This window comes from Cognataquiflexum nitidum (genome assembly GCF_022538055.1).
In the GTDB taxonomy this organism is placed as follows: domain Bacteria; phylum Bacteroidota; class Bacteroidia; order Cytophagales; family Cyclobacteriaceae; genus Cognataquiflexum; species Cognataquiflexum nitidum.
Window position 1 is genome coordinate 1 of the sequence record NZ_JAKZAM010000002.1, and the last position, 57671, is coordinate 57671.

A 57671-nucleotide genomic window follows, 5' to 3' on the forward strand; every position below is an offset into this window, starting at 1 on the left:
TCGCAGCTTGATTCATCAGGAAAATTTTGCATGAATTGTAGTATGGTCATAATGTTTCATATTTTAGTACAAGAAACCACCACTATACTTCAACCACAAATTATTGACACTTATTGTCAAATTTTGTCACGTGCATTCATGCGGATACACATATTTCTTTTTTTTCACTTTGCATCTTCGCGTCTTTGCGGGAGTTATTTTTTTCTTTGTGCCTTCGTGCCTTCGTGGGCTTTTCCTTTTTTTCCTTCGCGCCTTTGCGGGAATCCGCTTGTTTTCTTCCTTTTTGCGTCTTAGCGTCTTAGCGGGAGTTATTTTTTTCTTTGTGCCTTCGTGGGCTTTTCCTTTTTTTCCTTCGCGCCTTTGCGGGAATCCGCTTATTTTCTTCCTTTTTGCGTCTTAGCGTCTTAGCGGGAGTTATTTTTTTCTTTGTGCCTTCGTGCCTTCGTGGGCTTTTCCTTTTTTTCCTTTGCGCCTTGCCATTGTGGGAATCCGCTTATTTTCTTCCTTTTTGCGTCTTAGCGGCTTTGCGGGAGTTATTTTTTTCTTTGTGCCTTCGTGGGCTTTTCCTTTTTTCTTCCTTTGCGCCTTTGCGGGAATCCGCTTATTTTCTTCCTTTTTGCGTCTTAGCGGCTTTGCGGGAGTTATTTTTTTCTTTGTTCTTCGTGACTTCGTGGGCTTTTCCTTTTTTTCCTTCGCGCCTTTGCGGGAATCCGCTTATCTTCTTCCTTTTTGCGTCTTAGCGGCTTAGCGGGAGTTATTTTTTTCTTTGTGTCTTCGTGACTTCGTGGGCTTTTCCTTTTTTCTTCCTTTGCGACTCAGCGTCTTTGCGAGAGCCTTATTTTCTTCTATACCCAAACACCCCCACCACCATAAAACAAACCAAAGGCAACACAAAAGAGAAATTGACTTCCGAGACTCCCATGATCGAAATGTCATTGTACCCAGGTCCGCCAAAATCCAATATCACGCCCTGAAGTGTTGGCATGATCGCACCGCCCACAATCGCCATTACCAAAAAAGCCGCGCCATATTTTCCATCTTCTCCCAATCCTTCCAATGCGATGCCATAAATCGTTGGAAACATCAGCGACATGGCAAAGGAGATTCCCACCAAGGAATAAAGCCCATAAATCCCCTCGATGAATATTGTACCGAGTGTGAACATTCCCGCTAAAACGGAGAAATAGAAAAGCAATTTGGCAGGAGAGAAGTACCTGAACAAAAAGGTACAGATCCATCTACCCACCAAAAACAGTATCAAAGCCGCATAAGCATAGTTCACAGCCGATGCATTGTCAATCCCGATAGCTTCGGCATATTGGTAAATATACGTCCAAACCATAATCTGTGCCCCGACATAAAACATCTGTGCCACGACTCCTTCCACAAATTGCGGTTGGCGGGCTAGCCGTTTCATAGAAGGCCAAAAGTCAAGTTTGCCATTGTTGGTTTTACTTTCAGGCATTTTGGCAACGGCGATAACCAATCCAAGGATAATCACAACCAAACCCAACATCACATAAGGATTTCTGATTACCATCAGGTCATTGGTGCGGACGATCGCTTTGGCTGATTCATCCAAAGTGTCGTAAATAATGTTTCCCGCAGCATCTGTATTGTTGGATTGGAGGGCATTTAGGATAAATTCCTTGGCTACAAATAATCCCGCCAAAGCGCCCATAGGGTTGAATGCTTGGGCAAGGTTCAGTCTTTGGGTTGCGGTCTCTTCAGAACCCATAGAAAGGACATAAGGATTAGCAGTTGTTTCCAAAAAAGCCAATCCGAAAGTCAGGATATACAAAGCCATGAGGAAAAAGAAATAGCTTTCCCAAGCAGCTGCAGGGTAGAAAAGCAAAGCACCAAATGAGTACAATCCCATCCCGATCAAAACCCCCGTCTTATAGCTGTATTTTTTGATAAATATAGCTGCAGGAAGTGCCATGGTAAAGTATCCTCCATAAAATGCCATCTGCACCAAAGACGCTTGAACGTTGTTTAGCTCCAATACCCGCTTGAATGCTGCCACCATGGGATTGGTAATGTCATTGGCAAATCCCCACAACGCAAACAAAGAAGTAATCAGGATAAAGGGGAGGAGGAGGGCTTTTGGGAGTAGGGTGGCTTTGGGCATTTTGTGGTTAAAGGTTAATTGGTTAGAGGTTATTTGTTATTGGGTTATTTGGTTAAAGGTTATCTGGTCAAAGGTTATTTGGTTAACTGATTTTCAATACATTGCTTGGATAGGAATTTAGGCCTTTTTCTTGAAATGAAATCTTGATCATTTTTACTTTATAACTCGATACTTTATACTTTATCCATGGTACTTGGTACTTAGTACTTGATACTTCGTACTTATAGCGCCCTATCCAAATGCGTATATCCACCATCTACATAAATCAATTGTCCGGTGGTATGGGAAGAGCGGTCAGACAGTAGAAAAACCACCATATCAGCGATTTCACGGGGTGTGGTCATTCTTTTTTCAAGAGGAATCCTGTTTTGAATCTCGTTCAATTTCTCATCGGGATTGCTAAATGTCTTCAGCCAATTTTCATACAATGGTGTCAAAACCTCAGCAGGAATTACTGCATTGACCCTGATGCCGTATTTGAGTAGTTCTACGGCCCATTCTCTTGTCAGGGACAATTGGCCGCCTTTTGCCGCGGTATAGCCACTGGTATTTCCCTGGCCCGTAACAGCGGTTTTGCTGCTGATATTGACAATACTTCCTTTTGATGCTTTGAGGTGGGGAAGTGCATAGTGCACCAAATCGTAATAATGGCCCAGGTTTTTTTCAACAGATACCCTGAAAGCTTCAGGAGAGCCATTTTCCAGTCCGATACCGTCATTGACACCGGCATTATTGACCACGCCATCTATCCTTCCAAACTTCTGAATAGCCATTTCCACTGCTTCTTTTGCCGCATTGGAATCTGTCAGCCTTCTTGGTATGTGAAGCGACTTCCCTCCATTTGACTCACATTCAAAAACAAGATTTTGGCCTTCTTTCACGGACGGATCGATGATGACAGGATAGGCACCTTCCTCAGCCAAAACTTTGCTGATGGCACCACCAATCCCTTTTGCCCCACCGGAAACGAGATATACTTTTTGGTTGATGTTTAAATTCATTGGGAATAATTTATTTAGAGGATATCCGATTCTTTGCCAGTAACCCAATTTTTACTTCAAATGGGACGGAAGACCGAAGTCGGAAGACCGATGTACCGGACAACTAATATTCTTAACAAGTTTTATATTGGATAAACATTGCATCCTTAAACCTAAATCCTAGATAGTAAGTTATTCATAATTCTTAATTCACAATTCTGAATTTTTTAAGCTTGCTCCGCAACCTGTTTCGCCGTTCCCAATCCATCAATTCCCAATTCGACCACATCTCCCGGATTGAGGTAGCGTGGTGGTTTCAGTCCCAAACCTACGCCCGAAGGTGTTCCTGTCGAAATCACATCTCCCGGTAACAGAGTCATGTATTGGCTGATGTAGGACACCAAAGTAGGAATATCAAAAACCAGGTCTGAGGTATTGCTGTCCTGCATGGTTTCGCCGTTGACTTTGAGCCACAATCGCAGGTTGTGCGGATCGGAGATTTCATCTTTGGTCACCAAATAAGGGCCGAGGGGAGCAAAGTGGTCAGCACTTTTCCCTTTGACCCATTGTCCGCCGTGATGCAATTGGAAATCCCTTTCGCTGACATCATTGTGCAAAGCATAGCCCGCCACATAATCCATCGCATCTTCTTTGCTGACATAGGTTGCTTTCTTGCCGATCACCACCGCCAACTCCACTTCCCAATCGGTTTTGGTAGAGTTCCTTGGAATCAAAATCGGATCAAAAGGACCGCAAAGTGACGAGGTCGCTTTCATAAAAAGTATAGGAACCTCGGGAACAGGCATGCCGCTTTCTTTGGCATGCAGGGAATAATTCAATCCCACGCAGAGTATTTTTGATGGTCTTTTGATAGGTGAACCAAGGCGTGTTTTATCACTGATTTCCTGAAGGTTATGAATGTTTGAGTCAAGCCATGATTTCAATCTTTCCAGACCATTGTTTTCTAAAAATTCTTCTGACCAATCTTCACCAAAACCGCTGCAATCCAGCCATTTTCCATCAGGTGCAACGATTCCCGGTTTTTCTTTTCCTGTTTCTCCAAAGCGAATAAGTTTCATGTAATTGAGGTTAATTAGGTTGATAAGGTTACAAAGTTTTAAAGTTAGCAGGTTTTGGGTTTTTCCTACAACCAAAAATAAAAGATTGGAAAATAGCTGAGATAGCCGATAATGACCAATATCAATCAGATGTTGGCATATGACAAAAAATATTCCTTCTCATCTGTGATTTTTTTGAAACTTGAAACACTAATGCATTGAAGTTTGATTCTTGATGGATATTAAAGAGCATTTTACCAAAGTCATAAAAGCCAATGAAGGTCTGATTTATAAAATCACGACGCTGTATACAGATGGCAAACAAGACCGAAAAGACCTGTATCAGGAGATCGTCTACCAACTTTGGAAATCCTTTGGTTCATTCAGTGAACAATCAAAACTGAGTACATGGATGTATCGCGTGGCACTCAACACGGCCATATTTCATCTCAAGCAAACCAAAAAAATGCCTGACACAATTCCCTTTGAATTGGAAATGGACAGGCTGACAGACGAAAGCGACAAGGCAGAGGAAGAAAAAATCAAGCTTCTTTATGAGCAGATCCAACAATTGAATCTGCTTGAAAAAGGTATCATCCTACTTTTCCTAGAAGGTAAATCCCACGAGGAGATTGCAGAAATTGTAGGGATTTCGGTCAGTAATGTGGGAACCAAAATCTCCCGAATCAAAGAAAAACTTAAATCTAAAATCAAAAAAAACGCTGATTATGGAACTTGAAGAAATGAAGCTTGCCTGGAATGACCTGAGCAAAAGAGTAGAAAAACAAGAAATACTAAACCAACAAATGATAGAAAAAATGACAAAAGACCAATACCATAACAACTTGAAAAAAATAGCCCTTCCGGAATATATCGGAACCATCATTTGCTATTTGGGAGCTGCTTACCTTTCAGTAAATGTCCCAAAGCTTGACGATCCAATGATTCAGTTTTTTGGGGTGGTTTCGATCGCTTTGCTCCTGATTCTTCCTATCATTTCCCTTCAATCTGTCAGGGCGATGAGGAAAGTGGATCTTTCAGCTCAAACCTACTTGGAGACTATTCAGGTTTTTGGAAAACAAAAACTCAGATTTCAGAAACTTCAAAAACTGAATGTGTCCTTAGGGTTGTTTCTGATGGTCATCGGGGCACCGGTATTATTGTCCATACAGGGTGTAAGTTTGGTCCCGACTCCACTTTTTTGGATGCTGTATTTTCCAATGGGTGTAATGTTCTTTTTGGGCTTTTCTTTTTGGGTACTCAAATATTATAACAGAAAATTGAAAGCTACCGAAAAGTTGTTGACAGAGGTAAATGAATAGTAAAGAGCATTTGAATTGATCCGATATTCTTATCATTCAAATCCCGCCATCTATCCAAAATCCATTTACTTATCCCATTATTTTTTTTAACTTAATGATTTCCAATCGGTTTTGTAAAAGCTTACAGCAAATACCTATTCCCAATAACCAACCCTTCGACAAGCTCAGGGACTTAAAAACAATAACCATTCCCTTCAACCTCTTACCATTTACCTCTCTCCATTAACCGATAGCCAAATAACCATTAACCAAATAACCAATAACCAAGCTGCGCCATGCAATACTCATTTATACTCAATGGAAAACCTGTTCAAGTCACCGCCGAGGAGGATGCCAACCTGCTTTGGTCTTTAAGGGAAAGGTTGAAATTGACCGGAACCAAGTTCGGTTGTGGGGTTTCCCTCTGCGGATCCTGCACAGTTCATATAGATGGCAAACCTGTTAAATCCTGTATCACGTCGCTTTCTCAAGCTGAAGGTAAGAGAGTCACCACTATTGAAGGTCTTTCGGAAGACAGGAGTCATCCGCTTCAACTGGCTTGGATCGAGGAACAGGTTCCCCAATGTGGGTATTGCCAGTCGGGACAGATCATGCAGGCGGCAGCTTTACTTGCAGAAAACCCCAACCCAAACAGAGAAGAAATCATCAAGCACATGAACGGTGTACTTTGCCGCTGTGGTACTTACCTGAGAATCCTGAAAGCAATCGAAAAAACCGCCCAAAAAGTCTAACCATGGAAAAGCAAATTGAATCACAGGGATTGAGTAGGAGAAAATTCCTAAAAGTGGGGGGAGGCATTACCTTTTTGGTATCGGCTGTCGGATTGCCGGCATTGGTTTTTAAAAAGGGAGAATTAGCTGAAAGCAAGCAGATTTCCGCTTGGGTTCATTTGGCTTCAGACGGTTCAGTGACCATCTATAATCCCGCTTCGGAAATGGGGCAAGGGACAATGACAGCTTTGGCAGCCATTTTTGCCGAGGAAATGGACGCAGATTGGTCCAAAGTGAAAATCGAAGATGCGCCGGTAGAGCCTGATATCTACGGGATTGGTTGGGGTGGTGAAAGAGGCGGCAGCATGCTGACTGTGGGAAGCCGCTCGGTAAGCGCGCACTACAACAACCTCCGTCAGTCCGGTGCACAGGCAAGATATGTCCTGCTCTCTGCCTTGGCAGAGAAATGGGGAGTGGACAGAAAGGAACTGAAAACCGACTCAGGTGTGGTTTTTCATCCAAAAAGCAACAAAAAAATCACTTACGGAGAAATTGTTGAGTTCGTAAAGATACCTGGATCGGTTCCTGAAATTCCGGATTCAGATTTGAAAAACCCTAAGGATTTCAAATTGATAGGCAAAGACTACCAGCGGTATGATGTGCCCTTCAAAGTGGATGGCTCGGCCGTTTACTCTGGAGATATCCATGTACCGGGAATGGTGTACGCGGCCATCGTCCGCTCGCCGGTCAACGGGACCCAACCTGAACTCAAAAATGAATCAGCGATCAGAGGAATAAAAGGAGTTTTGAATTTAGTCAGTTTGAAGCATGGGATTGGGGTTGTTGCCAACAGCATGGAAACCGCCTTGAAAGCCAAATCCATGATGGAAATCACTTGGAAAGGCGACACCAAAGCCAAATCTCACAACAGCCAAGACGCTTATGAAGAGTATGAGGCGCTTTCCAAATCATCCAAAACAGGCAGCATTGTCGCTCAGGCAGGTGATTTGAACAGGGAACTTCCGAAGGCACAAAAGACCATTCAGGCAGATTACAAAAATGATTATATCTACCATGCGCAGATGGAACCGCTTAATGCAGTCGCCCATGTGAAAGCCGATTCGGCAGAAGTTTGGGTCGGTACTCAGGCGGCTGATGGTACCAGAAATGATGTTGCTAACCATTTGGGGTTGGATTTCAAATCTGTCAACCTGCACACCTGCTATTTGGGTGGCGGATTTGGGCGAAGGTCCATGACAGATTTTGTGATAGAGGCAGTGGACATTTCAAAGGCAGTCAACTTACCTGTCAAATTGCAGTGGACGCGGGAAGATGATCTCCAATACGGCGCTTTCAGACCGATTTCTTTGCAAAAATTAGAGGCAGGAATTGACCAAAACGGTAACATCAATTCCTGGAAACATGTGGTTATCGGAACAGGAGGCGGACTTTTGGGTTCGGGTGCTGACATTCCTTTTTATGACATCCCAAACAAACTGATCGAAGTCAGAAACATTGACCACGGAGTCCGGACCAAGCATTGGCGGGCGGTGGGACATGGTCCGAATAAGTTTGCGATTGAGACTTTTGTAGATGAAATAGCTTTGGAACAAAAGAAAGACCCATACCAACTGCGGAGGGAATTGATGAAAAACCATCCCCGTGAACTCGCAGTTTTGGATAAAGTGGCAGAAATGGCAAAATGGGGTTCGCCTGTTCCTGATGGCCGGGCTAGGGGAATTGCATTTGCAGAAAGAAGCGGTTCCTTGGCAGCCGGAGTCTGCGAAATCTCCGTGGACAGATCCACCGGAAAAATCAAGGTGCACAAAATTTGGGGTTCATTGGACGGCGGTGTGGTCGTGCATCCCGCAAATGCCAAATACCAAATGGAGGGTTCATTGGTGATGGGTCTGAGCAGCGTACTTTTTGAGAGCATTACTTTCAAAGAGGGACAGGTGGAGCAATCCAATTTCTACGATTATCCGATCTTAAGGATGGAAGATGCTCCTGAAGAAATTATTTTGGAAATCATTCCATCAACAGAAAAACCAACCGGAATCGGAGAGGCAGGTTTGCCGTTTATGGGTGCAATCATTTCCAACGCCTTTGCGGCCTTGACAGGGACGCGCTTGAGGCATATGCCATTTACTCCTGAGAAGGTTTTGGAAGTTTTATCTAGTTAAGTTTTCAAAAAGAGATTAATTGAAATAAGGTTGAAATACGATTGAAATAAGGTTGAAATAGAATTGAGATAAATTGAAATAAGGTTGAAATACATAGAAATAATAGGGGAGAGGGTATCTTTGTATCTTCCCTAGAAAACTGAATTTTGCCTAAATACTGTTATTCTTAACTCCTCAGACAGGTGGGGATTTTCAGACTTCTTGGTGGCTGAAGTAAAATTCTTGAACCACGGGGAAAGAAAAACATATCCAATACTTTCAATTACTTTTTTTTAGAAGTTCAATTTTTTAGGTCAAATCTCCATTTATACACAAGCAATATAGGAGCATGATGAATACTTCTCTTCCAAGTATCCATTTGTATTTCCCAAAAAATGCTTTTAATATGCCCATTCATTTATACCACAACACATGGGAGATTTTATAATTGACTTCAGTAACTGGATTTGGGACATGCCAATGCTTGTATTGCTGATGGGAGGAGGCTTGATATTGTTTATTTATTCAGGTTTTTTGCCTTTCAGGTATTTTGGTCATGCATTGAAGGTCGTCAGAGGGAAATATGATACTGATAACGTCCCGGGACAGATTTCTTCCCAACAGGCACTTTCTGCGGCTATTGCTGCGACTGTAGGTCTCGGCAATATCAGTGGTGTGGCTATAGCTATCAATATGGGAGGTCCCGGTGCGATTTTTTGGATGTGGATGTCCGCCTTTGTGGGCATGGCAACGAAGTATTTTACCTGTAGTCTAGCCATCATGTACCGTGGCAAAGATACCTCGGGAGAAGTTCAGGGAGGTCCTATGTATGTGATCGAGCATGGTATGGGTCCAAAATGGAAGCCATTGGCAATTCTTTTTTCGGTAGCAGGGGTGTTGGGATTGTTGTCTATTTTTCAGGCAAACCAACTTACTGAAGTTACCAGAAGTGTGATGTTAGCCCCTTACGGACTTGATAATGGAGAAAGCACAAAATGGATTTTGGGGATATTGATGATGTTGGCAGTTGCTGCTGTGATTTTGGGCGGTATTCAAAGAATTGCTGCAGTCGCCTCCAAGTTGGTTCCTTTTATGGTGATCTTATATTTTGGAACTGTTCTATTGATTATGTTCCAATACATTGAAAGAGTTCCAGAAATGTTCTTATTGATTATTGAGGATGCCTTTACCGGAAATGCGGTGATGGGTGGGGCTGTTGGTGCTGTGATGGTGATTGGAGCGAGAAGGGCTGCTTTTTCCAATGAAGCAGGAATAGGTACAGCGCCGATGGTTCATGGAGCTTCCAAAAACAATGAACCGGTGAGAGAAGGATTGATAGCCATGTTGGGACCATTCATTGATACCGTAGTGGTTTGTACTTTGACTGCCTTTGTAATTTTGCTTACTGGGGTTTGGGAAACAAGTGAAAATAACGGTGTGCAGTTGACACTTCAGGCATTTGAAATGGGACTTCCGGGAATCGGAAAATACCTGCTGATGTTGGCGGTTTTGGTCTTCGCACTTTCGACCATGTTCACCTATTCATACTATGGCCACAAATGTTTCAATTATCTCTTTGGTGCAGAAAAAGCAAATTACTACAATTACTTCTATTTGCTAACCATTGTCGCCGGAGCAGTAGTATCACTTGAAGTGGTTGTGAGTTTTATTGATGGAATGTATGCCATCATGGCCATTCCGACGATGATTTCGACGATTTACCTTGCACCAAAAGTCAAAGCCGCTACCAAGGATTATTTTGCAAGGATGAAGGGGAATTAATAAATGTTGTCAAGTTGTCTGCAAAAGCTGTTGTCAGGTTATCGAAAAATAGTTGTAATTGTTGTAACCTTCGTGTTGTAATTGTTGAGAGGAAATAGTGTGGTCAGGTTGTCCATAAGATTTTGTCAAGACGTAAGGGAATCAACAAAAACTTGACAACTTGACAACTTGACAACCCGACAACAATGATAACTTGACAACAATTACAACCACTACAACAATTACAACAATTACAACCACAACAACCCCTACTTCCCCGAACAATGAACCTCCTCATCGCCCCAAATGCTTTCAAAGGAACGATTGAAGCTGACGAAGCGGCGGAGATTATTGGGAATGCGATATTGGGAAAAATGCAAGATGCGAATCTGACGGTTTGCCCGATCGCGGATGGTGGGGATGGAACTTGTTTTTTATTGGGAAAGGCCTTGAACCTGCAGCAGGTTTTTGAAATTGCCTTAGATCCTTTAGGAAGGCCGATGCAGGGATTTTACTTTTTTGATCCTAGGCAAAAGACAGCTTACCTGGATGTTTCCACCGTTTCCGGAATCAAATCATTAAAACCTCACGAGCGAAATCCTTGGATTACAGGCACATTCGGAACTGGGGAACTGATCAAAAAGGCTGCAGACTCCGGTGCCGAACATATCATTTTGGGATTGGGAGGAAGTGCGACAGTGGACCTAGGGATCGGGATTTTGAGAGGTTTGGGTTTTTTGTTTTTGGATGAAAAAGGAAGGGAAATCCCGGTTTTTTCAGAAGGTTTTATTTCCAAAATCCGATTTATACAAAGCCCGATACCAAAACCAAACTTCAAATTTACCTGCCTCTGTGATGTGAACAACCATTTTTTCGGACCCTCAGGTGCTATTCCGGTTTTTGGTCCCCAAAAGGGTTTAAAGTTGGAAGACCTTGAAAAGTTTGAAAATGAGTGTTCCAAGATCTTGGAATTAATGGCAAAAAAATCAGGAAAGCAATTGGCAGACATAGAAAGTTTTGGTGCTGCGGGAGGAATTGCCTTTGGGCTTTCATTCTTTTTTCCGGTGGAGATAGAGATGGGCGCAAAATGGTTTTTTGAAAAAGTCGGTATCGAATCCAAGATCAAATCTGCTGACATTATCATCACCGGAGAAGGTAAATTTGACTCCCAATCCGCGTCGGGAAAAGGGAGTTTTGAGCTGCTTCAGCTTGCAAAAAAACATGATAAGGAAACAGTTTTGATCACCTCAGGAAAAGGTGGAAAAGATTCGGGTTTTGATCGGGTGATCCAATTGCCGGAGCTGGATTTTAACAGCAAAGGATTTATTGATATAGCAAAGATGAATTTATTTAATGCAGTCAAATCCAAAATGTGGAATTTTTAACCTTTTATGATTCTTGACTTTTTTGCTTTCTAAATACAGGGATAATTTTAGATTTTTTTCATTGTCACTCGCTGCCTTATTTCTTAAAAATCAAATTGGATAATTAATTTGAAGGCAGTATGTTTACTAATATCTTAACTAATTAATTTCAATAACCTCCAGCTCCTAAAGGAGAGAAAGACCAAGGATTTAAAAAGAAAATCGTCAGGGTAAAATCCCTGAATCCCGAAATCATTATCACTGAAAGTTTTAGCGGTTGATAATTTTACACTTTATGAAAATTTTTGATTATGGCAAGGAGTAAAATTCTAAATATTGACGGTGTAGAAATTTCAATAATATCCAAACATAAAGACGATTTCATCTCACTGACGGATATGGCTAGAAGCCAATTACAGGAAGTGGTAATCATAAAATGGCTGAGCCTCAAAAGCACCATCGAATATTTAGGAGAGTGGGAGGCACTGTACAATCCTGATTTTAATTATACCGAATTCGGTACAATTAAAAACGCATCCGGAAGCAACAATTTCGTGCTATCGGTTAAGAATTGGATCGAATTGACCAATGCTATCGGTATTACTGCAAAAGCCGGAAGATATGGAGGTACGTACGCACACAAGGATATCGCTTTCCATTTTGGAATTTGGATCAGTCCAAAATTCCAACTTCTCCTAGTGAAGGAGTACCAACGTCTGAAAGAACAAGAAAGCGACCGCCAAAAACTTGAATGGAACTTCCATCGGACCCTTGCCAAAGTTAATTATCACATCCATACAGATGCCATCAAAGAAAATCTGATTCCTACTGAAATCAGTAAACAACAGGCATCATTTATCTATGCCACTGAAGGGGATGTGTTGAATATGGCCCTTTTTGGGAAAACAGCTAAGCAATGGCGGGATGAAAATCCTGATGAAAAAGGAAATATCATGGATTTTGCCACAATTGAACAACTGGTGGTTTTATCCAATATGGAAAGTACCAACGCCCTTCTAATCCATCAGGGCATAACCCAAATTGACAGACTTTTACAACTTAACAAAATGGCCATCACCCAGATGAAATCGCTTTTAGGTCATCAAGAATCAATAAAGAAATTAAAATGAAAGAAAAAGACCTAAAATATAAACTTCAGCAAAATTTAAATTGGCTATCTGGGTGATGCTTTAACTTAGGGCAGTCCAAAGTGAAATAATCAAAACCATTCCCCTTTCATCTCTATGGTCACCCTATCATCTGAAACCAGTCTTTTGCCAAGACCATCCATTTTGACAAGCTCGTATTCGAAGAAATACCGCATGGCCATCAGTTTTCCCTTGTAGAAATCAGTTTCAGTACTTCCTACATCCAAAGCTTGCTGTGCGGTGATTCCCTGCCCCAGCCATTGCCATGAGATGGTCAGGATGCCGATGTATTCCAGGTAAAGCGAGGCATCTGCGAGAAACTCTTCCGGATTTTGGGAAGCTTTCCCAAATAAATGAAAGCTCGTCTGCTGCGCTCGTTGGAGGTATTTTTCTAGTTTTTCAGCAAATGGAATCAGGTTGGTGCGTTTTTTTGCGGAGCTTATGGTTTTCATGATTTCAGCAGCAAACAGCTGAAGGGCTTTTCCTTCCTGCATCAATACTTTTCTTCCCAAAAGATCCAATCCATGAATCCCCGTCGTCCCCTCATGGATGGGATGGATGCGTGCCTCTCGGTAATATTGTTCTACCGGAAAGTCAGTCGTATAACCAGCACCTCCTAAAACCTGCACCGCGGCAGATGTTGTCAGACAGCACATTTCTGAAGGGTAGGATTTGGCAATAGGTGTCAGCAGGTCAAGCAATAATGATGCTTCTTCTTTTTCATTTCCATCAGCGACATGGACCAGATCTCCCAATTTGGCACAGAACAACAAAAGAGAAAGTGCACCTTCCGTCACCGATTTTTGGAACAGGAGCATGCGTTTCACATCTGCATGACCGATGATCGGGATTTGTGGTTTTGATGGGTCTTTCTCAGTGATTTTACGTCCCTGAGGCCTCTCCTTGGCATAAGCAAGGGAAGATTGGAAAGCAGCAGTGCCAATGGCAGCAGCATTCATCCCGACTCCGACCCGAGCTTCATTCATCATCTGAAACATGTAGGACAATCCCTTATTGGCCTCTCCGACAAGGTAACCTTCAGTACCGTCATTTGATCCGATCATCAGGTGGGCTATCGGTGCTCCTTTATAGCCCATCTTGTGGTAAATTCCTTCCGTAAGCACATCATTTGGTTGATTGTCCGTAATTCGTTTTTGGGGAACAACAAACAAAGAAATCCCTTTGACTCCGGCCGGGGCGCCTTTGATACGGGCGAGCATAAGGTGGATAACGTTTTCACAGGCATCATGGTCTCCACAGGAAATGTATATTTTTTGGCCTTGGATTTTATAAACACCTTTCTTCTCAGTTGGAATTGCCATTGTACTGAGGTCAGTGAGCGAAGAACCTGCATCCGGTTCGGTGAGCGCCATGGTTCCCTGCCATTTACCATTGTACATCTTTGGTGTGAAGGTGTCGATCAGCTGCTGACTGGCAAAAGTACGGATAAGGTTGGCAGCACCTGTAGTCAAAAAAGGATAAACAGAACTTGAATAATTGGCTGCCTGAAAAATAAATCCTGTCGCCTGATGTATTGTATTTGGAAGCTGCTGTCCTCCTTCTTTATAGCTAAAGGTGGCATTGATCCAACCGTCCTCCCCAAACTGCCGGACAATCTTTTTCATGCCTTCATGCACTTGGATTTTCCCTCCGATAAGCTGTGGTTCATTCCTGTCCATGTCAGTCAGCAAAGGAAAAAGGGAAGTCACAGCAATCTGATCGGCTGCCTCCAAAACCATTTGGAAAGTTTCCTGACTGTGGTCTTCGAAGTATTTGAACCGGGTCAGGTCTAGTACTTGTAGGTTTTCGAAAAGCTGGAATTGAAGGTCACGTTTGGAGTAGAAGGGCATGGTCTTTTTAATGGTTATAATGGTTGTAATTGTTATAGTGGTTGGAAATGTTGTCTGGTTTTCGTTGTTGTCGGGTTTTCGGGTTGTTATTGTTGTCGGCTTCCCCGTCATTCTGAACCGCAGCCTGCGAAGGTGAAGAATCTCTCTTTGCTGAGATACTTCTCCGCCGCGGCGGATCAGTGTGACGATCCAGTTTGTCAGGTTTTCAAGTTTTTGAAAATCCGTTTGCATCTTGACATCAGCTTTAGGGAGGGACTTGACAACAGATTTAGCGGACAACTCGACAACCTTTTCACCTGCGAGACAACAGCTTTAGCGGACAGCCTGACAACACGAAGTAATAACTTTTTAAACCAAACTCCGGATCACTTTACATGGATTTCCTGCGGCAATGACATCATCGGGAATATCTTTGGTGACTACAGATCCTGCGCCTATGATAGACCTCGAACCGATGCTGACTCCCGGACAAATTACCGAAGAACCACCGATCCAAACATCATCTCCGACCGTGATGGGTTTGCCATATTCTGCCAAAGTTCCTCTTTCTTTGAAATCGGTGGGGTGGGTAGCAGCATAGAATTGGACATTCGGGGCGATCATTACCCTGCTTCCAAGAGTTACCGGCGTCACATCCAAAACTATGCAGTTGAAGTTGAAAAACACGTCATCGCCTGCCGTGATATTATAGCCGTAGTCACAAAAGAAGGGCGGTTCAATCCAAAAGTTCTTGCCTTTCTTACCGATCAGTTTGGCAAGAATACTTTCCCGCAATTCCGTTTCGTCGGGATTAGAATCATTGAGTTGCTTGGTCAATTGCCTTGCATGGAGTCTTTCTGCAACCAATTCCGGATCTGAAGCAAAATACAATTCGCCGGCAAGCATTTTTTCTTTTTCGGATTTTAAAGAAGACATGAGATTTGAGACGTGAGATTTGAGAATAAATAGAGTGGAAATAGATTGAAATATGGTAGAAATAAATTGAAATACGATGGAAATAGGGTAGAAAAGGATATTTATAGATATTGGTTATTAATGGATATTGGATTCGAGTAGGATTTGGAATTGTCCGCTTGAATCATTTTAATATTTCGCTGAAAGCGTATTTCGCAAAGCATATTTCAATTGTACATCCATCTTTTTAATAAGCTGAAAGCGTATTTGGCAAAGCCTGTTTCTACCATATATCCCTTCCTATAATAATTTTTTTGCCTGATCAAGGTGTCGTTGTTCATGGGCTACGATGATGTCAATTGCCTTTTCGAGTGAATAGACTATCAATTTGTTGGCAGGAGAATGGATGATGGTCTTTTTTTCAAAAAACGGTTCTAATTCAATTATCCATTTTTTGAGTTCTTCTTGGTGGTTCTGAAACCTTTCCAATACGGTCGCATCTCCCTTTGTCACTTTTGGCTCCCAAAGCGGGAAAGTCTTGGCTTTTTTCTTTCCTCCATCAGAAACTGATTTTAAAATTAAGTTGCCGAAGAGATTAGAAAAATAGGGAAATTTTGAAATGAAAGCGCCCTGAAAACTCCCGTGTTTCAATTTTTTAAAAATTGGAAAATAGGTTCGATTAATGGTAATGAGGTGTTCAAAGTTCTCGGCTATGCTCCAGGTTTCTGGATTGGGTTTGAGGTGCATTTCCTCTACCGAAAGTGTAATGAAGATATCGATAGTTTCACGGGTTATGTTATCTATGGAATCAATCCATTTTTCAATCTGCGCTGTCATTTCAATTGGGTAGTTGGGTGTTATTTTGCTTGGAAAGCTTGGTAAGTTCTTCCATCAATATATTGCCTGTTTCCTTTCCTAAAGACATTCTTGTCAAATAGGGGGCATGCGGAAGGTTTGGATTTTCAAAATAGCTTGGTTTGACGATATATCCCAAAGCATCCTGACTTAATCCAAGGATAAATTTTGGGCCCTCAGGCATAAGTTCTTTGGTTTTCATCCCATAGATGGGCGCTGTTTCACCCGGATGGCTTGCAAATGTAGCTTCCCCAATAGAAAACCAAACCACTTCTGATTCGATGACCTCGGTGACTTTTCTATCTACAATGATTCCGGCTGCCGAAAGTTGCTGCCAAGCCTCATTCATAACCGGGAAAATGACTGTTTGACTTCGAAAGTTCAGATTGGATTTGGATAAAGTTTTTGGTTCCAATAGGGAAGCAGTCGCTGATAAAGCCAATTCTTGCCCTCTTTGCAAGGCTTTTTGATAACCACCATCTTTGTCGGTAGGCTGTATCCATCCTCCGATCGCACCTTGGAGAAAAAGATGCTCTCCGCCCCATTTTTTTTCCATTTCTTTGTAAAATCCTGCTAAGTAATCAGCCGAAACCTCTGAATAAACAGCATCCATATAAGTTGGGTGACAGGCAAAATTTGTCAAGGTGACTATGTTTTTTTGGTTCTTGTCCAGAAACTGTAACACCGTGACGGACCTGTCGATTTCCTCCTGACAGATATTGGCAACCCAATCTTCTCCAAATTCATTTTGACCATACCTGATGGTGCTTTCCTGTAGGTTTTTGGAAGCTTTATGAATCTGTTCGGCAACAGTCTGAATCAAAAAATCCATGTATTCCTTGTTGACACCGCTTTCTGAGAAATCTTTTCCCCAAAGCCCGACGACATCAGGCCCTGAATGGGTATGTGTGGAACTGATGACAATATTTTCAGGAGAAAAAGGAATATCGAATTCCATTTGGGCAGTTTGTTCTCTGATTTTTTGTAAGTCCTGAAACAGCAATCCGATGCAATCCAAGGTGACCAATGCCATTGATTTTTCACCGTCATGAAGCACAACAGCTTTGGCATAAAGGCTATCCAAAACGCCTGTAAAGGTTCTGTTTTGTTTGTCTCCTGCGATGAAGGAACCAATAGGAGGGTTGATGTTTTCCTTGGATACACCGACTTGGAGTTGGGGAATTTTGTTGTTTTGGCAAGAGGTAACAAAAAGTAACAATCCCACCCAACAGAAAATTAAATTTTGCTTTGTCATTGAATGAAAATTTATTGTAGATGGATGCTGATCAATTCGATATTCTTTACCCTTTCAAAATGTTTTTTGTTAAGTGTAGCAATTTTAAGTTTTGAAGCTATCGCTGATCCACTTATGAAAATATCCTCGATGTCAATCAACTTATTTTTTGATTTCAAATCCTTATAAATTTTGACAGATTCTTGAAGACAATTTTCATCAAAAGGAATTACCATAATCTTATCAAAAAATGAGTTCCAAAATATGATTTGAGTTTCATTACTCCCGACGAAAATCTCATATTTAGTCAAAATTGAAACTGCAAAAGAGGTATATGATTTTGTTAAATTGAAAAACACAGATTTTGATTTTTCTTTTTTTCTAAAGTACTCAATTAAAATTCCTGTGTCTAACATTATCATTTTATCCTCCATTTGTTGGTGTGTTTTTTTGTCTCTAAAAATTCAGCATACTGAGCATCGGTCATAATCGGACCTGAAAGCAAAAATTCTTGAAATTCCGTGTGAGAAGGTTTTTCTTTATTTTGAATAATATTTTTCAATTCATCAATCAAAATGTTAATTTGATTTTCAGATAAACCATTGGCCTTATCCAATATTTCTAGGATATCCTTTCTAGTGTTGGATTTTGAATATTCTACCACAGGTTCATTTACCAGATTTTCACTTTTCTCTTTACTCGAATCATTTTCCATAAATTAAATTTAATGAAAAATTTCTTTTTTCTAAAAGCTTACTACAAAGAACTTATCGCCCCTTCATTGTTGTTGAAACCTGATTTTTAACCCATAATCATGACGAAAACCAAACCAAAAGAGAACAGGGTCACCATGGCCCATGTATTCAAAACCATCATTTGGCCCCGCAAGAATCAACTTTTCCTAGGGCTTTTTCTGATCATTATCAGCAGGCTTTCGGGTTTGATTTTGCCCGGCGCGAGCAAATACCTGATTGATGATGTCATCCCATCCAATGACCTTGATATGCTCAAATGGCTGGTGATCATAGTAGTTGCAGCCATCACGGTGCAGGCAGTAACTTCTTATGCCCTCACCCAAATTTTGAGCGTGGAGGCGCAGCATTTGATTTCACAACTGAGATCCAAGGTCCAAAAACACATCATCCAACTGCCCATCCGCTTTTTTGACAACACCAAAACCGGTGAGTTGGTGTCGCGGATCATGACAGATGTCGAAGGTGTAAGAAACCTTGTGGGAACAGGGTTTGCACAGATGATCGGTGGGGTTTTGACCGCTGCGATTTCTTTGGGATTGTTGATTTATATCAGTCCATTGATGACGCTTTATGTATTGGTGCCGGTGATTATTTTCGGGTTTATTTCACTGAAAGCCTTCAGTAAAATCAGGCCGATTTTCAGAGAACGGGGAAAGATCAATGCTGAGGTCACAGGTAGATTGACCGAAACCTTGGGAGGAATCCGGGTTATCAAAGGTTTCAATGCAGAAGCCCAAGAAATTAAAAGTTTTGAAGCAGGAGTCGAGCGCTTGTTTTTGAATGTGAAGGCGAGTTTGACAGCAACAAGTTTTGTAACTTCTGCAGCTACTTTTTTGCTGGGTTTGGCCTCTGCAGGTATTATGGGGATAGGAGGTTATATGATCATGGATGGACAGATGACCTTTGGGGATTTCTTGGCCTTCACTTTGTATTTAGGTTTTATGATAGCTCCCATTGTTCAAATGAGCAATATTGGAAGCCAATTTACAGAAGCTTTTGCTGGGTTGGACAGAACAGAAGAGATTATGAACAGGCCTTTGGAAAGTGCCGGCGGCCAAAGAATCCTTGCGATTCCACATATCAAGGGAGATATCAGATTTGAGGATGTTTCATTTGCTTACGATGAGGGGAAAGAGGTTTTGAAGAGGATTTCATTCGATGCACCCGCCGGCTCTGTTACAGCTCTGGTAGGAACTTCAGGTTCTGGAAAAACCACCATAGCAGGCTTGGCAGCCTCATTTCTCAATCCGGAATCTGGCTTGATTACTGTGGATGGCGTCGATATGCAAAAGATTACCCTGGAGAGCTTCAGGTCACAATTGGGAGTGGTCTTGCAGGATGATTTCCTTTTTGAAGGAACGATCAAGGAAAATATTCTTTTTCCAAGACCTGATGCAACAGTAGAAAAATTAATACAGGCAGTCAAAGCCGCCCATGTGCACGAGTTTACTGACAGGTTTGAAGATGGATTGGATACCTTGATAGGAGAGCGGGGCGTAAAGCTTTCCGGCGGACAGAGACAACGAATTGCTATTGCTAGAGCTATATTGGCCGATCCTCGGGTATTGATTTTGGATGAGGCTACTTCCAACCTAGATACCGAAAGCGAGTCACTGATACAGGCGAGTTTGAAGGAATTGATGCATGGCAGGACGACTTTTGTCATTGCCCATAGGCTGAGCACCATCAGGCAGGCAGATCAGATTTTAGTGATTGAGCAGGGCAAAATCGTTGAAAGAGGACAGCATGAGGAGTTGATTGCAAAGCAAGGCAGGTATTACCAGCTTTATACCTATCAGGCTAGAATATAATCATTTAAATGTTTTTGGGGCATTTGGAAGATGGTAGGAAAATCAACTTTCAAATGCTTTTTTTTGATTTGTCCTAGGTCTTGGTATTAAAATCCGCATTGATTTTTTTTACCTAATTGAAGAATATCTTTTAGGTGTCAATGGTCCTAAGACCCTGAGAAAAATCTTTTTGTATTCACCAAATTTATAAATAACCGATTAAATAATTCCTTCATAATGAGACATGTGCCAAGATTGATTCCGAACGGATAATCATTTACTTTAGGATTATGAAAAAACAGATAATACTTTATTTCTTTCTACTTCTCCTTGGCTCGAGGATGGAAGTATCCGCTCAATCTTCTGAGGAACAGAATGTTTCCAAAGCTATAGATGGATTGGTTGTGGCAATGATTGCTGCTGACAAAGACATGCTTAACGCCCAGCTTTCTGATGCCCTTCAATACGGACATTCAAGTGGACTTATCCAGGATAAATCAGGTTTTGTCAATGAAGTACTCAGCAAAGCACCTCTCGTCTACCAATCAATCGAAAGAGAAAAGGAAGTGATCAAATTATCCAAAAAAACAGCCACAGTGAGCCATATTTTGGTGATCAAGGGCAAAAATCCCACAGGAGATCCGGTAAATCTTAGAATTGGTAATATGATGGTATGGGAAAAGGAAAAATCGGGATGGAAATTGTTGGCAAGGCAAGCTTATAAATTGTAGTTAAGTGCCATTTGCTTTTAATGCAAAAATCCTTGATCGAAACCATGTCGGCAGAGATCAAGGATTTTATTTTTGGAGGCTATTTGTTGAAAAAATGCTAAAATTGGTTTGGTGCATTATCCGTAGATCAGTTTTTTCATGTGATCCACTGAGATCGGTTTGATGATGTACTCTTGAATTTCAGGTATTTTGGTGATTGGATCAATGTCATCAGGATGTATAGAGCTGCTGATCATCACTATTTTAAATTTGTTTTTGGTTTTTTTATCAAACTTCATGAATTGTTGTAAGAAATTCCAACCATTTGTCTTTGGCATATGTAAGTCCAATAATACGAGTTGCTTTTCACCACGTTTTTTAGGCTGGGGCTTCTCAATGTTTGAACTTATGTAATTCATTGCCTGACTGCCGTCGGGAAGAGATATCACCTCTCCCTCAAAACCCAAGTGGTTAATAAGTTTTTTGTGAACATGATTTGTGACAACATCATCATCGACCAAAATGATTCTGTTCCATTTATTTGTGTAATTCATAGCAGGGTGAACTATATAATTCCGGGTGAGCTATTTGGTATTTATTAATTTGATTTTTAAATCTAATAAATTACTTTTTAAAAAAAGAAATATTGGTTTGACAATTATATCATAAAAGTACAATTTTTTTATAAGTAACTGATTTTCAGGTAAATAAAATATTGTCTTTAAACCCATATTATGAATTTAATATGCTTTTTATCCCAATAAAAACGCATCTTAAACTTTTTTTAAACTTTTTCATTTTGTTTGTATTCGATTTTTTCAAGATTAATTGAAAATTTTCAAGTAAAAACAAGAATTTTAAATAATGGATAAATGTAGTTGAGCTACTTTCAAACATTTTTAACCTTCCTTCCAAAAGGAGAAATATTTAAATCATATTTTTAAATATTTATCCTTTTTTAAGTTTTTTTGAAATATTATCCTAATTGACTTTGTAGATTTGATCTAAATCAATTCCCTGTACAGTTGATTCCTGGTTAAAATCAAGCGAAATACTTTTTAGGATGATTTTTAATTGATTTTAAGGCTGGTTGCAAAATTGCTGCCAACTTTTTTTTGGTTTTTGGATCTTACTTGGATAATCTTTCAATTCAGAACTTTTCCACCAATACCTGATTTAGAATTAAAAGCTAGTATAAAGCTTAGCTGTAAGGGAAAAAAATTAAAAAAGAAGGTTGGTTTTTTTATAATAGTTTATCTTTAAGCATTATTTGTTTTGCTTAAGAGACTTTTCCCACAGGAAGAAATGACGTCAATCAATCAATTTTTTAATGTTTTAATTGGAAAATATAACCATACTGTTCAACAAATTGGTATTGGTGATTTTGTTGATATGCCAACTGAACAAGGATTAGATATCAAGTTGATATGGGTTTTGGCTTTGTTGCTGATAGCAGTAGCCATGTTTGTCAAAAATAAGCCCCGGATGGATGCAGTTGGTGTAATTATGATCGCAGCATTGCCATTTACAGGGATAATAACAGTTGAAGAGACGCTCATTGGATTCAGTGATCCAAATATCATTTTAATTGCTGTATTGTTTGTGTTGGGTGAAGGATTGGTAAGAACAGGAGTTGCCAGAAATATAGGGGATTGGATTAGCAATAAAGCAGGAGGAAATGAGGTTAAATTGTTGGTTTTATTGATGTTGGCTGTAGCAGGACTTGGTTCTGTAATGAGTTCAACTGCAATAGTAGCAATTTTTATTCCTGTGGTTTTCAGGATTTGCAATACCACAGGGATATCTCCAAGTCATCTGATGATGCCAATGAGTTTTGCTGCCTTGATAAGTGGCATGATGACATTGATTTCAACGGCTCCAAACTTGGTAGTAAATTCGGAGCTGATACGTCAGGGCGAAGGAGGTTTTGATTTTTTTACGATAACGCCATTTGGACTTTCAATTTTGTTTCTTGGGATTTTGTATATGCTATTCGCGAGGAAATGGCTTCCTGACAATGCTGATAAACTTGGCAAGAAAAACAGAAAACCTACATTTAAAGATTGGATAGAAAAATATGACCTCAAGACTAGGGAATACAGGGTTCAGATTTTGGAAGGTTCAGTTTTGCTACAATCCCTTATTAGTGAATTTAATCATTTGGAGGAAAGTGTTCACCTTATCGCAGTAGAAAGAATAGATGGCAGGGAAGCAGTTTTTATCAGGCCTTCAAAACAAATGACTTTCCTGGTAGGAGATATACTGCTTCTTGATGTAAGATTAGATAAATCTTTATTGCAGGAAGTTTGCGAGAATTTAGGAGTTGAGTTGATTAAGCTTTCCTCAGGCAAAAAATACCTGACCTCACTCTCACAGGAACTCGGAATGACAGAAGCCATTATTCCAGCCCAATCTCTTTTTGTCGGAAAAACGATAAAAGAGGCAAGGATCAGGGCTGAATCAGGTCTTACGGTCACAGGTCTTTGGAGAGGCACTCACGCGATTACTGACGAATTTTTGGACCAAAAATTAAAAGTAGGTGACACAATTTTGGTAACTGGTTTTTGGGAAGATATCAAAAGGATAAGTCAGGAAAAAGACAATTTGGTATTGCTTCATCTACCATCAGAATTTGATGAAGTAATCCCTGCTGCCAACAAAGCACCACATGCCATCATTATTCTGACTGTTGTAGTTTTTATAATGGTGACCGGATTGTTGCCCAATGTGCATGCTGTCATATTGGGATGTCTCGCGATGGGTTTCTTTCGCATTTTGGATATGAATAGTGCTTACAATTCAATTTCTTGGAAAAGTTTGGTTTTGATAGTCGGCATGATGCCGTTTTCAATTGCGCTACAAAGGACTGGAGGGGTAGAAATGGCTGCGAATGGATTGCTTGCAATAGTAGGGGAAAAGGCTCCCTGGATTGCATTGGGCTCTTTATTTTTTATTACTGCAGTTTTGGGCTTGTTTATTTCTAATACTGCCACAGCTGTATTGATGGCTCCTATTGCCATCGCGATGGCATATGAGTTGGAGCTTTCGCCTTATCCATTTGCAATGTCAGTTATTTTGGCGGCTTCTTCAGCATTTATGACTCCTGTATCCTCCCCGGTAAACACCTTGGTTGTAGCTCCCGGGAATTATAGTTTTGGGGATTTTATAAAAATTGGAGTGCCATTTACCATCATCGTGATGATCATTGCTGTTTTTCTGATACCCTTGATTTTGCCATTTTAATCATTGATGACAAAGAAACCCCAACCTCCTGGACTTAGGATAATGAAGCTCTCCAATATGCCTTCTTGGTAAAAGTAAATGATTTCTTTTGCAATATGGGATGCACATCGACCTGATTTTGGCTATGATAGCAGGATTGCTTTCCCTATTTGAATTAAGTAATGCCCGGATTGAAAAATGGATGGGCAATAGAATATGGTTTCTTTACTTTGATAGTGAAGACATCATTTATTAAAGTGATACGGCCACTTTCCTAGGATTCAAATGCAACCTCAAATCCCAAGATTTGGAATATTTTGAAAGATTTTATGGGATCAACAGATTCTAGGCTTATGCTGATATAGTTTTGCATAATGCTAAAGGAAAATCTTTCTCCTCTCAAATCTATTTCAGGGTTGCCCTCTACCAAATTAATCCAAACCATGCTGGGGTCAGAAAGTAGTCGCCCAATTTGGTGGCATGTACCTCAATGAATATTTTCAATTGCGAGACCTCAAATGCCCAAAATTACTTAAAATGCTTAAGTCTTGCCCTTGCAAACATGGCTGCATTTAAACCAATATTAGCTTTTTTGCTCTGCTTTTGGCCTTTTTTGATGTATACCTACCTCAAACTTGTTTTAAAAAAAGGCTAAAATAGTGAGATTTTTTCCCCCAAGGCTGATAGGGGCCATTCTTCGCGAGACCTTATAATCATTTCAAAGATTTACGTTTTAAGGATTTTCGTTAGAAAGTATTTCGTGTTGGAAAAACACAAATAATTCCGAAAAAACCTTGTTTGTATGAGTCGTTTATAGTTATCTGATGTTTTGCCACTAGCTCAAAAATATAGAATTGAAATGCGGAGAATCAGTCCATATTCTTCAGCCTATAGTCGGCAGCCATACATGATTTTCAATCCGGGTTTATATTTTTTGTGGCAAGAAAGCACGCAAACTTAAAGTTATTTATTAGCAAGTAAGCCCGTTTATAATCATAAATATGCGTTTCCGCAGTGTTGCACGTAGTGCTGTAGGAGGTTGTATCGAATACTCGTCCACGGACGGTAATTCACCTGGTGTTTAATGGCTCCTCCAACAAATTATTGTTTGGCTACGTGCAAGAAAGCGGATACACATAATCGGTAATTTGAAAATGAAATTACCTGGATTTACTCCTCAAGCTCCCTCAAATAAATTTAAAGGTCTATTAGCAAATTCTTCCCAATTAGAGGTTCAATCAATTTTCCTTTGATTTTTTTCTGATTCGATTCTAATATATCCCATGGTTCCATTCTTGGTTCATCAGAAAGGTTGAAAGTTCCAAAATGCATGGGGATAAAAAATTTTCCTTCTAAAGTGTTGAAGGCATCAATGGCATCTTTTGGGCTGATATGGGCTTGGTGCATAAACCATTCAGGCTTGTAGGCTCCGACACCCATCAAACAATAATCGGGTGTTCCTAGGGTTTTTTTGATATCAGCAAAGTGAGGTCCCTTACCGCTATCCCCCATGAAATAGATAGAGTAATTCCCGTTTTGAATGTAAAAACCTCCCCAAAGGCTTTTGTTGTCGTCCGTCAGCCACCGCTTTGACCAATGTCTGCTGGGAACATAAGTAATGGTAACTCCACTATCCAAGAGGGAATATTGCTGGTACCAACCGGCTTCTTGAATGGTATGACCATTGGTCCAACCATTAATCAAACTTTCCAGACCCAATCCTGTCAAAATTTTGAGAGAAGGATTGACTTTAGCAATGTATTTTATGGAATTTTCATCACAATGGTCTCGGTGGTTATGGGACAAAAGGATATAATCCAATTTTGGCATTTTTTCTAAAGGAAAAGGAAGGGAACTTTCCCTTTTCAAAAATGTATTGTCAATAAGTAGGGGATCGGTAAGGAATACTTTACCATGGATTCTCATCAGGTATGTGGCATGGCCGAGCCATATAAGGTAATCTTCTTGTCCATCAAAAACTATTGAATCAAAATCTACCGGTAATCTCCTGATTTCTGATTTTTTTTCCTCTTTTTGAGGGTTTTTACTCATCTGCCACTTTAACAAATCTCCAAGATTTGATTCAAATGGATGGTATAAATTGACAAATCTTCCTTTTTCATCCAATGGATTCCCCTTCCAATCCTGATCAGGTTGTATGGTAACTAGTTCAGGATTGGAGGTGAACTTCAACGTTGTTTTGTTTTCATCCCCATTTTTCATCAAAAAGAAAATTACGGGGACCAAGAGGATGTACAGATAAGACTTGTTTTTCATTGGTATGGAATTGCAAAAACGTCGAAAGTTTATGCAGCCAATAGTTCATGAAGCAAATCCGACGGGGTTTCAACACGGGCGATTTTTTCTTCTTCCAGAATTTTGTTGAGCTCAAGTTCAAGTTCGAAAATAAGGCCATCTACAAATACCCTATCCATTCTAAGCTCTTTGTAAAAATTAGCAGATTTATTCTTTCCGGATAGTGGAATACCATAGCTACGGAATATTCCTATGGCTTTTTTCATGTTTGCTATTTTGTTCATGGTAAATAGTGATTTTGAATAATAATTGGTTTAGTTTTCTTTTTATGTTTTGCGAAATTTCCAAAGCCCTGTTCGTTTTGTAAACCTGCATTATTTAACCTGATGAATTAATGCTGTTTTGAAAATGATCACTGATACTAGATTCTTGGAGGAAGTAATTTATATACTACCGGAGTAACAATCCTAGATAGGAGGGTAGAACTGACCAATCCTCCTATAAGTACTATTGCCAAAGGTGAAATCAAGGGGTTTGTTGACCAAGCAATCGGCAATAATCCACCTATAGCAGTCAGCGTGGTCAATACAATTGGTAAAAACCTTATCTCTCCTGCCTCCCTTATGGCTGTATCAAGAGATTTTCCTTCTTCCCTGAGTTGATTGGTGAAATCAACTAATAGGATGGAATTCTTAACTTCTATTCCTGCAAGGGCAATCAAACCGATGATCGCTACGAAGGATAAAGAGTTGCCTGTTAACCATAATGCGATTAAAGCCCCAACCATTCCCAAAGGAATTACGGATAATACGATGATAGTACTCTTAAAGGTTTTGAAGAGTAAAATTAAAACAGCAATAAACATAAACACAGTTACAATGATTACTGTTTGAAAACCGCCAAATGACTCTTCTCTTGTCTCCATTTCTCCCGCCATCCTGAAGGAATATCCTTCAGGCAATTCCAATTGTCCTACTTTTTTGGCAACATCACTGATAACCCTGTCAGTAAGGTATCCTTCCTGTACAAATGCCGTGACGGAAACTGTGCGGTTTTTGTTGTAATGGTTGATAAATAATGGTGAACTTTCGAATTCAAGGTCGGCGATCTGTTCAATGGGAATTGCAGCTCCTTGGTTGTTATTGATAAATAATCTATCAAAACTTGCCAATGATGCTCTTTCTTCTTTCGGGCTCGTAACAATGATTTCTTTTTGCTCCCCCTTGTCATCAGAATAAGAACCTATTTTTAATCCGGCAACTGCCAACCTTACTGTCCTGTCGATTTCCAGAATATTTACCCCCAAAGACCTTGCTTTTTCTTTATGGATGGCGACTTTGATATCGGTTTTGAGGTTTCCAACAGGATTATTGACATAAAGGGTGCCCCGGGTATCCATGATTAATTTTTCTACTCTTGCGGCAATATTACGTAGGCTGTCGAGGTTTTCACCAGTTAGCCTTACTTCCACAGGTGCAGTGACAGGAGGTCCTTGTTCAAAGTTTTTAACCTCGATTTTGGCACCAGTAAAAGATCTAAATCTCGTCCTCAGACTTTCTGTGATTTTGCTTTTCTCACTTGCAGATGCATCAGGATCCAATTGGACAAAGATTTGGGCAAAATCAGTTCTTTCATTTTCAGGAATGACATTGTAATATATCCGAGGATTTCCCTTGCCTACATTGGTAGAAAAAAACTTAATTTCCGAAATTTCTCTTAAAGCTGACTCTACTTTCTTAGTGACGGCATCGGTCTCACCAATTTTGGTTTGGATAGGTGTAATTATATTTATCAGAAACTGGGGTTTTTCTGAGGCAGGGAAAAGGCTAAATCCAATTATGGGAAACAAGGTCAAAGATGCTCCAAAAACAACAAATGAAAGGATCAAAGTTTGAACCGGTTTGTTTAGTGCTTTTTCTAACACTGGGGCATAACTTATAGAAATGGCTTTTTGAAGAGACCTTAAAAACAGATTGCCGTGATTTCCATCGACATGTTCCTTCAATAACCTGCTTGAAAGAAAAGGGATGATGGTCAAAGAAACCAGCATAGAGGCCAAAACACTTGTGATTACCGCTATGGGAAGGCTTCTCACAAAGTCCCCAGAACCTTCAGGAAGAAAAACCAAAGGCATAAAGGCAATGATCAAGGTTATGGTACATCCTATTACCGACAGGCCAATCTGCTTTGTTCCCAGAAGGGTTGCTTCCATTCTTGAATGACCTTCCCTTATCCATCTTTCAATATTCTCTACCACCACGATGCTGTCATCCACCAAAAGTCCCAGTGCAACTACTAAACCTACAATGCTCAATTGGTTGAGGCTAAATCCTAAGGCATCGAGCAATACCAATCCAATGGCCAATGAAAGTGGGATAGAAATCATCACAATAGCTGCTGCTCGGCCCCCCAAAGGCAAAAGTGTGATTGACACCAAAAGGATCGCAATAAGAAAATCAAAGCCCAATCCACCCAATCTTTTGTTTACAAACTCAGCCTGATCAAAAGCTAAAACCAAGTCGATGTTACCGGGAAGGCTGGATTTGAAGGATTCCAATACAGGAAGATATTCCTTTTGGACTTGAGATATATTCCCGCCTTCTTTCAATGCGGCAGTTACAAAAACTGTTCTGTATCCATTTAATCTGGTGATGTGCTTGTTTTCCTTATAATCATAATGAACATAGGCAATATCTTTTAAGGCTATGCTTTTGTTTTGAAATGAATAGACCTGAGTATTCTCTATTTCCTCCAAATCCTTATAATCGCCGGAGGTTTTCACATTGAAAGCTTTTCTTCCGGCCTCAATCGAACCGCCCGGGATGTTGCTGATTTCGCTTTGAATGCTGCCCACTACTGCCTGAACCGGAATATTCATTCGGGCCATTTTTTCAAGGTGGAGATCTACGCGTACGATTTCTTGTGGAAGCCCATAAATCTCCACTTTCTTGAGGGAATTGACTTTTTCCAACTCTTCCTGAAGTCTCTCGGCATACTTTTTCATGTTTTCGCGAGAGCTATTTTCACTGATCAGGCCTATCTGAAGAATGTTTACATCGGAGGGAGTGACTTTGTTGATATCTATGCTGTATATATCCTCAGGAAGTTCTTCTCTCATGCTGTTGATTTCACGGACAAGTTCCTGGTATTTGTTATTGACATCAGATTCATATTTGTATTCCACATTGAGTACAGCAACTCCATCAGAAATTTTTGTTCTGATTCGCTTGATGTCTTCAAGGGCATAAATTCTTTTTTCCAGAGGGTCGACCACGAGCTCTTCCATATCTGCAGGACTCGTGCCCGGATACACGATGATTACCGGAAATTGGGGAGCATTGGTAGCTGGATCCTCACTCCTCGGCATATTTAAAAATGTGGTCAATCCTACCGCTATGGTCATCAGAAATATCACCAGAGTAAACTGGTAGTTTTTCACTGCAAAGTTTGAAATACGCATATCAGTCTTGGATTGAGATGGAAGATTGGTCAGTCAGATAAGCACTTCCTGATATGATCAGCTTTGAAAATCCTTCCAATCCTCCCGTCACCTGTACTTTATCGGAGTATATTTTCCCGATTTGGATACCGATTCTCTGGGCGGTAGTATCGTCTTCTGTTATAAAGACAAAACCATTTCCTGCATTTGCGTCCAAAATGGCCTCATATGGCACAAACCAGGTAGTTTGCAATGTTGCGACTGATAGTTTGGCATATCCAAACATCCCTGAAGCAAGGTATTCGGGCGCTTTTTCAGTAAATTCTATTTCCACTTGGTAGGTACCTGTCATGGGATCAGCCACTTTTGCTTTTCTTTTTATTTTGCCTTGAAAATACTTTTCAGAGTCCACTGCGGTAGATATCCTGACCTCATCGTCTTCTCTCACCGTTACCCACTCTTTATCAGATAAGGAAGCTTTTAATTTCCAGCTTCCCTGTCCTGATCCGTTTGTCTGGAATACAGGAGAACCCGGAGCAATCTGTTGGCCGGCATTAATGAATTTTTTTAACACATATCCGTCCCTTGTAGCCCTGATTTGTGAATAATCTTTGTTGAAATTGGCTGCTTCCAGACTTTGTGCTGCAATATCAAGTGCAGTTTTACTGTTTTGGGCCTGTTCTAAGGTCGCTACTGAGTCAAGTAAGAGTCTCTGGATTCTTTCATAATCCCTTTGCGATTTTTCAAAACCCAATTTTGCTTGAGTTACCGAAGTATTGATTTCGGTAAGGTCCAATGATGCAAGAAGTTGGCCTTTACGGATAAAATCCCCTTCTGCTACCAATACCTGTGCGATGATACCACCTGTCTTAAATGAAAGGAAGGTTTCATCATCAGTGGTAAATTGGCCTGTCGCTTCTATCTCAAGTTTTTCTTCAGATGGAATAATTTCCTGGATTTTTACCGGAATCTTTCCTGCGGGAATATCTGTATTCAAAGAATTTTCTGCTTTGCCGCAGCTTTGCAGTATAATCAGTCCTAGGACCGTTGCAATCAGAGTAGTTTTAGGAAATTTCATAATGGTATTAATTCAATGATTGAAGTTCTCTTTCTAAATCCGCGACAGCAGCCAAAAGGCCATAGTTAGCGATGGTCAATTTTAATTCGGACAAGGTGTATTGGTTCCTTGCATCAATAAATTCTATAAGTGAATTGGTTCCTTCCTTGTATCCTCGGTCAATCAGTCTCAGGTAAGCAGATGCAGACCGTAGGTTTTGTTCGGCGGAGTATTTGGCAGCCTGTGCTGCTTGGATATTGTTTTTTGAAGCTCTGATAGCCATTTCAATCGAATCGTCCAATAGATCGGCCTGATTGGAAATCGATTTCAGTTCATTTTGGGTACGGGTGATCTGGTTTTTGTTTCTACCTCCCTGAAATACCGGAACTGCCATATTGATTCCAAACAGGATGTAGCGGCTTTGTCCTGTAAAGTCAAAGTCAAATCCCTGCATTCCAAGGTCAGCAAAAGTGTTTAGTCTTGGGATGGCAAATTTTTGGTTCATCTTCAATACAGTTTCCTGAATCGTTACGGCTGTTTTTATTTTCTGCACTTCTGCCCGATCAGTAAAATTCTCATCCTCCATCAATCCCTTAATTTCACTTTCTGAGATGGCTTGAGTTTCAAAAACCACTTCACTTTCTATCGGTCTGTTGATCAAAAAATTAACGTAGTAGGCTGCATTTTTTCTCCTGTTTTCAGCTTCAATGAGTTGGGAATTGATGTTTTCTACCTCACTTTCTGCCCTTAATACCTGCGCATGCAAGCCTTTACCATTGGCAAAAAGTGATTTGTTGTCCTTTAGATTCTGCTCTACCAAGATCTTTGATTCTATCAATATCTGCTTTGCAGTATAGGCAAGGCAATACTTATAATATGCCTGTTTGATGTTTCGGGCAAGCTCTGCTTTGTAAATTTCTATTTCGTATTCCTCTATTTTGACACCCTGTTCGCGAATCTGTCTGTTGTATCGAAGATCCGGGTTGATGATAGGATAGGAGACCCTAAGGCGGGCGTCGTAAAAATTATTGGGTAAAAATTGTTCCTCTATATTTTCAAGTTGTGGGAAGGTCTGACGATTCTGTAGTGTATTTAAGGAGGAATAGACACCGTTCAGCAAATCTCCAAGAGGCAAAATAATGGCTCGTCCACCATTGGCAAGGGTGTAGTTGGCGGCAAAATCAACAGAGGGAAGAAAGAGGCTTTTGGCATCCTTCAATGCCAAAAGGCTTTGATCCAGGGATATGCTCTTGTCTTTCAGTACAAGATTGTTTTGCATCCCTTCCTCTAGGTAACCTGCTAGAACAGATTGTCCCGGAGATTTTTCTAATATTCCAAAGAATACCAGGGACAGTATCAAAATTTTTTTGTGGAAATTTTCCATTTTTATTTTAATGTTAATTTAATGAACACTGTTTAATATAAGATTAAAAAAATATCAGCAATTGTCTAGAATCAACAAAAACGAATGATAACTGTTTTCTACGATTTGATCGATCTCGGCAGCATTAAGAACAATCACCCTTTTTCTGATTTTCAGAGACACCATACCATGGACTGTTGACCAAATCATAAATGAGAGTGCCTCTAATTTATGTCCTTTAAAATGGCCCTTTTGCATACATTGATGTACAGTCGATCTCAATTGATTAAATGTAGAGTCCCCTTCAATCCAACATTGGTCATCCCTTTTTTCTACAAAGTCTATCGGTGCTTCAATGATGAACATCAGGTCATACATATCGCTATTTTCTAAGGCAAATTGTATGTATATTTTACCCATTGCCTTTAATCGACTCATGGGGTCATCTACAGCACCAAGAATTTCCATTCTTTTTCTCAATTCCTGAAACCCTTCCTGATGCAAGGCATGAAAGATTTCATTTTTGTCCTGAAAATAATGGTAGATAATTCCCGGACTGTATTCAATCTCATCGGCTATGTTTCGGATAGAAGTTTTTTCGAAACCTCTTTCTATAAAAAGCCTTTTTGCAGCTTTTAGGATTTGATCCTTCAGTTCTTCTTTTTCACGTATTTTTCTCTCAGCTACACCCATGATAAATTTTTACACATACAAATATAATTGAACAGTGTTTAATGACAAATAACTTATTTTATTTTTTTTCAAATTTCAATGAGGACAATGGTAAGGTCATAAGGTATCAGTTTTCTTAGTTTTGGTAATAGAATATTTGCCTATATATGATCTATTTAGTCTATTCCATTTAATACACCTTCCAATTTTCAATTTACTTTTTTTTACTTTAAATTGAAATGGGTTGCGAAAGTTCTTTATGCAAAATTCATTAAAGTCTTTTAGGTCCCAAATCCAATTTTATCCATCAAAAAACTCACAATCCAAAACCTTAGATAACCATGAAATCAAGAAGAGACTTTTTACAAAAACTGACTGTCGGCGCTGGGATGTTGCCTCTCGCTTTTGGTTTTACACCCAAACTAGAAACTCAGTACTTCTTTGACGAAGTGCAAGAGGGTCTTGTGCTCAAAGTGGCAATCATGGGGCTTGGTAGCTATGGCAACCGTGTGGCAGAAGCTATGAAAGACTGCAAGCGAGCCAAAATCACCGGAGTAATAAGTGGAACGCCATCTAAGGTTAAAGACTGGCAATCCAGGTACAACATTCCTGACAAGAACTGTTACAATTATGAAAACTTCGATGCTATCAAGAATAACCCGGACATAGATGCGGTCTATATCATTACTCCCAATGCGCTACATCATGGGCAATGTCTCCGCGTAGCGGCAGCGGGCAAGCACGTCATCTGTGAAAAACCCATGGCCATCAATGCCAAAGAAGGTCAGGAAATGGTTGATGCATGCAAGAAAGCCGGAGTAAAACTTTTGATCGGTTACAGGATGCATTTTGAAGCCAACACGCTTGAAGTTGTCAAGTTGCGAAGGGAAGGGGAGTTTGGAACCATCAAATTCTTCCAAGGTCTCAGTGGTTTCAAGATAGGAGATCCTACCCAATGGAGGTTAAATAAAGCTTTGGCAGGAGGCGGCGCAATGATGGATATCGGAATTTATGCCATCAATGGCTCAAGGTATATGATAGGGGAAGAACCTGTCTGGGTCACTGCGCAGGAAGAGAAAACAGATCCTGTAAAATTTAAGGAAGGGGTAGATGAGACCATTACTTTTCAAATGGGTTTCCCAAGCGGAGCAATGGCCTCCTGCCTGTCCACTTATGCAGTAAGCTATCTGGATAAATTTTTCTTAGTGGGAGAAAAAGGATTTGCCGAAATGCAGCCTTCCACTGGATATGGCCCCATCAAAAGCTGGACTAACAAGGGTCGCCTTGATCTGCCCCATGTCACCCATCAGACCACACAAATGGACCAAATGGCGATGATAATCTTCGATGGTAAAGCACCGATTATACCTGTGGATGGTGAGGAAGGAGTCAAGGATATGAAGATCATTGACGCTATTTTTGAGGCGGCAAAAAGTGGAGCAAGGGTTCCTTTAAAACTGTAATTGGCCCTTAAAAATCATTTGCCTGTGAAATTCCGTGCTTGAAATCATGGAGTTTCACAGGCTTTTTTGATCAAATACTTTCTCAATTTTTTAGGCTTTAAATAACCTTTAAAGATCAGTTAAAATTAATTTTCAGAAAGAATTAAAATTTCAAACTTTTTCCATTGAAAAATTAAATCGACATCATTTTGAAAATGAATTACAATTTTATTTTCAAAATAATTAAAAAATTGACAATCAATTAAATACATTAATTTTCCAACTTTATAAAAACAATTATTTCCTACTCATATTAGGCTTTTGGAACATGAAATTCCAAAAGGATTTTTTCTTAGAAAAATGGTAAATTATTAATCAGAAACACCGTTTTTTTTCAGATTACTTCTATTTAAGTTTGATTCAAATTTATAATGTTATAAGAAGATTATTTATTGTTTATCCGTTGTGTTATCTGCAGTTCGGTTTCAAATAAATGCCCAAAATGAAACAGCTACTGTTTATTTGCTAAGACCACTTTTGTGTGGAATTAAATGAGACTAGCGGGAAAAAAAAACTTGGCTTATTTGGAGAAAATAAAGAATGCCTTTGAGGCAATTTCCACCCATTCAAAATCGCTCAATCCAACATCTTTCTTTGCTTTGATCTAGTGGGCAATAGATCCACATTTCATTTCAAAGGTATATTTAGCAATAATTTTTGTCCTGACAATCAACTCTCAAAACCAAATTTAAATTAAACTCAATTATTCAAAAACAACAGTAATTTATGAAAAGAACAATTTTAGTTTTATTCTTATTGACGGGCGGTTCATACAATTATGTTGCTGCCCAAAATACCAAGCTTTTAAGATTTTTAATTGAAGGAGGATTGGCCTTAGGAGGCGATGATGTCGCTACTGTAAATTTTACCAACGGGCAATCTCAGAGGGTAAATGCAGGTCAGGGAATCTCCTTGGGGGTTGGGGCTGAATATGCCATTCCAAGTCTTGAGAGTATCAGACTGAGATCTTCTGTGGGGATCAAATATGTGACCACAGCAGCAGATAATGCCCATATCAGACTGACCAGAATTCCAATTAATGTGAGTGGAAATTATGTTTTCAATGATACTTGGAGACTGGGATTGGGAATGTCCTTTCATACCAATGTAAAATTCAATGCGGGTGGTATCGGTGATAATTTCACTCTTGGAAATGCTTCAGGCCCTTTTATAGAATTTGCCTACAAATGGGTAGGTCTTACTTACACCACAATGAACTATGAAGGTATGCTTGGAGAAACTTATAATGCCAATTCAATCGGTATCACATTCTCAGGAGTTTTACCTAAGAGAAATTGATAGAATTCATCACTTGACCTTCACAGATTGTTGATTTGTTCTTTTAAATTAGTAACCCACCAAGTATTAAAAAACCTGTGATTTCGCAGGTTTTTTTGTTTTATGCCGGAATCTGCTTAATCCTATTCAAGAATCAAATCTTTTGCAGGTACAGGAATACCTGCAACCTCTTCTAAAAATTTTTTTGTTTCCCTCAGGACACCTTCCCAATCTTTGGAGGTGATGCTTGAGGCAATGACATGGTCCCCGGATTCAGGAAAAGCTACTTTCACCTTTTTATCTTCAGACGTCTGAATCTGATCGTACATTTCAAGCATTTTTGGAACAGAAACTACTTTGTCCTGTTCCTCTTCGTTTTTATAGTAATATCCCAAGAACAAAGGCTGATGGATTTCTTTAAACGTCTCAGCATTCATTTTGCTTCTGATCAATATGCCAAGGCTACGGTAACTGTTTAAATGGTATTCTCTAGACCAATATTTTGCTTTTTCACCCTCTCTGTTGTTGATGATCGTTCCGTTTTCATATTGGAATTTCTCTGCCAGAAAAGACCACCATGGTTTGAAGAAGATTTCCAAGGAATCACCATATTCTTTCACACAAGGGGAATAGAGAACCAAAGCCTTCATATCAGGTCTTTCGGAAGCAAGAACCAATGACAATGCCCCACCCATGGATGTCCCCACGATGATGACGGAATCTCCAAGACTCTTACCGACCATATAAGCCTCCCTTACCTCATCAACCAACTTCTGGGCAGTCAGATGTCTGAATCCGTCTGGCCGGCTGATTCCATGTTCGGGAAGTCTTACTAAATACAAATTGGCACCAAAATAATCCGCAAGTTCACGGTGGACCGGATCTCCTTCCATATTACTAGCGCCAAATCCATGGATGTATATAATAGAATAAGGGGTTTTGCTCTTGTTTACACTATCGGCCCAGACTATTTTTGCTTCATTTCCAGTTTTCAGCCCAAGTACTGTATCACTTTTGGCTTGGATAAATGCCTGAAGTTCGCCCATTCGTGTTGGTACACTTGGGTATTCACCTGACAAGTTCTCCACTTTGGATTTTGGTCCCAAGATGTAAATGATGGCGAGGAGTATCGCAAATCCGAGGAAAAACTGTAACGTTTTTTTCATGGGTCGAAGTAATTGAAGTGACCATAAAGCTATAACCTTGCTTTCATTTAATCAATTTCTTCTTAGGAATTGAAAGACAATGTGTATTGAATTTTTTGACATATGATAGATTGGGGTATTTTTGTTAATTTTGGCTAAGACCATTTTAAAATGAAAAATCCTTACTTATTGATCATTTCCTTATTGATTGTTTTTCTTTGGAGTTCTTGCCAAAGCCCAGATGAAGGATCTTATTTGATTCCCAAAGAAGATGTCGAGCCCCATATCATACAGTTGGCCTCAGATGATTTTATGGGTCGAAAACCATTTACAGAGGGTGAAATAAAGACTGTTCAATACCTAGAGCAGGCCTATAAAGCCCTTGGAGTAGAGCCGGGCAACGGAGAAAGTTACTTTCAGGAAGTTCCGATGGTTTCGATTTTTTCTCAACCATCCCCCACCATGGGTATCAAATCCAAAGACAGTTCCTTAGAATTGAAAGGTTTGGAGGACTATGTCATTTGGACACAGCGTACAGATTCTTTGTTGACGATTGATGATGCCGAAATTGTTTTTGCCGGTTATGGAATTGTCGCCCCCGAGTATGGCTGGAATGATTACAAAAACATTGACGTAAAAGGAAAAATCGTAGTCCTCTTGGTCAATGATCCGGGTTATGGGACTGAGGATGCATCATTATTCAAAGGAAATACCATGACCTATTATGGAAGGTGGACCTACAAAATGGAGGAGGCAGCAAAGCATGGGGCTCTAGGGACACTTGTCATCCACGAGACCGGACCGGCAGGATACGGCTTTAATGTCATACAAAATAACTGGAATACTTCAAGACTTTCTTTGGATCTCCGAAATAACCCTACCTATCAGTCTATGTTTGAAGGTTGGATCACCTTGCCAGTGGCAGGTCAATTGTTTGCTTTGGCAGGATTGAATCAGACTGATCTTTTTGAAAAAGCCAAAAAATCTGATTTTCAAGCAGTCCCACTAAACTTGAAAGCGAGTACTTCCATGAATGTCTCGGCAAAATTTGATGTTTCCAAAAATGTAATTGCCAAAATCACAGGAAGTAAATATCCTGATGAATATATCATTTATACTGCCCATTGGGACCATTTGGGTATTGGAACTCCTGATGCTGAAGGTGACAGTATCTACAATGGGGCTTGGGATAATGCAAGTGGTACAGCTTCACTTCTGGCCATGGCAAAAGCATTTAAAGAAGATGCCAAACCTGAAAGATCTGTGGTATTTTTGACAGTGACGGCAGAGGAACAGGGATTGTTGGGATCTGCTTATTATTCCCAAAACCCTATTTATCCTAAAGAAAAAACTGTTGCTAATATCAACCTTGATGGCATGAATCCTTATGGGAAAATGAAAGATGTTGCCTTGATAGGAATGGGGCAATCTGAATTAGAAGATATCCTCAACGTGGAATTAGAGAAAGTCGGAAGGTACTCTACAGCAGAGTCCATACCTTCTGCAGGTTGGTATTATAGGTCTGACCATTTCAATTTTGCAAAAATCGGTATTCCTGCATTATATATTGGTATAGGGGTGGATCATGTAGAAAAAGGCATACCCTACGGTAAAGAGCTTGAGATGAAGTACAATTCGGAAGTTTACCACAAGCCGGGAGACAATTATGACCCGACAAAATGGGACTATGAAGCCATGTTGGGTGATGTTCAGTTGCTTTATGAAGTAGGTAAAAAGTTGTCCAACAGTACAGCCTGGCCAGGATGGAAAGAGGGTTCTGAATTCAAAGCATTGAGGGAATCCTATATGAAAAGATAAGAAAAACGGTTTGAATTTATACAATAGGCCTTCCTTTTGTTAGTAATACAAACTTTTATTTAGTATTTTAAACCATTTGTGAGAATTACACGTTTCCTGATTGTTGAGCAAAAAATATGGAAAATATTCTCAAAAAAATCCGAGTTGAAATCAATCCTGATATCTTTTTGAAGGATCCATTCAGTTCAGATCTAGGAAAGGACATCATATTAAAAAGTGTTTCTATGATGCACGAATTGGGATTTGAACAATTCACCTTTAAGAAGCTTTCTTCCAAAATTGACTGTACTGAATCGGCGATATACCGGTATTTTGAAAACAAGCATAAATTGCTTTTGTTCTTAAATTCTTGGTATTGGGGCTATCTTGAGCAGAACTTTGTCTTTGGTACAGCAAATCTTAATGATCCTTATCAGAAACTTGAAATTGCGATTAAGATATTAGTAAATGGGCCTATTTTTACCCAAAATGATTTTATTGATCCTGTTTCATTGAGAAATTTGCTTACAGATGAGGCAAATAAGGCTTTTATGACAAAAGAGGTAGATGAAGAATATCAAAAAGGATTTTTCAATCATTTCAATAAATTAAGTGAAAGAATTGCCAACATAATTTTGGAAATTAACCCTGACTTTGAATTTCCAAAAACTTTAGTTTCCACAGTAATGGAATCAAGCCTTATTCAATCATATTATGCCAAACACTTGCCGGGATTGACCGAGCAGGTTCCGGGAGATGAAAGGAGGATTGATTTTTTCAATAACTTAGTTTTCAAAACCATTCAAAATGAAAATTGATTACGCAATAACTCCATTAAAGAGGTTCTTCAAACTTCTCAACGAAGAAAAGAAAGAGGTATACTCTATCTATTTCTATTCGGTTTTGAATGGTGCTGTTTCTCTGATATATCCATTGGGAATCCAGGCCATTGTAAATTTTGTATTAGGAGGAAGAGTCAGTACTGCTTGGCTGATCATGGTTCTGGTGGTTGCTCTTGGCATTACCTTTGGGGGATTTCTCCAGATCTCCCAATTATACCTTACTGAGAAATTAGAACAGCGAATTTTTACCAAAACAGGATTTGGATTTGCCTACAGACTACCTAGACTTAAAATGGATGAGCTACATGGACAATATCCACCTGAGCTTGTCAATAGGTTTTTTGATGCAGTCAACCTTCAAAAGGGAATGTCAAAAATCCTGATAGATTTTTCATTTTCAATGGTTCAGATTTTCTTTGGCATGATTCTTCTGGCACTTTATAATGTGTTTTTTCTGATTTTCAGTTTGATTTTGATTGGACTAGTAGTTTTGATTTTCTATTTCACAAGTCCCAAAGGGATGGAGACCAACCTGAAAGTTTCGACACTTAAGTACAAAACAGCCTATTGGTTGGAAGAAATTGGAAGGACCATGGGGACATTCAAATTGGCAGGAAATTCTAACCTGCCATTTTATACGGTTGATAAATTACTTACAACTTATGTTGAATTTAGAAACAAACATTTTTCGGTGTTGGTGTTCCAATATAAGGTGATGATTGCCTTTAAGGCGTTGATTGTGACTACTTTGCTTATTGTAGGTAGTTTGTTGTTGATTGACAATCAAATCAGTATAGGTCAGTTTGTTGCCGCAGAGGTTATTATTATTTTGATCGTAAGCTCAGTTGAAAAGCTGATACTCTCCTTGGATGTAGTGTATGATACCTTAACTGCCACAGAAAAAATTGGTCAGATTATGGATATGCCTATAGAAAGGCAAGAAGGGTCCGAGAAGTCCCTTACTACAAACAATGAAAGTCTTCAGTTTCAAGTCAGAAACCTGAGTTATAAATCAAAGGATTCTTCTTTCGAAATAATCGATGACTTGACCTTTGACCTGAATGCCGGAGAAAAAGTAATTCTAACCGGCAAAAGCGGAAGTGGAAAAAGCACCCTCATGTATCTTATTTCCGGATTATTTACCGACTATAGAGGTAGGATAATCATCAATGGATTGCCGATCGATACCATGAATCTTGATAGGCTAAGAAGCTATATTGGCGATAGTTTATCTCATCAGTCGATTTTTCACGGAACCATCTATGAAAATATTACCCTAAAAAAGGATGTTGCAGAAAGTCATGTCAGGGAAATTATGGAGATGGTGGGTTTAAAAGAATACATTTACAAACTCCCCAATGATTGGGATTCCTTGTTGATGCCCGAAGGTCAGGGTCTGAGCAAATCAATAATCAGTAGGATTGTTTTGGCAAGATGCCTTGTCAGCAATCCAAAAGCATTGCTCCTTGAGGATATGATTTCCTATTTTGAGCCTTTGGAAAAGGCCAGGATTGTCGATTACATTTTGAAAGGACCATGGACAGTGATGATGATTTCAGAAAATGCCGATACCATCAGAAAGTTTCCAAGAGTAATTCAAATGGATAATGGCAAGCTTGTATTTGATGGAAGCAGTGAAGTATTTGCAAAAGCCAATGGAATTTAATTAAAAGAGCGATGTTAGGAATTTCTAAAAATAAAATTTCAGAAAATGTGTCTTTTGATAATTTCAAAAGCATGTCGATGACCATACCCAAAGACGAAAGCAAGAAAAGAATTCAGATTTTGCTTTGGACTTTGATAGGAATGTTTCTGTTTCTCTTTTTGCCTTGGACCCAGAATATTAGATCAAAAGGATTTGTGACTGCACTCCGGCCTGACCAAAGACCTCAAACAGTACATTCCATCATTGCGGGCAGAATAGAGAAATGGTACGTGGCTGAAGGGGATTATGTCCAAAAGGGAGATACCATTCTTTGGATATCTGAGATCAAAGATGATTATTTTGATCCTATGCTTCTGGAGAGAACACAAATGCAGGTGGATGCCAAGACACTTTCTGCAAAATCTTATTCCGAGAAAGTAAAGTCTTTGGAAATCCAGATTCAGGCATTGAAGGAAAACAACGTGCTGAGGAAAGAGCAGGCCGAAAACAGGCTTAGAATGGCGGAACTGAATGTCATTTCCGATAGTATTCGATTTGAGCAGTCTAAGGTTAATTTTAAAGTAGGTACCGAACAACTCAAGCGAACGGATAAACTCTATCAGGAAGGACTTAGATCTTTGACAGATTTTGAACAAAGAGAACTCCGGTTTCAGGAAGTTCAGGCAGGATTGGTAGCTGCCGAGAACAACCTTCTCAAGAGTAAAAATGCTTTGATTGCTGCTCAAATAGAACTGAATGCCATAGACAATGATTTCAGGGATAAGATGGCAAAAGCATCTGCCGATATGTATGAGGCTATGTCCTCCCAATTTGATGCTGAGGGTACAGCGACCAAACTTGAAAACCAATACTCAAATTATGAAGTGCGAACCGGTTACCGGCATGTATTGGCGCCACAGGATGGTTATATCACTGAAGCCATCCAGGTAGGTATTGGAGAGACAATCAAAGAAGGAGCCGAAATCATCAGTATTCTTCCCGGAAATGCACAGCTTGCAGTAGAGATGTTTGTTGAACCGGTGGACTTTCCATTGATCAGGCTAGGTAATAAGGTGAGGTTTATTTTTGATGGATGGCCGGCTATTGTATTTTCGGGATGGCCTCAAATCACCAATGGTACTTTTGGGGGAGTAGTCCAAGCCATCGATAATTTTGCCGGTCCTGATGGAAAATATAGGGTTTTGGTGGTGGAGGATTTGGATGAAAAGCCTTGGCCAACCCAATTGAGGATTGGTTCAGGTGCGGATGGTATTGCCCTACTCAATGATGTGCCACTTTGGTATGAAATATGGCGTCAGCTTAATGGCTTCCCTGCGGATTATTATACTGCAAGGGAAAAGGCTGAAAACAGAAAAAGTAAATAACCATGCGGAGGATTTTTCTACTATTGACATTTGGATTTACAAGTCTTGCCTCAGGGCAGGAAATGCTTTCCTATGACAATTACATGACTTGGGTCAGGGGATTTCATCCTGTTGCCAAACAGGCCGATATCACGGTTGAATTCGGAGAAATGGAACTCCGTGCTTCTCGGGGAGGATTTGACCCAAGGCTATATGGAGACTATGAAGCAAAAAGATTTAAAAACACCAATTATTTTGACAAAAGGGAGGCAGGTCTTGTAATCCCAACAATGGCGGGTGTAGAATTGAAGGGTTTGGTCGAATATAATACAGGAACATTGCTTAACCCTGAATTGGAAGTTCCTGAAGACGGATTGGCCGCTTTAGGAGCTTCGGTCAATTTGGCCCAAGGATTATTGATTGACAAAAGAAGAGCCACTCTGAGACAGGCACAGGTATATGTAGAATCGACCAAAGCGGAAAGGATGCAGATTCTTAATGACCTCTTTATGGAATCCACTGAGGCCTATTGGTCTTGGGCAGCAGATTACCAAAATGTAAAGGTTTTGGAAGGAGGAGTAAAACTCGCTGAGGAGCGGTTTGAAATGGTAAAGGAAAGTTATATTCAGGGAGATTTTCCTGCTATTGACACTGTGGAAGCCTATACTCAGGTGATGGACAGGATATACAGACTTCAGACTGCACAAATCAAATATTTCAAAGCTACCCAGTTTCTGAACACCTTTCTATGGGATGAAAACAATCAACCGGTGGAACTTTTGGAATCAGTTTTTCCTGAGAATATCCTCGATACAACTTTGTTTGATTATGACAAGGAATCAATGCGTGAATATATATTTAGGCATCCTCAATTGCTATTGACTGATTATAACATTGAATCTCTTCAGATCGATAGAAGGTACAAGGCCAATATGTTGCTTCCGATATTGAAGGTTAATTATAATTTCTTGGTAGAAAACATCAATGAATTCCAATTATCACCTTTCTTGGAAAATAATTATAAACTGGGAATGACATTTTCTATGCCCCTGTTTTTGAGAGGGGAAAGGGGAGACCTCGGTCTGGCAAAAGCCAAGATCAATTTCAAAACCTATGAAAGGGATCTGAAACTGCTGAAGTTAACCACCAAGCTGGAAAGCGAAATTTATAATTTTGAGACAGTAGAACAACAGCTCGGAATTTACACCAACAATGTCAATGGGCTTCAAAAATTATTGAGAGGGGAAATGATGAGGTTTGAAGTCGGAGAAAGTTCTTTATTCCTAATCAACGCACGTGAGGTCAGCCTTATCAGCGCTCAGACCACACTCAATGACCTTGCTGCCAAAAGAAAATCTGCCTATGCCAAAATGTTGAATGCAGCGGGTTTGGGATTTGATGATTGAGGTTAAAGGTCATACAGTCCATAGATCACAGACCACGGTTGCATACATTGAATTTCAACCCATTTTATGGATAGGAAATGTAAACCATAGATCAGTAAAAAATCAAATCCCGCAAATCTGTAGACTTGCGGGATTTGATTTTGTGAGGGTTGGATACTGAGACTGAAAACTGCCAACTGCGACTGTTTACTGCCTACTGCACCTGTTTACTGTTTTCATACCAGCTTCCAGCCTTCCCTGTATTCTCTTTTTACAAATTGATTGGCAGGTTCAAAGTTGGTGACTTTCATATTGGGTCCGTCCCAGACAAGCTTGATACCCCTACCAGGATAATTGAATCCTGTCCCGGATTCTTTCGGTACCCTGTAGTCATAGCTTCTGATTGCTAGATTTCCCATCAAGACTGATTCAGTCAATGGCCCGGCTACTGAGAAAGGAGAACTCAACTGCTTGTATTCCTGACTTCCAAATCCACCTATACAAGCTTCTACCCAGTTGTTGTAATGGCCTCTATCACCAAGAGGAACCCGGTATTCTGATTGGGGGACATTGATTTCAGCTGTTTTTGAGGTAGGCAGCAATTGGGGATTTACACCATAGGTGCCGCACATCATCTTGCCTTTGGTTCCTTCGATGATGACACCGTTTCCTCCGTCCCCCATGACTTCATTGGGGCCGAGTTCTTCAGGACGGGCAGGTTGAATCCCACCATCCATCCAATGGAACTGAAGGTCACTTTTCCCTTCTCTTTTGAAACGGAGTGTGATATGGGAGGAAGGAGGGCAACTTTCGGGGAAATATCCTCGGCTGAATTCTCCGACATACACTGACCCCACGCTGCATTCGGCGGACTCAGGATATCCCAATCCCAATACCCGGAACGGTGGCTCCATGATATGGCAGGCCATGTCTCCCAAGGCGCCGGTTCCATAATCCCACCATCCTCTCCAATTGAACGGGATAAGGTTGCCTACATAATCTTTGTAGGGAGCTGTCCCCAACCACAAATCCCAATCCAAGTCAGCCGGCGGCGTGGCTGCGGCAGTAGGCCAGGGAATTCCTTGTGGCCACACAGGCCTGTCTGTCCAGCAATAGACCCTTGTGGCTTCACCTATTAGTCCGGCATTGTACCATTCTACCATTTTTCTTACTCCTTCACCTGAGGAGCCTTGATTGCCCATTTGGGTTACTACTTTGTATTTTTCTGCTGCTTCAGTCAGCATCCTCGCTTCATAGATATCATGGGATAGTGGCTTCTGTACATAGACATGTTTCCCCAATTGCATCGCAGCCATGGCCTGAACAGCATGCATGTGGTCAGGCGTAGATACAGTAATCGCATCAATGTTCTTGTGTTCTTTGTCTAGCAGCACCCTATAATCCCTGTAGTAATTGGCCTTTGGATGGGCTTGCACACTTCCTTTAGCTCTTGTATCATCGACATCGCACAAAGCAATAAAATCAGCTTTGCCGCTGTTGAAAACTCCCCTTACATCTCCACTGCCCATTCCGCCTACACCGATACCTGCCACCCTCAACCTGTCCGAAGGAGCCACAAAGCCTGGTCCGCCTAGCACATGTCTCGGTACAAAATAAAAACCTGCCAGAGCTGTGGCCGAGGCTTTTACAAAATTTCTTCTTGAGTTATTCTCCTTTGGTAATTCTTCCTTTTTCATTCGGTTTATGGTTTAATTGGTCAGATACCGTTTTTTTCTTCAATTTATTAAAAATGAGATTTGCAATGGGAATATTTTTTTGATTTTGGAAAAAAGGATAAATGAGTTGATAAATGGAGAAACGAAAGAATTTGCTAAATGGTAAAATCTTAAATAAAAAATTTAATTAAGTTTGCTTGGTTGAAAACCCAAAAAGCTACCTTATTCTATGAAAATCACTAAAATCATCTCCAACCTGATCCTCCTCACCATTTTTGGATTGGGAATCATCTCTTGTGCAGACAAAGTCACTCCGCTGAGTGAAAACAATATTATCCCAAAACCCCTTTCAGTAACTGAAGCAGGAGGTTCATTTACATTGACAAATGAAACCAAATTGGTTGCCTTAGGAAATGCTTCAGAAATCAATCCTGTCATTGAAATATTCCAAAGTCTGATCAAGCCTTCTACAGGATTTGATTTACAAAAAGCCGAATCAGGAGAGTCTAACGTGATTGTTTTTGAAATTGAATCAGCTTCCCAAAAATCACCCGGAGAATATGCCATCTCTATCGATCAAAATAGTATCAAAATCGCTGCTTCAAATGGAGAAGGGCTTTTCAACGGCCTTCAGACCCTGAGACAGCTCATGCCTGCATCTTTGGAGGGAAAAGATTTGACTACAGAAAAAATCAAAATCGGAGCCGGACAAATCCAGGATAAACCCGAATATGCCTACAGAGGATTTATGCTTGATGTGGCAAGACATTTCTTTTCTGTGGAAGATGTCAAGCATGTGATTGACCTGGTTTCCAAATACAAAATCAATTTTCTCCATTTGCACCTTTCGGACGATCAAGGTTGGAGAATCGAAATCAAATCCTGGCCATTGCTGACCGAGATCGGCGGCAAAACCGAAGTAGGCGGGGGAGAAGGAGGTTTTTACACTCAGGAGCAATACAAAGACATCGTCGCTTATGCCCAATCAAAATTCATTACCATAGTGCCTGAAATAGACATGCCAGGCCATACCAATTCAGCTTTGGCTGCTTATGGACAATTGAACCCGGGAATTACAGTACCTGAAAAAGGAGCGGTTCCTTTTGACCGTACAGCCTTGGGAGTGGATGGAATGGCTACACCGCTTTATACCGGAATTGAAGTTGGCTTCAGTACTTTGGACACAGACAAAGAGATCACATATCAATTTGTGGACGATGTCATCCGTGAATTGGTTGAAATGACGCCGGGCCCATATATTCATATCGGCGGAGATGAATCCCTCGTAACTGAACTGGAGGATTATATTCCTTTTATGGAAAAAGCCCAGGCCATCGTAACCAAATACGGCAAAAAATCTATAGGATGGGATGAAATAGCACATGCGAAACTTGAACCCGGAGCTGTGGCACAATATTGGGCAAAAGCTGAAAATGCTGTTTTGGCCATCAACCAAGGAAATCAGGTCTTGATTTCTCCTGCCACCAAGACTTACCTCGACATGCAGTATGATTCCACAACTCAGCTTGGATTGCATTGGGCTGCATATATCGAATTGGACGATGCCTACAATTGGGATCCGACAGAATTGGATGAAGCTATAAAAAGAGAAAACATTCTCGGAGTGGAATCTCCACTTTGGTCAGAAACCATTACTAATAGGGAAGAGATTGAATTTATGATGTTTCCGAGATTGGCCGCAATCGCTGAAGTGGCTTGGACCAAAAAAGACTTGAGAAATTGGGACTCATTTTCGGAAAGATTGAAAAAACATACAGCCCGTTGGGATGCGATGGGATTGAATTATTACAAATCCCCCAAGTTGGTTTGGGAGGAGAAAAAGTGATCGGTCCACAGACCACAGTCCATACCTGTCCGCCGTGGCGGAGTTGCGGCTATTGAACCTCACTCCGAGTTATATTTGGTTAGCAGCAAGAAAGCTTACATATCCAAAAAGTAAAATATTGAAATCATAAAATCCGGGAATCATTCAATGGTTTCCGGATTTTTTTTGCCTTTTACTGATCCTGCCTCAAGCTATCCAAATTTCCTTCCCATTTCAATTTGCCTTTGAGCATCTTGATTTTTTCTTGCTTTTTAAGGGATATCATGAGTTTCAACTCAGCTTCGACTGTTGCTTTTTTGGTTTTTTGGTCTCTTGCTTTCATCTTCTTTTTAATCCGATATTGTAAACATTATCTATTTATGTTCATTTTTTTATTCTTCACTTCAAACAGACTTTCAATCCTTCCTCAAAATCTATCGCCTTCAACCCATAAGCCTTTTCAATTTTGGAAGAATCGAAGCAATAATCCTGATCCAATTGATACCTCAGCTCCTTGACTTCTTTCAAAACCGGGATGAAAAGAGATACCAGATTGAGCATAAAGGGACCAAGAATCTGAAGTTTGGGTTGTATACCCAGATGCTTGGCTAGGATGTCAACCGTTTCTTGTCCGGTAGGATAAACTTTTGAAGTCGGTAAATGCCAGACCTGATTCCATGCATTTTCCTGTTGGGCTAAAAATGCTGTTGCATAAGCCGCATCAGGGATATAGGTAAATGAATGTTTCTTGTCGCCTGCATAAAGCCACTGTGCGGTTTTTCCTGACTTCATCCGATCGATGACCGATTCATTAAGAAAACTCAATTTCGCTCCCGGTCCATAAAAGTCTGCTGCACGGACAATCATTGCTGCGAGTTTACCACTCTTGATTTCATCCAAAACCATCTGTGCGATTTTGGCACGGACTTTCCCTTTTTGACTTTGGGGATTGACCGGACTGTTTTCGGTAAGATTTCCGACATGATTGGGATCGTAGCAATACATGTTGTCAAAGAAAACCAGCTTGGCTCCATGTTTTTTGCAAGCCTGAATGGTATTCTTCATGATAACCGGCCACTGTTCCTGCCAAAGTTTTGTTTTGTAAGCGATACCTGCTACCAAATAGACGGTATCAGATCCGGCTACTGCAGCATCGACTTCCTCAGAACTCAAAAGATCAGCTTTCATCAATAGGTCTTTGGGATTGATTTTAGAAGGATTACGGCTGACAAGGCGGATATTGTCAGTGTAGCGAATTAGGTCTTTGGCAAGTGCGGTTCCGATATTTCCGGTGGACCCGAGGATAGTGTGGAGTGGAGAGGTTGGCATAGAATTTTTTCTTTGAATTTAACCCAAAATCGATTAGGGTAAAAATGGAATAGAGTTAAGAAATTGCCAATTTTTGGAAAAGATGATTCGTTTGAGAGTTTTGGGAGATGAATTTTTCCCTAAAATATTTTAAAAACTAAAAAATAGTGAAATTAAACGAAAACAAGTTCTTTGTTTATTTGGATTCCTACTTATTGCCATACGTCAAAAATTTAAAACAAAAAATCATTAATTTTGGGAGAAGCAAATTCTATGGCAAAGTTGACATTAGAAATCGAAGACAAAAAGCTTAAGTTCTTCAAGGATTTGATCAAACACCTTTCGTTCGTCAAAATCACAACCTCGGAACTAGATGAGGATACTGATGAGCAAGTTCGCGAAAACATCCGGACAAGTGTAAAGGAATTGAAGGAGGTTTTGGAGGGGAAAACGAAAAGCCGACCTGCCAAAGAATTCCTTAAGGAATTATGAAATACAAGGTTGATACCATCAAAAACTTTGAGCGGGAAGCTCATCGATTAAAGAAAAATTCCCTTCACTCAAAATTGAAATTGGCCAATTAATTGAAAATTTGGAATCCAATCCTTTTCAAGGTACACCTTTAGGCAAAGGATTTTTTAAAATAAGACTCGGAATTAAATCCAAAGGAAAAGGAAAAAGTGGTGGTAAGGGTCATCACTTTTGTAAAAATTGTCAAAGAAACCGTCTATCTAGCATCTATTTATGATTAATCCGAAAAGTCGGATATAAGTGTTGAAGAATTGAATTCTCTTTTTGGAGAAATTGAAGAAAGATTTTTTTGTATAGGTAAACCGAAATTTTATAAAAGACTCCAGATTTCCATTTATCCATTAGCTCTCCTAATCAATTTTTGGTATCACAAATAAATATGGATAGGTTCAAAAAAACCTTCGAGGTCCAAAAGACCTCAAAGGTTCCCATTCATTCAAAATTCATCATTTTTCAATCTTGTCACGTCCTTCTTCCTTCCTCCCTTTACATTACTTCTCCGTCACCTTCTTCACATTATCCTCAGGCATCCTGTCTACAAGGTAGTTGTAAGGGTCTATGCCGGCATTCTGCGGCTTTTCTTTGACTTTGAAGGTGAAGGTGTTTTCAGGTTTGGTGATTTTGAGTCTTTTATACACCAATGGTTTGCCAAAGGTTTGTTTTGACTCAGTCTCCCCAAAAATCCCGATATCAATAAAGTCCACCAAAGGCACAGCCGTCTGCTTGCCGAGTGAATCTGCCCTGAATTTCTCCGAGAAAGTCGTCAAGGTGACTTCATATTCCTCTCCGGATTTGACATAATTGACATCCGTGACCCTGTTGGAAAATACAGTGATATTCTCAAACAAATCGTCTATCAGGTACTGCAATGAGTCAGGTGTGACCTCTCGGAATGCATTCACAGCAGAAATCGAAGTAGGGTAGGGAGGTTCCTGATAGCCATGGTCGGTAATCAGCTTTTGAAGCGCATGGTTTACTTTGTCTTCACCTATCATTTCTTTCAGGTAATACATGACCACGGAGCCTTTGTTGTAATGGATATATCCCTGATTTTCTGTTTGCATTATCGGTCTTTCTGCTTCAAATTCGCCACTTCTTCCACGCAGATAGCTGTTCATTTCATACTTCAGAAACTTATTCATTTTGTCCCGGCCATATTCTTTTTCCATCACCATCAAGGCAGCATATTGGGAAAAGCTCTCACTCATCATCTCTGTGCCACGCATATTGGCGCCGATCAGTTGGTGTGCCCAATATTGGTGTGCCATTTCATGTGCGACTACATAATAGACCAAATCAATGTCATCTTCAGTCACATTTCTCAGGTCAGCAATAAATCCGATCCCCTCACTGTAAGGCATCGTGCCGGGAAATGCCTGTGCAAACGAACTGTACCTTGGAAATTCTATGATCCTACACTGCTTGTGGAAATAAGGGCCAAAGTTTGCGGTATAATAGTCGAGGGATTTTTCCAGACTTTGGAGCATGTTGGGCACATTGTATTCATGGCCCTTGATGTAATAAACTTCCAGGTCCACACCTTTCCATTCCTTTCTTGCGACTTCATATTTTGCAGAAATGAAAGAATAGAAGTTCAGAGATTTGTGATCCAATTGATATTCATAATATTTCCTTCCGTTCTCTTCCCATTCGTTGATGAGACTTCCCGGTGCGACGGCAATCTGATCTGGGGCCGTACTGATCACAGTGTGCATATTGACCCAATCGGCATCCTGGTTGATGTAGGAATTCTCCCTTGCTTTCAGATCAGACTCATCCAAGGCAGGCATCCTTTTCCTTACAGGAAGTTCAAGTTTTACCCGCTTGTTTTTATCAGCAATCTCAAACCTGTTGGTATAACCGATGATTGGAAGGACATCAAAATTGTTGAAGAAGGTACCATTTTGAGTCAATTCGGTAAAGCTGACTTCATTCTCAAATCCTTTGGTAACTTTGGAAACCACCAATTTGATGGGCAAAGTATCCCCGGGCTGCATAGGTTGAGCAAGGCTGTATATTCTGTAATTGAGTCTTTTGTCATCTACCTTAATACTTGCACCCGGGATGCTGATGTCCAAGGTATCAGGCATAGTCGGGATACTGAAATGGATTTCGGGAATGCTTTCATCAGATTTATTCATCAACAAAGCCTCCACGGTCACAAAAAGATCCCTCTCATAAGGATGAATGTCAATCTTGTAATTTAAATCTATCCACCTTGGCTGCGCGATTCCTTCAAATTTTTTATAAGTCAGTTCGTATTCTTTTTGTCTCGTTTCCTGCTCTTTGGGATTGAGGTAGGTATTCAGGATTTCTGTATTGTAAAATACAAAAGCTCCGCAAACCAAAAACGCTATCCCAAAAATGGCCAGGAATCCTGATTTGGATTTTAACCGCTGTAGGGCATATTTCCTTCTGATAGAGAAATCACTTTCTTTTCCCCTCACATAGAAGGAATAAATAACAACACATAAAATCAGACAGAACAAAGTCCAATACATATTGAACCAAACCAATCCAGGGATAAAAGGACCAAATCCATTCATGTCAGAGTAGGTGACACTAGGTGTGGCAGAGAAGCTCAGCATGTTGGAGTTGAGCTCGAGAACCGACCAAATGAACTCATTCAAGATAATAAATGCCACAAAAGCAAAGTAGGCGATGTACCGGTTGTTGATCAGGTAATGGAATAGCAAGGCAATGACGACCAAGTAGCCAAACTGAAACATATCCAAGATTAAAAGAGATTGGGCATAAACGCCGAGCTCGTATCTCGTGTAGCCAAAGGCCGTCTGAGCGATGACACCGACCAAAATGGTGCTACATAGCACAATAAAGATGCTGATCATCATGGCGATCAATTTGGACGAAAAGAGCATTCCGGTTCGGACAGGGGTTGCGTCTTCGATTTCAGAGATTTTGGCATCCCTTTCCTTCCACACCAATACCCCTGAATAGAATGTGATGATACCGATTAGAAAGAGATAAAAAGCCCCTCTGATCGTATCAATAACGTCATAGGTGACAGGATAACGGTCTGTCCCATATCCTCCGGTAAAGCTTGTCAGGCTCGCGATCAGATTGATCAAGCCGATAATGACAATGATTATAAAAGTCTGGTTTTTGGTGATGGCTTTCGTTTCAAACACGATCATATGCCAAAAAGCCTGCCATGAAAATCCTTTGTTTTGGGGAATGCCAAAGGTTTTGATTTGGGAAAGATCAAAGAGGGTAGGTTCTTCTTCTATTTTGGCTTTGGATTTTTTGACCTTTTCTTTTTTGGTATTGAAAGAAAACTTGGAATACATAAACATCAGGAGAACCAGACTCAATCCGATCCAAATTATCCTGTTAACCAAAAACTGACCTTCCAATGGGGTAGGAAAGAGGTTCTTTTCCTCAATGGTTTTGTATTTGGAAAGGGTGCTCAAGGGCTGAAATCCGAATGGATCGAGGATATTGGCCAACCATTCTTTTTCAAGATCTGCTGTAAATCCCTGCGACACCACATAAAAAACCAAGATCAACATGGCACCGACAAATGATACAATATTGTTTCTGAATACCACCGCAAGGCTATACAGAAGTGCGCCTGCAATGATGGTATTTGGGATGGCAAAAGCCAAAATGCCCTGAATATGACCGCTCCATATAATCGGTCCATAGCGCTCGGGCTGTGCCCAAGGCATCAGTGGGCCAACCAAAGCCCCGATAGAAACACCCAAAAGTGGGATGATGGAGATCAGCAAAGCCCCGATAAACTTTCCGAAGAAATAGTCGCTTTTTCGGATTGGAGAACTAAAAACAAACTGGTACATGCCTGTACTGAAGTCCCGGTTGGCTGAGGCGTTCATAAATGCTGTAGTCATCAGCAGACAGATCAGCGACATCACTCCATAATATGTTTGGATGACGGAAGGCGCATTTTTATAGACACTTCCTACTCCTCCTCCGATTTGAATCTGATCCGAGGACACTGCGCCGAATACCATCAAAGACACAATAAATAAGAAAATCCAAAGCATCGGTGACCTAAACCAATACTGCCATTCATGTTTGATAAATTTCCACATAATGAGGTTGATTTAGGTTTAGATCAAAGAATTCAGTTTGGCAAAAAAGACATCTTCCAAGGTTTCTTCTGCCTTTTCAAAACCGGAATTCAGGGCTGTTTCAGAGAAGACATGGATTTGGGGTTTTCCACCGACGAGCTTGTTGCTGATGATTTTGTAGGTATTCTGATACTCCTGAAGTTCGGCCTTATCTACCCTTTTTTCATAGACTTTATCCTTTATCTGGGCGAGGGCATCGTCTGTGGTGCCACTGTAAAGCAGCATGCCTTTGTCCATGATCGCCATATTGGTACAGAGTTCGCGGACATCCTGCACGATGTGCGTAGATAGTATGACAATGGTCTGCTCACCGATTTCACTCAGGATATTATAGAATCTGTTCCTTTCTCCCGGATCCAAACCGGCTGTCGGTTCATCGACGATTACCAGTTTTGGACTGCCGATCAGACATTGGGCGATGCCAAACCGCTGACGCATCCCACCTGAGTAGCTGCTGACGGCTTTTTTGCGGTGTTCAAACAGATTGACTTTTTGGAGGAGATAGTCCACCATTTCGGTTCTTTCTTTTTTATTGTCAAAACCCTTCAAAATCGCAAGGTGGTGCAATAAGTCCGTGGCAGAAGTCCTTGGGTAAACTCCGAATTCCTGTGGCAGGTAACCAAGCACTTTGCGTACTTTGTCTTTTTCTGCCAACACATCGATGTCACCCAAAGTAACTGAACCGCTGTCGGCTTCCTGCAGGGTAGCGAGTGTTCTCATCAGAGATGATTTGCCGGCGCCATTCGGACCAAGAAGACCGAACATGCCTCTTTCGATAGAAAAACTGACATCCTTCAGCGCATGCACACCGTTGGCGTATTGCTTGTTGAGGTTGGTAATGGTGAGTATCATAAGAAAGATTTTAGAAACTAGATTTGAGATTTGAGACAAAGGGGCAAAATGGAAGACTCAATATTTACTGGAAAGTGAATGGTATTCCATGTTGCTTCCGAGAATAATGCCAAAAGGGAAAATATTTGATTTTAGAATTCTGAAGAGGTTTTTTAAAAACCAAATGTCCGATTCTGATCAGGAATCGGACATTTTATTGTATCGTTATTTGACGGCTTCAACAGTATATCCGGCTTTCCTGAGGAGCGCAATGACTCCGGTCTCCGATCCAAGGTGACCCGAACCGACCGCGATAAAAGTTGCTTGTTCTTTTGCCAATTCTTCGATTTTTGGAATCCAGTTTTTGTTCCTGTCTTCTAAAAGCAAGTTTCCATATTCCCGAAACATATCATTTTCAGTGATAAGGTCATAAAGCATGTCAAGGTCCTGATCGAGGTAAGCCCCGACAAGTTTGTCGAATTCATCCATTCCTTCCGGATTCGTCACCATTTTGCCAAGTTCATCAATCTGGAGTTTTTGAGGAATCTGGTCAAAAACCCCCATCTGAAAAGCTACCGATTCCAAGCCTTTTACTGCTTTGGCTTGCTCTTTGGCTTTTTCGGTAAGGAAAATTTCATAGCTGCTTTGCTCAGCACAGGGGAGCATTTTGATAAGAACCATGGAGGAAAGTACAAAAGGCTTCAAAATACCCAATTGATCAAGTCCTGCACCATAAGATGTTGTCAAAAATTTGTCCAATGCGCTTGCCTGCTCGGCAGAAAACTCTCCTTTGATATTTGCAAAACCCGGATTGACGGAGAGCTGCTGCATTTCGGCCATCAGGTTTGGGTCGGCCATATTCAGTTCCATCGCTAGTACTTTTGATGAAGCTAGTGCGTTTTCGATGCTTTCGTCCATATAGAATTGATCCTTGCAGATCATGTGGATGGTACCAAAGAGGTAGGAACTTTCTTTCAGTCCATTTCCGCTGATTTTCCATAGAAGGGATTTTTCTTCTTTTTCACTCGCGAAGGCCTGAAACACCAACATGAATAGCATCAGGGTGGCAAAAACATTTTTGAGGCTTAACTTTTTCATAATTTCCTTTATAGGGTCTTAGTATAATGATTGATCAAAAATAGATTATAAATTAAAGGAATAATCCTGAAAATACAGCGATGCAGATTTGAAGGGATGGTTGCAGAGGATGGGCTGTAATAAAAGTCACAGATTTACTTTTTAAAAAAAGTCATATTTGGGTTATCAACTCTAACTTGGGAAAATCTATTCCATTCCCAAAAGACTTGTTTATACTTCGGATCAATTTATAAAATCGAAAAAATTAATAGCCGAAGTTTGTCTTAAACCAAAACCCAAAATGAAGCAATCAAAAAGAGATTTTCTCAAGAAACTAGGAGCCATGAGCGCAGGAACAGGTTTATTGTCTGTCAACCCACTTTTGGCGGGAGAGCTTTCAAATGAGCAAAAATCAGATAAGAGCAAAACAAATTTCAAAGTAACCATTTTTCAGACCACTGATGTTCATTGTCAGATTCACGAGCACGATGAGTTATTTTGGGAAAATGGACAAGCTGTATTCAGAAAAACAGGAGGTTATGCCAACTTAGATATTTTTATCAAGAAGCAAAGAGCAAAATGTGAACATTCCTTTTTGGTCGATACCGGAGACATGTTCCAAGGATCCATGCTTTCTATCGAGACCTCGGGACAAGCCATGGTTCCTTTGCTCAATGAACTTCAATACGACTTATACCTTCCCGGAAATTGGGAGGTGATTTATGGCAAAGATCAGATGCAAAACCTGCTTGGTTCACTCCATGGACCAAAAGTCTGTGCCAATATGTACCATGACCTTGGGGAAGGGAAAAAAGGCGAATTGATTTTCCCTCCTTATCATATCTGGAATATCAATGGGGTAAAAATTGGATTCCTTGGCTATAATGACCCCATGATCCCATTGCGCCAATCGCCCAATTACAGCAAGGGAATCTATTTTTCCAAGCCTGAGGAAAATCTCAAGCACTACGTCGATGTATTAAAAAACCAGGAAAAATGTGCTTTTGTGATTATCCTTTCCCACATCGGCCTCTCTCAAGAAATCCATCTTGCAAACCTTCCCGAATGTGAAGGAGTAGATTATATTTTTGGAGCAGATACCCACGAAAGGGTAAGGGTGCCGATCCAATGCAAATATGCAAAGGTCGTTGAACCCGGAGCATTTGGGTCATTTGTCGGTAAACTGGAACTGAGTATTGAAAATGGGAAAGTGGTGGGGGACGATTATGAATTGCTGGAGGTCAGTCCACAGAAATCCAAAAGCAAATCCAAGATGGCCAATCTGGTGACCGAGGTAGAATCCCCATTCAAATCCGAAATAGAAAAAATTGTAGGCTATAGTACTATTCCACTTTACCGGTATTTTGTGATCGAAAATCCCATAGATACCATGGTCTTGGATGCACTCGAATATCAGTTGCCTGATATAGATATCAAACTTTCCAATGGATTCAGATTTTGTCCGCCTCGGACAATGAGAGACCATACCGGAAATATTCCGATCACGAGAGGTTTTATTTCTGATATGTTGCCGGTGGACAGCAGAGTTAGGATTGGCGAAGTCACAGGTCAGCAGTTACATACATGGATGGAAAGAGAACTTAACAACGTGTTTGCGGAAGATGCATCCAAAAGATTTGGAGGTTGGGTGACCAAGTTCAAAGGTATGAAATTGACTTTTAATGCATTTGGGGAAGAAGGGAAACGGATTCAGTCCTTTACTGTAAAAGGTCAGCCTCTTGACCTTGCAAAAACTTACACTATCAGCGCTTGCGAAAGAGATGGCGATCCATTGGATATGGTCTGTAGGATCAGGAATGTCAAAAACACTAAGGATCTGGATATTACCCTTCATCAGGTGATGCTCAATTACCTCGCTACCCACTCTCCCGTGACACCGACCCCTCCTGGGGCAGCCAAAGCTTTGGACGCACCTGCCTCATTGCTCACCCAAGTGCATGGTGTGGATTATGAGTTTAGATAGGTTTTAAAAAGTCGATGGTCCATGGCCGATAGTCCATGGAAGAACAAGGTATGGTAGGAAAATCATTTCTAAAATAAAGATTGCTACCGGTAAAAAACAAAAAAGGCAACGATGAGAACCGTTGCCTTTGTTTATTTAATAAGGTTTATATCGTCACTCTGAGTGTAGCGAAGAGTCTCTTTCATTTTAGAGATTCTTCACCTCCGCAAGCTACGGTTCAGAATGACGCCAAACTATTTCAATTTATTTCTATCGTATTTCTACAATATTTCTATGTATTTCAATTTTATTTCAATCTTATTTCCACCAACTTTTTGATAATCAAGTACCAATAAATATCCAATATCAATCAGTATCTTATTAATACCTCCTCCTCTGCCCTTGCTTCGGCTTCTTCCTCGCCAATTCACCGGCTTTTTCTGAGAGGATTCCTTTGAAAGGATAAGGGTGGTCTTCTACGACCGGGATCTTTTTGCCGATCAGTTTTTCGATGTCCTTGAGTTCCTTTACAGTTTCTTCATCACAAAATGAGATCGCAATCCCCGAATTTCCTGCCCTACCTGTTCTACCGATCCGATGAACATAAGTTTCAGGAATATTGGGTAAGTCATAATTGAAAACATTGGCAAGCTCATC

44 protein-coding genes (1 of these 44 running past the window's edge) are annotated in these 57671 nt (G+C 40.4%); 20 read left to right on the forward strand and 24 right to left on the reverse strand.

The annotated features are described in order from the left end of the window. Nucleotides 1–835: 835 nt before the first annotated feature. The 3 genes from fucP to MMU07_RS01270 form a co-directional block, all read right to left on the reverse strand. Nucleotides 836–2131: an L-fucose:H+ symporter permease gene (gene fucP / locus MMU07_RS01260; protein ID WP_241124016.1), complete on the reverse strand. Its 1296-nt coding sequence runs from the start codon at nt 2129–2131 to the stop codon at nt 836–838. Nucleotides 2132–2352: 221 nt separating this feature from the next. Next, the gene (locus tag MMU07_RS01265) at nt 2353–3132 is read right to left on the reverse strand and encodes an L-fucose dehydrogenase (protein WP_241124017.1); all 780 of its coding nucleotides are present in this window, start codon (nt 3130–3132) and stop codon (nt 2353–2355) included. Nucleotides 3133–3338: 206 nt separating this feature from the next. Beyond that, nucleotides 3339–4190 carry a fumarylacetoacetate hydrolase family protein gene (locus tag MMU07_RS01270; RefSeq protein ID WP_241124018.1) on the reverse strand — a complete coding sequence of 284 codons (852 nt, stop codon included), beginning with the start codon at nt 4188–4190 and terminating at the stop codon, nt 3339–3341. A gap of 214 nt (nt 4191–4404) precedes the next feature. Here MMU07_RS01270 and MMU07_RS01275 point away from each other — a divergent pair, with 214 nt between their 5' ends. From MMU07_RS01275 to MMU07_RS01305, 7 genes are all read left to right on the forward strand, one after another. Beyond that, nucleotides 4405–4908 (forward strand): RNA polymerase sigma factor, encoded by a 504-nt coding sequence (locus MMU07_RS01275; protein WP_241124019.1) that lies wholly within the window; start codon nt 4405–4407, stop codon nt 4906–4908. Then, entirely contained in the window at nt 4898–5491 is a 594-nt protein-coding gene (locus tag MMU07_RS01280) for a hypothetical protein (protein WP_241124020.1), read from the forward strand. Before MMU07_RS01275 ends, MMU07_RS01280 begins: the two co-directional genes overlap by 11 nt. Before the next feature lie 275 nt (nt 5492–5766). Further along, entirely contained in the window at nt 5767–6222 is a 456-nt protein-coding gene (locus MMU07_RS01285; RefSeq protein WP_241124021.1) for a (2Fe-2S)-binding protein, read from the forward strand. Between the two features lie 2 nt (nt 6223–6224). Then, nucleotides 6225–8384 carry a xanthine dehydrogenase family protein molybdopterin-binding subunit gene (locus tag MMU07_RS01290; protein ID WP_241124022.1) on the forward strand — a complete coding sequence of 720 codons (2160 nt, stop codon included), beginning with the start codon at nt 6225–6227 and terminating at the stop codon, nt 8382–8384. Between the two features lie 411 nt (nt 8385–8795). Next, nucleotides 8796–10145 (forward strand): alanine/glycine:cation symporter family protein, encoded by a 1350-nt coding sequence (locus tag MMU07_RS01295; RefSeq protein ID WP_241124023.1) that lies wholly within the window; start codon nt 8796–8798, stop codon nt 10143–10145. 263 nt (nt 10146–10408) lie between these two features. Then, nucleotides 10409–11509, forward strand: coding sequence for a glycerate kinase family protein (locus MMU07_RS01300; protein WP_241124024.1), 1101 nt, complete (start codon nt 10409–10411; stop codon nt 11507–11509). A gap of 290 nt (nt 11510–11799) precedes the next feature. Then, nucleotides 11800–12618, forward strand: coding sequence for a KilA-N domain-containing protein (locus MMU07_RS01305; protein ID WP_241124025.1), 819 nt, complete (start codon nt 11800–11802; stop codon nt 12616–12618). A gap of 89 nt (nt 12619–12707) precedes the next feature. Here the strand turns inward: MMU07_RS01305 and MMU07_RS01310 are convergent, their stop codons facing one another. The 6 genes from MMU07_RS01310 to MMU07_RS01335 all read right to left on the reverse strand — a co-directional run bounded on the left by MMU07_RS01310 (nt 12708) and on the right by MMU07_RS01335 (nt 18184). After that, complete coding sequence (locus MMU07_RS01310) at nt 12708–14486, reverse strand: acyl-CoA dehydrogenase (RefSeq protein WP_241124217.1); 1779 nt, start codon at nt 14484–14486, stop codon at nt 12708–12710. 348 nt (nt 14487–14834) lie between these two features. Next, nucleotides 14835–15401 (reverse strand): sugar O-acetyltransferase, encoded by a 567-nt coding sequence (locus MMU07_RS01315; RefSeq protein ID WP_241124026.1) that lies wholly within the window; start codon nt 15399–15401, stop codon nt 14835–14837. A gap of 279 nt (nt 15402–15680) precedes the next feature. Further along, the gene (locus MMU07_RS01320) at nt 15681–16217 is read right to left on the reverse strand and encodes a DinB family protein (protein WP_241124027.1); all 537 of its coding nucleotides are present in this window, start codon (nt 16215–16217) and stop codon (nt 15681–15683) included. 1 nt (nt 16218) lies between these two features. Further along, nucleotides 16219–17490, reverse strand: a complete 1272-nt coding sequence (locus tag MMU07_RS01325) for a neutral/alkaline non-lysosomal ceramidase N-terminal domain-containing protein (RefSeq protein WP_241124028.1) — start codon at nt 17488–17490, stop codon at nt 16219–16221. 11 nt (nt 17491–17501) lie between these two features. Then, nucleotides 17502–17903 carry a type II toxin-antitoxin system VapC family toxin gene (locus MMU07_RS01330; RefSeq protein ID WP_241124029.1) on the reverse strand — a complete coding sequence of 134 codons (402 nt, stop codon included), beginning with the start codon at nt 17901–17903 and terminating at the stop codon, nt 17502–17504. Beyond that, entirely contained in the window at nt 17888–18184 is a 297-nt protein-coding gene (locus MMU07_RS01335; RefSeq protein ID WP_241124030.1) for a hypothetical protein, read from the reverse strand. Before MMU07_RS01335 ends, MMU07_RS01330 begins: the two co-directional genes overlap by 16 nt. A gap of 99 nt (nt 18185–18283) precedes the next feature. Between MMU07_RS01335 and MMU07_RS01340 the strand changes: the two genes are divergently transcribed. Continuing rightward, nucleotides 18284–20035 (forward strand): ABC transporter ATP-binding protein, encoded by a 1752-nt coding sequence (locus MMU07_RS01340; RefSeq protein ID WP_241124031.1) that lies wholly within the window; start codon nt 18284–18286, stop codon nt 20033–20035. 269 nt (nt 20036–20304) lie between these two features. Beyond that, complete coding sequence (locus tag MMU07_RS01345; protein ID WP_241124032.1) at nt 20305–20745, forward strand: nuclear transport factor 2 family protein; 441 nt, start codon at nt 20305–20307, stop codon at nt 20743–20745. Nucleotides 20746–20861: 116 nt separating this feature from the next. On the opposite strand, the gene MMU07_RS01350 is transcribed toward MMU07_RS01345, so the two are convergent. Next, nucleotides 20862–21278 carry a response regulator gene (locus tag MMU07_RS01350; protein ID WP_241124033.1) on the reverse strand — a complete coding sequence of 139 codons (417 nt, stop codon included), beginning with the start codon at nt 21276–21278 and terminating at the stop codon, nt 20862–20864. Nucleotides 21279–22116: 838 nt separating this feature from the next. Here MMU07_RS01350 and MMU07_RS01355 point away from each other — a divergent pair. After that, nucleotides 22117–23967 (forward strand): SLC13 family permease, encoded by a 1851-nt coding sequence (locus tag MMU07_RS01355; RefSeq protein WP_241124034.1) that lies wholly within the window; start codon nt 22117–22119, stop codon nt 23965–23967. 1176 nt (nt 23968–25143) lie between these two features. Here MMU07_RS01355 and MMU07_RS01360 read toward each other — a convergent pair. The 6 genes from MMU07_RS01360 to MMU07_RS01385 all read right to left on the reverse strand — a co-directional run bounded on the left by MMU07_RS01360 (nt 25144) and on the right by MMU07_RS01385 (nt 32754). Then, complete coding sequence (locus MMU07_RS01360) at nt 25144–26223, reverse strand: MBL fold metallo-hydrolase (RefSeq protein WP_241124035.1); 1080 nt, start codon at nt 26221–26223, stop codon at nt 25144–25146. Between the two features lie 29 nt (nt 26224–26252). Next, nucleotides 26253–26486, reverse strand: coding sequence for an acyl carrier protein (locus tag MMU07_RS01365; RefSeq protein WP_241124036.1), 234 nt, complete (start codon nt 26484–26486; stop codon nt 26253–26255). Between the two features lie 137 nt (nt 26487–26623). Continuing rightward, nucleotides 26624–29662, reverse strand: a complete 3039-nt coding sequence (locus MMU07_RS01370) for an efflux RND transporter permease subunit (RefSeq protein WP_241124037.1) — start codon at nt 29660–29662, stop codon at nt 26624–26626. 1 nt (nt 29663) lies between these two features. Continuing rightward, nucleotides 29664–30719 (reverse strand): efflux RND transporter periplasmic adaptor subunit, encoded by a 1056-nt coding sequence (locus MMU07_RS01375; protein WP_241124038.1) that lies wholly within the window; start codon nt 30717–30719, stop codon nt 29664–29666. Nucleotides 30720–30726: 7 nt separating this feature from the next. Beyond that, the gene (locus tag MMU07_RS01380) at nt 30727–32082 is read right to left on the reverse strand and encodes a TolC family protein (protein ID WP_241124039.1); all 1356 of its coding nucleotides are present in this window, start codon (nt 32080–32082) and stop codon (nt 30727–30729) included. A 54-nt stretch (nt 32083–32136) separates the two neighbouring features. Next, nucleotides 32137–32754 carry a TetR/AcrR family transcriptional regulator gene (locus MMU07_RS01385; RefSeq protein WP_241124040.1) on the reverse strand — a complete coding sequence of 206 codons (618 nt, stop codon included), beginning with the start codon at nt 32752–32754 and terminating at the stop codon, nt 32137–32139. Nucleotides 32755–33074: 320 nt separating this feature from the next. Between MMU07_RS01385 and MMU07_RS01390 the strand changes: the two genes are divergently transcribed. Further along, the gene (locus tag MMU07_RS01390) at nt 33075–34196 is read left to right on the forward strand and encodes a Gfo/Idh/MocA family protein (RefSeq protein WP_241124041.1); all 1122 of its coding nucleotides are present in this window, start codon (nt 33075–33077) and stop codon (nt 34194–34196) included. 765 nt (nt 34197–34961) lie between these two features. Next, entirely contained in the window at nt 34962–35534 is a 573-nt protein-coding gene (locus MMU07_RS01395; protein ID WP_241124042.1) for a hypothetical protein, read from the forward strand. A gap of 122 nt (nt 35535–35656) precedes the next feature. Here MMU07_RS01395 and MMU07_RS01400 read toward each other — a convergent pair whose 3' ends face one another. Next, nucleotides 35657–36679 carry an alpha/beta hydrolase gene (locus MMU07_RS01400; protein WP_241124043.1) on the reverse strand — a complete coding sequence of 341 codons (1023 nt, stop codon included), beginning with the start codon at nt 36677–36679 and terminating at the stop codon, nt 35657–35659. A gap of 150 nt (nt 36680–36829) precedes the next feature. Between MMU07_RS01400 and MMU07_RS01405 the strand changes: the two genes are divergently transcribed. The 5 genes from MMU07_RS01405 to MMU07_RS01425 all read left to right on the forward strand — a co-directional run bounded on the left by MMU07_RS01405 (nt 36830) and on the right by MMU07_RS01425 (nt 43712). Then, nucleotides 36830–38476 carry a M28 family metallopeptidase gene (locus tag MMU07_RS01405; RefSeq protein WP_241124044.1) on the forward strand — a complete coding sequence of 549 codons (1647 nt, stop codon included), beginning with the start codon at nt 36830–36832 and terminating at the stop codon, nt 38474–38476. A gap of 116 nt (nt 38477–38592) precedes the next feature. After that, nucleotides 38593–39273 (forward strand): TetR/AcrR family transcriptional regulator, encoded by a 681-nt coding sequence (locus MMU07_RS01410; protein ID WP_241124045.1) that lies wholly within the window; start codon nt 38593–38595, stop codon nt 39271–39273. Continuing rightward, nucleotides 39263–40963 carry a peptidase domain-containing ABC transporter gene (locus MMU07_RS01415; RefSeq protein WP_241124046.1) on the forward strand — a complete coding sequence of 567 codons (1701 nt, stop codon included), beginning with the start codon at nt 39263–39265 and terminating at the stop codon, nt 40961–40963. The genes MMU07_RS01410 and MMU07_RS01415 overlap by 11 nt, the downstream gene beginning before the upstream one ends. A gap of 11 nt (nt 40964–40974) precedes the next feature. Beyond that, nucleotides 40975–42327, forward strand: coding sequence for an HlyD family secretion protein (locus MMU07_RS01420; RefSeq protein ID WP_241124047.1), 1353 nt, complete (start codon nt 40975–40977; stop codon nt 42325–42327). 2 nt (nt 42328–42329) lie between these two features. Next, nucleotides 42330–43712 (forward strand): TolC family protein, encoded by a 1383-nt coding sequence (locus tag MMU07_RS01425; protein ID WP_241124048.1) that lies wholly within the window; start codon nt 42330–42332, stop codon nt 43710–43712. A 215-nt stretch (nt 43713–43927) separates the two neighbouring features. Here the strand turns inward: MMU07_RS01425 and MMU07_RS01430 are convergent, their stop codons facing one another. Further along, a complete protein-coding gene (locus MMU07_RS01430; RefSeq protein ID WP_241124049.1) occupies nt 43928–45388 on the reverse strand; it encodes a Gfo/Idh/MocA family protein in 1461 nt (486 codons plus the stop codon). A gap of 208 nt (nt 45389–45596) precedes the next feature. Between MMU07_RS01430 and MMU07_RS01435 the strand changes: the two genes are divergently transcribed. After that, entirely contained in the window at nt 45597–47213 is a 1617-nt protein-coding gene (locus tag MMU07_RS01435) for a beta-N-acetylhexosaminidase (RefSeq protein ID WP_241124050.1), read from the forward strand. Between the two features lie 172 nt (nt 47214–47385). On the opposite strand, the gene MMU07_RS01440 is transcribed toward MMU07_RS01435, so the two are convergent. Next, nucleotides 47386–47535, reverse strand: a complete 150-nt coding sequence (locus MMU07_RS01440; protein WP_241124051.1) for a type II toxin-antitoxin system VapB family antitoxin — start codon at nt 47533–47535, stop codon at nt 47386–47388. Nucleotides 47536–47591: 56 nt separating this feature from the next. Next, complete coding sequence (locus tag MMU07_RS01445) at nt 47592–48521, reverse strand: NAD-dependent epimerase/dehydratase family protein (protein WP_241124052.1); 930 nt, start codon at nt 48519–48521, stop codon at nt 47592–47594. A 252-nt stretch (nt 48522–48773) separates the two neighbouring features. Between MMU07_RS01445 and MMU07_RS01450 the strand changes: the two genes are divergently transcribed. Continuing rightward, entirely contained in the window at nt 48774–48992 is a 219-nt protein-coding gene (locus MMU07_RS01450) for a hypothetical protein (RefSeq protein WP_241124053.1), read from the forward strand. 530 nt (nt 48993–49522) lie between these two features. Here MMU07_RS01450 and MMU07_RS01455 read toward each other — a convergent pair. The 3 genes from MMU07_RS01455 to MMU07_RS01465 form a co-directional block, all read right to left on the reverse strand. Continuing rightward, nucleotides 49523–53104 (reverse strand): ABC transporter permease/M1 family aminopeptidase, encoded by a 3582-nt coding sequence (locus MMU07_RS01455; protein WP_241124054.1) that lies wholly within the window; start codon nt 53102–53104, stop codon nt 49523–49525. An 18-nt stretch (nt 53105–53122) separates the two neighbouring features. Next, complete coding sequence (locus tag MMU07_RS01460; protein WP_241124055.1) at nt 53123–53995, reverse strand: ABC transporter ATP-binding protein; 873 nt, start codon at nt 53993–53995, stop codon at nt 53123–53125. A 204-nt stretch (nt 53996–54199) separates the two neighbouring features. After that, nucleotides 54200–55072, reverse strand: coding sequence for a TraB/GumN family protein (locus MMU07_RS01465; protein WP_241124056.1), 873 nt, complete (start codon nt 55070–55072; stop codon nt 54200–54202). 280 nt (nt 55073–55352) lie between these two features. On the opposite strand from MMU07_RS01465, the gene MMU07_RS01470 reads away from it, so the two are divergent. Next, nucleotides 55353–57035, forward strand: coding sequence for a bifunctional metallophosphatase/5'-nucleotidase (locus MMU07_RS01470; protein WP_241124057.1), 1683 nt, complete (start codon nt 55353–55355; stop codon nt 57033–57035). Between the two features lie 360 nt (nt 57036–57395). On the opposite strand, the gene MMU07_RS01475 is transcribed toward MMU07_RS01470, so the two are convergent. After that, nucleotides 57396–57671, reverse strand: the end of a protein-coding gene (locus MMU07_RS01475) for a DEAD/DEAH box helicase (RefSeq protein ID WP_241124058.1). 924 nt of this gene lie beyond the right edge of the window; 276 of the gene's 1200 nt are visible here — the last part of the coding sequence; its start codon lies beyond the right edge, outside the window; its stop codon occupies nt 57396–57398.

What these genes read in the sequence shown, in the direction of transcription:
- fucP (WP_241124016.1), bottom strand. Translation starts at nt 2,131, where the DNA reads ATGCCCAAAGCCACCCTACTCCCAAAAGCCCTCCTCCTCCCCTTTATC.
- MMU07_RS01265 (WP_241124017.1), bottom strand. Translation starts at nt 3,132, where the DNA reads ATGAATTTAAACATCAACCAAAAAGTATATCTCGTTTCCGGTGGGGCA.
- MMU07_RS01270 (WP_241124018.1), bottom strand. Translation starts at nt 4,190, where the DNA reads ATGAAACTTATTCGCTTTGGAGAAACAGGAAAAGAAAAACCGGGAATC.
- MMU07_RS01275 (WP_241124019.1), top strand. Translation starts at nt 4,405, where the DNA reads ATGGATATTAAAGAGCATTTTACCAAAGTCATAAAAGCCAATGAAGGT.
- MMU07_RS01280 (WP_241124020.1), top strand. Translation starts at nt 4,898, where the DNA reads ATGGAACTTGAAGAAATGAAGCTTGCCTGGAATGACCTGAGCAAAAGA.
- MMU07_RS01285 (WP_241124021.1), top strand. Translation starts at nt 5,767, where the DNA reads ATGCAATACTCATTTATACTCAATGGAAAACCTGTTCAAGTCACCGCC.
- MMU07_RS01290 (WP_241124022.1), top strand. Translation starts at nt 6,225, where the DNA reads ATGGAAAAGCAAATTGAATCACAGGGATTGAGTAGGAGAAAATTCCTA.
- MMU07_RS01295 (WP_241124023.1), top strand. Translation starts at nt 8,796, where the DNA reads ATGGGAGATTTTATAATTGACTTCAGTAACTGGATTTGGGACATGCCA.
- MMU07_RS01300 (WP_241124024.1), top strand. Translation starts at nt 10,409, where the DNA reads ATGAACCTCCTCATCGCCCCAAATGCTTTCAAAGGAACGATTGAAGCT.
- MMU07_RS01305 (WP_241124025.1), top strand. Translation starts at nt 11,800, where the DNA reads ATGGCAAGGAGTAAAATTCTAAATATTGACGGTGTAGAAATTTCAATA.
- MMU07_RS01310 (WP_241124217.1), bottom strand. Translation starts at nt 14,486, where the DNA reads ATGCCCTTCTACTCCAAACGTGACCTTCAATTCCAGCTTTTCGAAAAC.
- MMU07_RS01315 (WP_241124026.1), bottom strand. Translation starts at nt 15,401, where the DNA reads ATGTCTTCTTTAAAATCCGAAAAAGAAAAAATGCTTGCCGGCGAATTG.
- MMU07_RS01320 (WP_241124027.1), bottom strand. Translation starts at nt 16,217, where the DNA reads ATGACAGCGCAGATTGAAAAATGGATTGATTCCATAGATAACATAACC.
- MMU07_RS01325 (WP_241124028.1), bottom strand. Translation starts at nt 17,490, where the DNA reads ATGACAAAGCAAAATTTAATTTTCTGTTGGGTGGGATTGTTACTTTTT.
- MMU07_RS01330 (WP_241124029.1), bottom strand. Translation starts at nt 17,903, where the DNA reads ATGGAGGATAAAATGATAATGTTAGACACAGGAATTTTAATTGAGTAC.
- MMU07_RS01335 (WP_241124030.1), bottom strand. Translation starts at nt 18,184, where the DNA reads ATGGAAAATGATTCGAGTAAAGAGAAAAGTGAAAATCTGGTAAATGAA.
- MMU07_RS01340 (WP_241124031.1), top strand. Translation starts at nt 18,284, where the DNA reads ATGACGAAAACCAAACCAAAAGAGAACAGGGTCACCATGGCCCATGTA.
- MMU07_RS01345 (WP_241124032.1), top strand. Translation starts at nt 20,305, where the DNA reads ATGAAAAAACAGATAATACTTTATTTCTTTCTACTTCTCCTTGGCTCG.
- MMU07_RS01350 (WP_241124033.1), bottom strand. Translation starts at nt 21,278, where the DNA reads ATGAATTACACAAATAAATGGAACAGAATCATTTTGGTCGATGATGAT.
- MMU07_RS01355 (WP_241124034.1), top strand. Translation starts at nt 22,117, where the DNA reads ATGCCAACTGAACAAGGATTAGATATCAAGTTGATATGGGTTTTGGCT.
- MMU07_RS01360 (WP_241124035.1), bottom strand. Translation starts at nt 26,223, where the DNA reads ATGAAAAACAAGTCTTATCTGTACATCCTCTTGGTCCCCGTAATTTTC.
- MMU07_RS01365 (WP_241124036.1), bottom strand. Translation starts at nt 26,486, where the DNA reads ATGAACAAAATAGCAAACATGAAAAAAGCCATAGGAATATTCCGTAGC.
- MMU07_RS01370 (WP_241124037.1), bottom strand. Translation starts at nt 29,662, where the DNA reads ATGCGTATTTCAAACTTTGCAGTGAAAAACTACCAGTTTACTCTGGTG.
- MMU07_RS01375 (WP_241124038.1), bottom strand. Translation starts at nt 30,719, where the DNA reads ATGAAATTTCCTAAAACTACTCTGATTGCAACGGTCCTAGGACTGATT.
- MMU07_RS01380 (WP_241124039.1), bottom strand. Translation starts at nt 32,082, where the DNA reads ATGGAAAATTTCCACAAAAAAATTTTGATACTGTCCCTGGTATTCTTT.
- MMU07_RS01385 (WP_241124040.1), bottom strand. Translation starts at nt 32,754, where the DNA reads ATGGGTGTAGCTGAGAGAAAAATACGTGAAAAAGAAGAACTGAAGGAT.
- MMU07_RS01390 (WP_241124041.1), top strand. Translation starts at nt 33,075, where the DNA reads ATGAAATCAAGAAGAGACTTTTTACAAAAACTGACTGTCGGCGCTGGG.
- MMU07_RS01395 (WP_241124042.1), top strand. Translation starts at nt 34,962, where the DNA reads ATGAAAAGAACAATTTTAGTTTTATTCTTATTGACGGGCGGTTCATAC.
- MMU07_RS01400 (WP_241124043.1), bottom strand. Translation starts at nt 36,679, where the DNA reads ATGAAAAAAACGTTACAGTTTTTCCTCGGATTTGCGATACTCCTCGCC.
- MMU07_RS01405 (WP_241124044.1), top strand. Translation starts at nt 36,830, where the DNA reads ATGAAAAATCCTTACTTATTGATCATTTCCTTATTGATTGTTTTTCTT.
- MMU07_RS01410 (WP_241124045.1), top strand. Translation starts at nt 38,593, where the DNA reads ATGGAAAATATTCTCAAAAAAATCCGAGTTGAAATCAATCCTGATATC.
- MMU07_RS01415 (WP_241124046.1), top strand. Translation starts at nt 39,263, where the DNA reads ATGAAAATTGATTACGCAATAACTCCATTAAAGAGGTTCTTCAAACTT.
- MMU07_RS01420 (WP_241124047.1), top strand. Translation starts at nt 40,975, where the DNA reads ATGTTAGGAATTTCTAAAAATAAAATTTCAGAAAATGTGTCTTTTGAT.
- MMU07_RS01425 (WP_241124048.1), top strand. Translation starts at nt 42,330, where the DNA reads ATGCGGAGGATTTTTCTACTATTGACATTTGGATTTACAAGTCTTGCC.
- MMU07_RS01430 (WP_241124049.1), bottom strand. Translation starts at nt 45,388, where the DNA reads ATGAAAAAGGAAGAATTACCAAAGGAGAATAACTCAAGAAGAAATTTT.
- MMU07_RS01435 (WP_241124050.1), top strand. Translation starts at nt 45,597, where the DNA reads ATGAAAATCACTAAAATCATCTCCAACCTGATCCTCCTCACCATTTTT.
- MMU07_RS01440 (WP_241124051.1), bottom strand. Translation starts at nt 47,535, where the DNA reads ATGAAAGCAAGAGACCAAAAAACCAAAAAAGCAACAGTCGAAGCTGAG.
- MMU07_RS01445 (WP_241124052.1), bottom strand. Translation starts at nt 48,521, where the DNA reads ATGCCAACCTCTCCACTCCACACTATCCTCGGGTCCACCGGAAATATC.
- MMU07_RS01450 (WP_241124053.1), top strand. Translation starts at nt 48,774, where the DNA reads ATGGCAAAGTTGACATTAGAAATCGAAGACAAAAAGCTTAAGTTCTTC.
- MMU07_RS01455 (WP_241124054.1), bottom strand. Translation starts at nt 53,104, where the DNA reads ATGTGGAAATTTATCAAACATGAATGGCAGTATTGGTTTAGGTCACCG.
- MMU07_RS01460 (WP_241124055.1), bottom strand. Translation starts at nt 53,995, where the DNA reads ATGATACTCACCATTACCAACCTCAACAAGCAATACGCCAACGGTGTG.
- MMU07_RS01465 (WP_241124056.1), bottom strand. Translation starts at nt 55,072, where the DNA reads ATGAAAAAGTTAAGCCTCAAAAATGTTTTTGCCACCCTGATGCTATTC.
- MMU07_RS01470 (WP_241124057.1), top strand. Translation starts at nt 55,353, where the DNA reads ATGAAGCAATCAAAAAGAGATTTTCTCAAGAAACTAGGAGCCATGAGC.